This is a genomic window from Holdemania sp. Marseille-P2844 (genome assembly GCF_900120005.1).
Taxonomy (GTDB): domain Bacteria; phylum Bacillota_I; class Bacilli_A; order Erysipelotrichales; family Erysipelotrichaceae; genus Holdemania.
The window spans coordinates 1-57,289 of the sequence record NZ_LT635452.1 but is presented as its reverse complement, the minus strand read 5'-3'; the positions used below and the strand labels follow the sequence as shown (position 1 = coordinate 57,289).

Sequence of the window (57,289 nt, the reverse complement as noted above, 5' to 3'; positions counted from 1 at the left end):
CAGCCGCATTTTATCGGCTTCTACGAGCAGGCACAGCTGAAAGGCACAGCGATGATTCTGGAGCGGAAGTCGCCAGGTATTCACTACTATTATGTTCCCTGGGGACCTTGCCTGAATTATGACGATCCCCAACTGTGCGAACAATGCCTGCGGGGATTGATTCAGCTGGCGGAAAACGCCAAAGTGGACTTTCTGCGGGTGGATCCGAACGTCTTGCGGATGGAGCGGGATATCAAGGGCAATCCGATCGAAGGCGGTGAAAATCACGAAGTAATAACAGCACTGCTGACATCGCTGGGGTTTGTGCATAAGGGATACGGCTATGCCTACAATGGCAGCTGGGTCAACCGCTACACGCTGATTATCGACCTGACGCCTTCCATCGAAGAAATCGTCAGGCATTTTTCCAAGGCGCGCCAGAACAGTCTGCGCCGGCATGCCGTGATCGGCGTGACAACCCGCTTAGGTACCAAAGACGATTTGCCGCAGCTGTGCGAATTTGAACGGCAGCTTTCCCAGATTCAGGGCTTTAAGCCGCATCCGCAGTCCTTCTTTGAAGCGCTGTTGGATGCCTTTGGCGATCACGCCGTACTGTATGTCACTGAAATTGACCTTGATCAGATGATCAACGGTATCCAGCAGGAAATTGACAGCGGTAAATATCACAAAGACCCCGAAGCGCTGCAGTCCAAGTTAAAAGAAAAAGAAAAAGCCGCTGCGCTAAAAGCGCAATACGGCGCAAATCCGGCGATTGCCGCCGGATTGTTCCTGCGATTCGGCGCGCAATCCTGGGATCTTTACACCTATAACCACAAGGATTTCAACTTTATCAAGGCCGTGGATAACCTGCACCGGTTCGCCGTCGAAGACATGAAAAACCACGGCGTCCTGCATTACGACATGTGCGGATTCTCCGGAGTGACGGACAAGTCTGATCCGCATTATGGATTGTATGATTACAAGCGTTCGTTTGGTTCCGTTTATACGGAACGGATCGGCGAATTCGACTATATCCGCAAGCCGGCGCGCACTGCCCGCTGGAAAAAGGCGGATCGCTTCCGCCGTCGGGTAAAACGCAAGCTCATCTCGCTGCGGTATGGCAAACAGGAGAAGCATTCATGAGGCCGGTCGGGCTGACCTCAGTCACCTTCCGTCAGCTGACCGCCGATCAGATCATCACGCTGGCTAGGGAAACCGGCTGTACCGGAATCGAATGGGGCAGCGACGTCCACGTGCCCGCAAATCGGCTGGATCTGGCAGCCAGAGCTGCGGAAGCCTGCCGTCAAAACCAGCTGGCGGTGTTCTCTTATGGCAGTTATTACAAACTGAATCAAGGTCTTAATCCGGACATTGATTTTCAGGCTTATCTTGATACGGCCGTTAAGCTGGGAGCGCCGTGTGTGCGGATCTGGGCCGGGCGCACAGCCTCCGCGCAAGCCGACGACGATTTTTTCCAGCGGGCTGTTGCGGAAACGCAGCGATGCTGCGAACTGGCGGCCAAAGTTGAGATAGACGTCGCGTTTGAATATCATCGCAAATCGCTGACGGATAACAGCGCTTCCGCCGTGAAGCTGCTTAAGGCCGTTAACCGCTCAAATTGCAAGACCTACTGGCAGCCTAATCCCGAGCTCACCGTGGAAGAAAACAGTCGGGAATTAGAGGCGATCCTGCCCTGGCTGACGCGCGTCCATGTGTTCAGCTGGTTGCCCGACAACACGCGGCTGCCGCTCGCAGCTCAGGAAGCAGCCTGGAAGCACTGGCTGACTTTCATTCCCCGCGAAATTCCGCTGATTCTGGAATTTGTCAAAGAGGATCAGCCGGCGCAGTTCCGCCAGGATATGGTAGCTCTGCAAAAATGGTTATCGCACAGCGTCTGTCTTTAAAAAAGTGTCCCTGATATTCCACCACAGCTTAAAATCAGTTTCTTAAACCCTCTCTGATCTTCGAATCGAGGGGGTTTTTCATAGTTGGAATTGTGAGTTGTGACTCCTGCTCGTCATCCGATTCTATCCTTTCCATTTTCATCTCCATGATTTGACTCTAACGAACTTTTTCCCAACTTCACGTTATCCTGAATCCGATCCTTCGAAGTCCAGATCCACTTAGTCATGAGTATAGAACAGCTGAGTTATGTTCTCAGCTTCATGCTTTGAATCAGAAAGTTTTTTAAGCTGATGATGGAGGTCTTCCGAGGTATTTATTCTATTCAAAACTTGGACGATCTGATTCACTTTCGCTTCGTTTAAATCATCTAAGACTTTCTCATCGCTTTCCGTTAATTCCCATTTCTGCCGCAGTAACTCCTTCAACAAGGATATTTTCCCTTGTTTCACGCCTTTCTTTACACCTTTCCGCATCCCTTTTTTTATGCCTTTTTTATACACCGTCTTCTCATCCATCTCGTCATATTTCATCCGCATCTTGGCGATCGCATAACTGGTATCCTTTAAAAAATCCATCCGCTTTTCTTCCATCATTCGAATAACCTCCTCTTTCTCTATCAATTCATGAATGATCTTCTGCTTTTTCGGATCCCGGCTGTATCGAAGCATATATGTGATCTTGTCTGAAATCCGCCATTGTTCTGTCGGAATCCTCTCCAACGCCTGTGTTTTTTCCATCTCGATCCAAAGCGTCCGGCAGCGTTCCTTCGGCATCCGTTTGCTTGTTTTTTCATTGGTATACCGGTGGTAATGCAGGTATTCACGACTCGCTTTCATCTCCGGCATCCGCTTGGTAATCATGATCTGAAGCACAGGAATAAAATCAAAGCTGCCGCCCACTTCAATTTGATCGGAAACCATCCGTGAAGCATAGCCCTGCGACCGCAGCGATAACGATTCCGCCATCCGATAATTCTGCATTTCTAAATTTACCAGCATCGGCTTTCCCTGATCATCCCGGATCCTCACCATGACGTCGTAGCGGACCCCTTTCTCCCGGAAGTTTGCCTTCACCGGTTCTGTCGCTTCCGATCCTATCCACACAATCCGCCGATGAAGCAAATCCGAGAGATACATCGTCAGAATCTTTCGGGAAACCGGATTCTCCGCGTTCATCACATGACGGAACACGTCGTTATCCCGATAATCAAGAGCGGCCAGACTTTTTCTAGCCTGAGCGCGGGTCAGTCCCGCCTGCTGTAATTGTTGATCGGAAATGTTGAGAAGTAAGTTATTTTGTTTCATATTCAGAAGCCTCCTAATATTAATATTGCGGAAAATCAGGAAAAGCCCCCTAAAAGAATTGAAATTTGTAAAAATACTTTTTTGAGTTAATCTTTCTAAGCTCATTATAACTCAATACCGTTTTGTTTTCAATTTCCTTTTCCGATCTTTTGTGCTCTTCTTTCTATTTAAAAAGCTGTAACGTTTGTGCTACAGCTCTCCGATTGCTTTTTTCCTTTAAAATGAAACATTCACATTATCACGCTGATCCAGCTCGGCCTGGAAAAAGGCTTTGGCTTCCGCATGAATCAGGCCGGCGATCAGACTGGACGGAAACATCTGAAGCTTCTCGTTGTACCGCGCCACATTGGCGTTATACGCCCGACGAGCTGCCTGCAGGTGTTCCTCAACATCAGCGATCGTTTCCTGCAGCTGCAGAAAATTCGCGGACGCCTGCAGCTGCGGATAGCCTTCCGCCAACATCATCAGCCGTTTCTGAGCCTGAGCATACTGATCCGCCAGCTCTGCTTTTTCCGCCAGCGTCATCGTCGCGCGCAGTCTCGTCAATTCGACCAGCGTCGTCTGTTCATGCTTGACATACCCTTTCACCGTTTCCTGAATATTGGTCAGCGTATCATAGCGTTTGACCAATGCGACGTCAATTCCCGACAGCGCTTCTTCACATTTAATCCGACACCTGACTAATTGATTGTAAAGAAGTATGCCATATACGATCAATGCGATCGCCCCGATCAACAAAATCGTCATCATTCCTCCCCGCCTTTCTTATCTGGTTTATTTCTGTAATTTATGAAATGAAATCCGCTTGTTTTGTAACAATTTGAGCTTAAGGCTTTGGCCGTTGCCCACCTTCTCTGTCCGCGAGGTGAAGCAGATCGATCAGCTCGCACACTAACCGTGCTTCCGTCCGGATCTCTTCCAGCTGCGCCGGGGTGATCGGCGTAAATACCGGCGGCTCAAAGCTGTTCTGCCGGTTATCCACCGCCACGTGGAATTCATGATCGAAAAAACCATAATACATCCGGCCGGCGATTTCACGTTCCGCCTGTTCCAGTTTTTCCATAAACTGCGGTGTCAGCAGGTAAAACGCTTCATGTTCATCCTCAGCATAGACCTCAAACTTCTCATTGAATTCTTCGCTTTCCATGGCGATACGTTCGGTTTTCAAACCACTGAACCAGCCGCCCGGCTTGCCATTAGACAGAAATTCTTTTTCCCGCACCAGCAGATAATGCCCAAAGCTTTTCGGGAATTCAAACACCATCCACGGTCCTTCAAACAAGGTCGTAACGGTTGTTGTTTTTCCGGTATGCGTCACCTGCTGAGTGAGAACATCGCTGCGGCGGAACAGACAGCCGCGGCAGCTGCCCGATATCTGATCATCGCTGAAGAAACGATTGCCCGTCGGGATGAAATGAGCGTCCTCAACCCATTCCTGATTAAACCCGGCGTCGAGATTTAAATGAACATCCTCAAACATTTCCCGTAATACCGCCAGCACGATCTGATTTTTATACGCCCGGACATACTTCGGCTTTTCTGTCAGGTTGATCGCCAGAATCAAACCGCCCCCGACAATCCCGGTCAATATTCCGAAAGAAACGCTGGAAAATAACAGAAGAACTCCCAGCACCATCAGGGTGTAGCCCAGCAAGGTTACCGCCATGATCCTTTCCCGCCGGTGATTCAGCTGCGCTAAAGTGTCATTCAATCCGATTCCCCCATTTCTTTTTTTATTATACCATGCCGAAACTTCACAGCTGCCCTTTTTAAGGAAATTGACAGACTCTGCCCGCTCTCCTTGAAGCGCCCGAAGAAAAACCGGAGCTGCCGGCATAAAGCCTTCCGTTCCGGTTTGAGAATTATTCGCGGTTGATTTTCCTTGAGAAACCAAGCGCAGCGATTTTCGTTAATCGCGGCGGAGCGCTTCAATCGGCGAAAGATTCGCCGCTTTGCGGGCCGGCATGATTCCGAAGAAAATCCCAATGGCCGAGGAGAACAGCGTCGCGATCAGGATTGTGGACAGGCTGATGCGCGGAGTCAGCGGCATCACCAGGCACAACAGCTCTGCCCCGCCGATTCCCAAAACAATCCCGATGATGCCGCCGATCGCCGTGATGATCGCCGATTCAGCCAGAAACTGCCACAGGATCGAGCTTGTCCGCGCGCCCAGACCTTTGCGGATGCCGATCTCCCGGGTTCTTTCCGTGACGGATACCAACATGATGTTCATAACGCCGATCCCGCCGACTAAAAGACTGATCGCCGCGACAAAGGAGATGAACGTCGTGATCATGTTCAGCACTTCGTTGATCTGCCCCATCTGTTCATTGAATTCCTGCATCAGAAACGCGCCCTTGCCCTGAGTCTGATGACGGCTGTCAAGCAGGCTCAGCGCCGATTGGGCGACGGCTGCGGAATATTCGTTGCCCTCGGAAATAATGTAAATGCTTCCGAAATCCTCCGTACCGATATCAAACGCCTGCAGCGCGGTATGGGGCATTTCCATCGAGATGGGCGCACCTTCATAGGTTGAGGATACAAAGGTGCCCTCGACGTCCTTGCGTACGCCGATGATCCGGATATCCTTGGTGACGTTCATGATCGAGGCTTCGATCGCCATGCCGACGATATCCGCCGTCCCAAACAGCTTTTTGGCATCCGACTCGCCGATCACGCCGACCAGGCGGCCGCCTTCAAAATCTGACTGATCAAAATAACGGCCGTGCAGCATCGGCTGCACTGACATCGCGCCCAGATCCGGATTGCCGCCGCTGATCGACAAATCAAAGGTTCCTTTCTGCGTCAGCGCGCTGCCCCAGGCGCCCAGCGTCGGGGTCACACCCTTGATATGGTCGATCTTCGTTTTGATCGTGTCGATGTCTTTCTCCGTAATCGCCACCGGTTCCCCGGCGGTGTAGTTCTGACTTGCGTAAATATAGATCTGACCCCCGGCGATACTGTTGAGTTCGTCGCTGATCGTTCCCTTGGCGCCGTTGCCGATCGCCATAATCATGATAACGGAGGAGATGCCGATAATAATGCCCAGCATCGTCAGAATCGACCGGCCCTTGTTGGCCCGGATATTCTTGACCGCCATCTTTATATATTCAAATAGCTGCGTCATCTGCGGCCTCCTTTACTGCTGGACAGGCGTAACCTGCATTCCCTCCTGCAGTCCTGCGGCGGCGCTCAGCACGATCAGATCACCTTCGCTGAGGCCGGATTTGATTTCCGCGGCGGCGTCGGAAGTCACGCCTGTCTCAACTGCTTTGTGGATCAACAGCCCGTTTTCCACAGCGTAGACGAAGCTGCCCTGACGGTCGGTATTGATCGCTTCCACCGGTACCAGCAGCGTGTTCTCCGCTTTCGCGGTGTTGACGGAAACCTTGGCTTCCACGCCCAAGAAGATGTTGTCGTCCGGATTGTCGAAACGAACCTGGGCATGAATCACCGGCGTGCCCTGAGCGTTAGTCTCGGCCACCCTGCTGATTTTTTCAACTGTGCCGGTGTATTGATGACCGGCTAAAGTAATTTCTGCTTTTTGTCCGACTGCGATTTTTTCCAGGTCGTATTTCGTGATTGAAATTTCAACCATAACCTCGCGGTTGGAAGCGACAGTAATCAGCTCTGTGCCTTCGGCGGTCGCGGCGCCTTCCTTGGTGTTGACCTTGGTGACGATGCCGGAGAATTCCGCCTTGATGCCGGCGCGGGCCAGCTGCAGCAATTCGTTGGTGCTCATCGCGGCCAGCTCGCTCAGGTTTGTGTTCGCCTGCAGCTGCGTTTTCATTTCATCAGACAGAATCGAAGCCTGCGCGGAATCGCGGACGCTCTCCCGCTTGGCCAGTTCCGCTTCCTTCTGACTTAATTCCGTCGACGCTTTTTCCAGATCGGCCTGCAGCTGGACGACCTTGGCCGCCGCCGCGCCGCCGGCGCTTTGAAGCTGCTGGATCTCGTCGGCAATCTGTTTCTGACGCTGATCGTTATCGGCCTGCGTCTTGTTCAACGCGTCCAGTTCACTCTGCAGTGTACTGATTTCCTGTTTCAGCCGCTCAATTTCAGCGCTGTGATCCTCAGTCGGCGCAGGACTGGCTGAAGAATCCGTTTCCGGCTGATTGACAAGCGCATCCAGCTTTTCCTGTTTCTCGGCAATCTGCCGCTGCTTCTCGGCGATCTGCGGCTCCAGCTGGGCTTGCTCCGTTTCCAGATCAGCCGCTTCCTTCTGCAGCTCGGCAATTTTCTGCTGGTTGACCGCATTGTTGGCTTCCTGCCCGGCTTGTTCCTTCTGCGCCTGGGCCAGCTGATCCTTCAGTCCGGCCACCTTGCTGCGCAGATCGTTAGCCTCGGCATAAAGCTTTTCAGCGTCGTGCTTGGCCTGGCTGTATTCGTCGGCCTTTTCGTTGCTTTTGTTCAGACTGTCGTGATATCCGCTGCGGGCGGCCGTCAGCTCCAGATTGGCTTTCTGCACCTGTTCCTGAATCGAATCCAGATCGTAGCCGACGATCAGATCGCCTGCGCTGACATTATCGCCGACCGCGACCGGAAGCTTTGCGATGTTGGCGCTGACCGGCGAAAAATACGTCTTCTCCGATAAGGAGGAAACCAGACCGCTGGTATCCAGCGTCTGTTCAATATTGCCCCGCGTCACCGGCGTCACCGCGACGGCAGGCAGCGGGGGCTTGCGCGTCAGATTGGAAACGACGATATACAGGACTAACAGTCCAACCGCGCCGAGAATGAATGTTTTCTTCTTCGGCATCGTCAATTTCCGTTTTTGTTTCTTTTTCTCCGGTTTCTTTTCCGGTTTCAGCGTTTCAACTTCAATCAGTTCCACTTGCTTTTCGTCCATCGTTATTTTCCTCCCTCGTTGAGTGTATCGGAATCAATCTTTCCGTCGCGGATATGAATGATCCGCCTGGCCTGCGCGGCGATCTCGTTGTCATGCGTAATCAGGATGACCGTGCGCCCGCTGGCGTGCATCTGTTTTAAAATTTGCAGGATTTCCTTGCTTGACGCGGAATCCAGGTTGCCGGTCGGTTCGTCCGCCAGAATCAACGGCGGAGCGGCGGCGATGGCCCGCGCAATCGCAACGCGCTGCTGCTGACCGCCGGACATCTGCGACGGCTTGTGATCAAGCCGGTGACCCAGTCCGACCTTTTCCAGCGACGATATCGCCAGCTGACGCCGTTCACGCTTGCCGATCCCGCGGTAAATCAGCGGAACCTCGACATTCTCCACAGCTGTCAGATTGGGAATTAAGTTGAATCCCTGAAAAATAAAGCCGATCTCCCGGTTACGGATATCCGATAATTCGTTATCGCTGAGCTTGGCGACGTTCTGACCGCTCAGGAAATAATCACCGGAAGTCGGAACATCCAGACAGCCCAGCTGATTCATCAGCGTGGATTTGCCGGAACCCGACTGTCCGATGATCGCAACCAGTTCGCCGCGGTTGATCGTCAGACTGACATGATCCAGCGCGCGGACCTCCACCTCGCCCGGATTGTATATTTTACAGAGATCTCTGATCTCGATTAAAGCTTCGGACATGAACTTCCCTCCCTGTCATGCGTAAATCGTTTTTCATTATAAAGTCCAAGGCTTAAACCCATCGAAAGGATTCCTAAAGAACTTCATAAGATTTTTGTATTAGAACAGTAATACAATAATACACATCGTTGAATTTGTCAATCCTTTCCCTTAAAAATTCTGATCTTTTTTATCTTGCCTCCCATTTCTTTTTTTTCTTATTTTTCTTTCTTGAGTCATATTATATTCTGATTTTCACAGAAAGCAAGCGTTTTTTTCCACTGATTCACTGACTTTCCTTGTTCATTGTACGCGCTGCGGCTTCTCTTCACCATGGATCTGGCTTGCAGGGAACTAACGATTTTGTCACATTCCCATTCTAAAAAAAACGCGGAGTTTCAGCGGCCCTCTCCGCGTTCACTCTGCGCTAAATAATTCTTAAAAACTGACCGACCCGCAGGATCAGCCAGCGGAACCGCGTCGACGACTTCATTCCCTGCACCAGCAGCATAGTCACGATCAAAACCGTCAGGCGTTGATTCAGCCGGGGCAGTATCGCCGTCATCGAAAAACCGATGCCGATCGTGTATTCGATTAAACTATTAAACGATATCTGCGCTTTGACGATTTCATTTTCCATCTGGATGATTTTCTGCCCGCGCTGACCAGCGCTGATCTGATCGTAGAGATCAAACGTTTGTTCCACCGATTCCAGCTCGATCTGCTGGGTATCGGGATCCTTGAGATGATCCAGATACTGCAGCGCGGTATCCAGCCGGTAGCGTTGGGACAGCAGCTGTTCCCGTTTCTGATCCAGTACGGCTGCGTCGCCTTCGATCAACAGGGCATGGCACTCGTTCAGCGTAAACTCAAATTTCTTAAGAAAGTTGACCTGCTTCAGCATTTTCAGATCCTGCTCGGTATAATTGCGGTATCCGTTTTCTTCCCGGGTCGGATGAATCAATCCCTTCTGTTGAAGTATTTCAATTTGTTTGCGGGTCAGCCCGCTCTTTTGCATGACTTCTTTCAGCAGCATTCCGCTCACCTCGCTGTGAGCATAACACAGTCCCCAGGGGACAGGTCAACGCTTTTTCAGACAATCCGCTTGTTTTTGCTTGTTTTTCCTGAGTGAAAAACAAAACTCCGAACATAAAAAGACCCCGGGGTATTCCAGGGTCTTGATTTAAAGCCGGGTCTGATTTTCCTTCATTGCGGATTCAGGTTGAAAGAGAGTACCGCCGGGGCTGCTGAGCAGCGCTTTTCGCTGTTTCTCAGCCGATGACTTTGCCCGGATTGAGAATTCCGTTCGGGTCAAAGGCGGCCTTGATTCGTTTCATCAGCTCGATCTGTTCCGGATCCAGCGACTGTTTCAGATAGTCGCGCTTGGCATGACCGATGCCGTGTTCGCCGGAAACCTGGCCCTTCATCGCCGCGGCTTTCGCGTACAGCGCGTCCATGCAGCGCACGACCTTCTTCTGCCATTCTTCTTCCGACAGCGCATCTTTCAGCACATAGATATGCAGGTTGCCGTCGCCGGCATGACCGAAGCTGCGGATACGGATGTTTTCCTGAATTGAGAGATCGCGGGCAAACTGACAGAAGTCGGCGACCTTGTCGATATCCACGACGACGTCGCATTCGTCCATCTGCGTCGTTGAGTTCTTAATCGCTTCCAGAAACGCGCCGCGGGCATCCCAGATGCTGCTCTGGCGTTCTTCGGTATCGGAGATGAAGACGTCCTCCGCCCCTTCCTGCAAGGCCAGCTCGGCGCAGTCGTGGATCATCGCCTGCATTTCTTCCGGCGTGTTGGCGCTGTAAGAAACGATCAGGTAAGCGTTGAATTCCTTGTTCGGGAAGTCCTTGCCGAGGTAATCCTGAGCGTCCTGAATGACTTCCTTTTCCATGAATTCAATCGTCGTCGCCACCGCTGGCAGCCGCATGATTTTCGGCACCAGCGTCAGCGCGTCCTTCAGCGTCGTAAACGGAATCAACAGCGAGGTCATCGCGCGCGGCTTCGGCAGCAGCTTCATCGTGATCTTCGTGACGACGGCCAGCGTGCCTTCGGAACCGACGATCAGGTCCTTTAAGGAATAGCCGGAGCTGTTCTTGGAGGTCTTGCCGCCCAGCGTCAGCACACTGCCGTCCGCCAGCACGACTTCCAGGCCGCGCACATAATCACGGGTCACGCCGTATTTCACCGCCCGCATGCCGCCGGCGTTGGTCATGACGTTGCCGCCGACCGACGCGCTCTTTTCGCCTGGATCCGGCGCGTACAACAGATTATGATTCGCTGCTTCCTCAATGATTTCCATCAGCAGCACGCCCGGCTGCAGCACGGCGTTCATCGTCTGTTCGTCAATTTCCAGAATCTTGTTCATGCGCATCATCGACAGCACGATGCCGCCGTAAATCGGCACGCAGCCCCCGCATAAACCGGTGCCCGCGCCGCGGGTCGTAACCGGCAGATGTTCTTGATCGGCATAGGCCAGAATCTGTGAAACTTCCTCCGTGCAGCCCGGCTGGATGACCAGCTCCGGGTCAAAACAGCCGTAGTGGGTCATTTCGTCATGCGTATAATCGGGATGAATTTCATCACGGACACTGACATAATCCCGTCCGGTGATCGCGCTCAGCGCTTCGATATCCCGGGTTTCTAGTTTGCGGAACATACGGTCTCTCCCTCCATTTCTTTAAGCATATTTTCAGCGATTTGCCCGGCGTCGCCGACGACCGCGACATGCGCCAGATCAAAGATCGGAGCCTGCGGATCGGTGTTGACGGCGATGATTTTCTCCGCCCCCTTCATCCCGGCGGTAAACTGGATCGCTCCGCTGATGCCGAAGGTCAGGATCAGCTTCGGCTTCACCGTTCGTCCGGACAAACCGATCTGACGGCGGACGTCGTAGCGCCCGCTTTCCACAACCGGCCGGCTGCAGGCCATCTGGGCATGCAGCTTCTGCGCTAATGCTTCGATCAGCGCCAGCGTCTTTTCATCCTTAACGCCCCGTCCGACAGCGACGAGCACTTCAGCGTCGGAAATGCTGACCTCCTGTTCCTTGTTTTCAATTTTCAGCCATTCAATCTTGGAATCCAGCTTGGCCGGATCGATCGGACAGGACACCACCTTTCCGATCCGGGCCTGCTTCACCGCCGGATCCATCACTTTATAGCGCACCGTCGCAAACTGCGGACGATGATTGGTGTTCAGAATCTGAGCCATGATGTTGCCGCCGAAAGCAGGCCGGATCTGCACCAGATCGGTATTCTCCCGCATTTCCAGAACCGTACAGTCGGCCGTTAAGCCGGTGCGGAAGCGGGCCGCGGTGCGCGGAGCGAGCGAACGTCCGCTGACCGTTGCACCGACCAGAACAACCGCCGGATGACTGCGCTGAATGCAGTCCTCAAACACTTCGGTATAATTATCCGCACGGAAATACTGGAGCCGCGCATCTTCATAGAGATAGACGTTGGCGACGCCATAATCCAGCAGGGAATCCGCCGCCTGTTCAATGTGATCGCCGATCATCAGACAGTTGACCTGTTGCCCGATAACCCGGGCCAGCTCGTGCGCCTTCCCGATCAATTCCAGCGTCACCGGATGAATCCGGCCGTCGCTGTGTTCAACGTAGACGAGAATATCATGCCATTGGGATTTGTCGATCTGCGGCTGCGGCGCGTCCACCTGTTCGCTGATCGCCTGACTTGGACAGTTGCGCAGACACATCCGGCACATCTTGCAGGCGGCGTTGATCTGAACCTGACCGTCGACCATCGCCATGGCGTTAAACGGACATTGAGTGATGCATAAACCGCAGCGCGTACATTTTTTAGGATCAATCACTAAGCCGCTCATGCGTTTTCCTCCTCCCACATTTTATCTTCTTTCAGGATTGCGACCAGCTTGGCCGCGCTTTCCGCTTCCGGCCCGTCCAGCCGCATCGTCTTCACATCATGGGTCGGCGTGAAAATCCGCTCGACCTGGGTCGGCGAGCCTGACAGACCGATTCGGGATGGATCCAAGGTCCGGCACTGCGCCGCGCTCAGCGTGTGAATCGGGTTGTCCGCGGCTTCCTTCGCGCGTTTATAGGACGGCAGATTCGGCTGGAAAATTCCTTTTTCCACCGTGATCAGGCATGGATAAGGAATCCGGGCCACCGCTTCAACCTCGGTCAGATCCTGCTTAACAATCAAGGCCTGATCGTCGGCGTCGATCAGCTCCGTAACCCAGCTGATATGCGGAATTCCCAGCACCTCGGCCATTTCCGGTCCAACCTGAGCCGTGTCGCCGTCGGTCGTCTGCTTGCCGCACAGAATCAGATCGACATGATCGATCTGGCGGATTCCAGAGGCGATCGTATACGAGGTCGCCAACACGTCGGCCCCGGCAAACTTCCGGTCCGTCAACAGCCAGCCCTCGTCGGCGCCCAGCGCGAATGCTTCCTGCAGTACCGCTTTGGCAGCCGGCGGCCCCATCGTGATCACATGGATCTTCGCACCGGTTTTCTTTCTGATCTGCAGCGCAGTTTCCATCGCGTACAGATCATATGGATTCATCTTCGTTTCAATACCGTCCCGCTTTAAGACGCCGGTAACCGGATCGACTTCGACCTTCTGCGTCGCCGGAACCTGTTTTACGCATACGACAATGTTCACTTCTCTATTTCCTCCCTGTTTTCTTCCAGCCGCAGATGCCGTTTCATCAGCTCCGCCGCTTTTTCCGTCTGTCTGGCCGCGATCGTCCGGGTCAGCTGTTCGTGCTGGTCGATCAGAATCGCCAGCGAGCTGTGCGTGGATATCTGCCGGCGGTTATGCGCGACGGAATATTCCATCAGACTGCCGACGCTGTCCAGCGCAATTTTCAGCAGGCTGTTGCCGCTGTTGTGCACCAACGCCTTGTGGAATTGCAGATCCAGCTGCGCTGCCTGCGCTTCATCCTCGCACCTTCGCATCGCCGCCACCAGCTCCATCAGTCCTTCATCCGCCCCTTTTTCAGCCGCCAGCTGCGCCGCTTTGATCTCAACGGCTAAGCGAAACTGGGCGATGTCCTGTTCACAGCCCATCTGTGCGAACAACAGCGGGGAAATCCGCTGGATGAATGGTTCGATTTGAAAGGCCTGGACGCGGGTCTTTTCCTTCGGACGGATCCGCACGATGCCTAACAGCGCCAGCACCTGCATCGCTTCCCGCACGCAGCTGCGGCTGACGTGATAGAGCTGCGTCATCTCCCGCTCCGAGGGCAGAGCTTCGCTGATTTTCAGCCGTCCGCTGCCGATCTGACCGATCACATCGTCGACGATCATCTGCGAATTCTTTTCCTGATTTTCCATAGTTCACCCCTAACTGGTCAGACCAAGTTAATTCCATTATAGAAGAAGCGGAACAAAAATGAAAGCCCTTACAGTTAATTAATTCTTTCACGACTGATTTCCCTGCCGCATCCCCGATACGCTGTCCGTTTCCCGTAGCCTCTCAAACGCTATAAGAACATCCGTAATTGCAGTCCTGCCCCCTCATAAAAGAAAATCCAAGGATTTCTCCGGGCTGTCATCCGCCGGTCGGGATCACGCGTTGAAACATTGAAACATTATTTCATCCAATGTCTAATTTTTACGAATAAAATCTTCAAAAGCTCTTTTCACCCGATGAAAATCACGGTATGATAACTGACAGAGGAGAGTACAAAAACAATTATGGAAAATGTAAAAATGTTGATTCTGGATATCGACGGTACCCTGATCGCCCGCGGCTCGGAAACGATCCGGCCTGCGGGCGTCGAAGCGCTGCATCAGGCGCAGCGTCAGGGGATCAAGCTGTTGATCGCCACCGGCCGGGCTTATTACTTCATTCAGCAGGACGTCCACGACACGCTGAAACCGGATTATTACGTCACGATCAACGGGCAGTGTCTGATTGAAACCGGCAAGGGAATTATTGAAAAGCATGAAATTCAGGAAGACACAATGATCCGCCTGAACAAGCTGTGCGACGAGCTGGAATTGGGCGTCGGCTATAAGTTTGACGAATCGGTCGTCTGCCAGTCGCACTTCCATCAATTCCACTGGGGTTATCTGAAAGGAAAGGACGTCGGGAATTTGTTGATCGACGATACGGCCGAACAGAATTATCAGAAGACGCACGGCCTGCCGATGGGGCTGTTTATCATTGGTGATGAAGCGAAGGTCGAATCGATTACCGATCAGTTCCCGGAGCTGACCTTTACCTGGAGTTATCCGCAGGGCTATGATATTTACAGCACCGGCAACGATAAGACGACCACAATCGAATCCGTTCTGAAGCGTCTGGGCATTTCCTGGGCGGAAACCATGGCCTTCGGCGATGGGGAGAACGATATCCCGATGTTGGTCAAGGCCGGCGTCGGCGTCGCGGTAGCCAACGCGAAGGATAACGTCAAAGCGGCGGCGGATTACATCGCGCCTTCCGTTGATGAAGACGGTGTGGCCAAAGCCTTGCGGCATTTCGGCGTCATCGCCTAGCGCACAGCTATGCAGTGGGAATTTAAGATTCTGGTCTTCGATGATTTAGACAAAGCGGAAGAAGAATTGAACCAATGGGGACGAAAAGGCTGGCAGGTGGCTGCCGCCGGTTACAGCAGCGATCTGTTTCAGCGTGGCTACCTTGTCACGCTGCAGCGGCCGCTGGATCCGGATCGGTACCCGCTGCCGCGTTAATCTGAAAGACAAAGAATTCTGTATGCAAAGATTTTAAAAGCAGGGAAGCTCCCGGACGGATTGTCCTGCGGAGCTGCCGAACGCTCTAACGAAGAAAAGGATAAACGCATTGCGAAAGCAAGGTTTATCTTTTTTTCATATTCGTCAGACTGCGTCTTCATCTTTTTCAAATAAACAGAAAAACTGGAAGAGGAACAATATACAGAATAAAAGAACAATATCGGCGAAGAAAGAACAATTCTTTATTCTTTGATAACGATCTTTTATTCTTTCAAGTTCCCATTTTATTCCGTGGTTTTAGATTGAAGTCAGAAGATAAGCGGCAACAATCCACGATTGTCGATCAATCCTGCACGTAAGGAAAACAAATCATAGAAGTCGGATCGACGGTGCTGAGTTATTCCGCGGCCTCTCCTTACCACAAAAGGATAATTGGATTTTGAATTTCGGAAGATTTTTTCGCTGCTTGACGAAAACACTTGACAAGAAATTGAAATGATATCAAAATGATATCATCAAGAGGAGGTCGTGAAAGATGGAAGAAAAAATTTTAAACGCCAGGAAAGGGTTAATGCCGCTGATGCTGCTGGTCGCTGCGTTTGCCTTATCGGTCGTCGCCTTGATCGTTGGCATCAGCCTGGTTGAAACCAATACGCTGGGCGGCATACTGATCGCCATTTCCATGGTCTGGCTGACTTTAGGATGGATTCCGTGCATGGGCGTTAAAGTGCTGAAGCCGCAGGAAGCGTTGGTGCTGACGCTGTTTGGCAAATATGTCGGAACGTTAAAAGAAGAAGGAATTTACTATGTGAATCCGTTTGTATCCGCGGTGAACCCGGCCAGCCGGACAACACTGCGGCAGAGCGGCGACGTCAATTCCTCAGAACGGACGATCACGACGAATAACGGCACGCAGAATCAGGTTGTGCCGACAAAGAAAATCTCGCTGAAAGTGATGACGTTAAATAACAACAAGCAGAAAATCAACGACTGCCTGGGCAATCCGGTGGAAATCGGAATCGCCGTCATCTGGCGCGTTAACGATACGGCCAAAGCGGTCTTCGCGGTAGATAACTATAAGGAATTCCTGTCGCTGCAGTGCGACGCCGCGCTGCGTGATATCGTGCGGCTGTATCCTTACGACGTCGCTCAGAATGTCGATACGACGGGCGATGGCGAACCGGATGAAGGCTCGCTGCGCGGTTCCAGTGAAATCGTAGCCAGCCGAATCCGCAAAGAAATCCAAAACCGGGTTCAGGACGCGGGCTTGGAAATTCTGGAAGCCCGGATCACCTATCTGGCCTACGCTCCGGAAATCGCCGCCGTTATGCTTCAGCGGCAGCAGGCTTCCGCGATTATCGACGCCCGCAAGATGATCGTCGACGGCGCCGTCGGCATGGTGGAAATGGCGCTGAACAAACTGAACGAAGGGGGCATGGTCGAGCTGGATGAAGAACGAAAAGCCGCCATGGTATCCAATCTGCTCGTCGTCCTGTGCGGCAATAAAGACGCGCAGCCGATCGTCAATTCAGGAAGCTTATATTAGTGGCAGATCAGGAAAAGAAGCAGGTTCCGCTGCGGATTTCCAGTAAGCTCTATGCACAGATCGCAGCCTGGGCCGAAGATGATTTCCGATCTTTAAACGGACAGATTGAATATCTGTTGACGGAATGCGTCAAACAGAGAAAGAAAAACGGCTCCCCCCGGCCGGAAAACCTGGATGAAGGGATCAAACTGGATCTCTGATAAAAGACCGCAGCTTCGCGGTCTTTTCTTAATCCTTATATTATGCTAAAAGAAACAAGGTCTTTGCCCTAGCTTCAAAATTCAGCTTGTCTTAAAAATCGTTTCAACAAAAACGCACAGAAATAAGGAAAGCTGTAAATTTGATCGCTGACCCCGATGTTTCCAGCACTAAGCTTTAAACCATAGCGGATATCAGGATACCGGTCAGAGATGATCAGCGTCCGTAATGATTTCGCTGTTCCGTGCTTTGCCTTGACTTCTAATGGAAGCAAACTATGCTGCGTGCGGACAAAGAAATCCTGTTCTAATGTAGAGTCTTCCCGACGATAATAATAAAGAGGAATCGAACATTTGGTCAGTGCTTCCGCAACAATATTCTCATAAAGTGCGCCTTTATATACACCTAAATTCTTATTCACCCGCAAATCTTCCTGGGATTCATCGTCCAGCATGCCGATTAACAGTCCAGTATCCGCAAAATAAAGCTTAAATTTACTATCGTCGCTATTCCCCTTTAATGGAAGTTCAGGAAATTGCAGACAGGTACAACAATTAACGATTCCTGAATCACAAAGCCATTCAATGCATCCACGGTAGTCTTTAAACCGGGCGCCTCGTTCAACTTTAGATAATTGAAATTTTTTATTTTCTTTTGCTAATTGGGAAGGAATATGGTTGAAAACATTTAATATTCGCGTCTGGTCCAGACCGACGGCATATTTCCGAATGTCTTCCTTATAGTCTTCAATGAGCTGCCGCTGAAGATCCAGTGTTCCTTCAAACGTTCCTCTTTCAACATAAGTCCGCACTACCGCAGGCATTCCGCCTAAAATGCAAAAGTCAAGGAACAAGCTGCTATACGTTTCCATTTCAATTAAATTAAATGGTTTTTGATTGATAAGGTGGTTCAGCAATTCCTCTGCGATGGATTCAGAATATCCTTTAGCCCATAAAAATTCTTCAAAATCCAATGAAAATAAGGTGTAATCCGTTTTATATCCTACACTGTTGCTTTCAATTTGCTTATAGTTAATTCCCAATAAAGAACCGCTGCAGATAACGTCGAAACGCCCGTCAATCTTAAAAAATTTTAATGCAGTAGCAATATCAGGATGCGCTTGCAGCTCATCAAAAAAAATCAAAGTTTTCCCAGGAATAAAACGTTTTGACGGATCCATTCTCGAAATATTCTTAATAATCTCTGATGGTTTATATCCATCCTCTGTGATTAAGCGATATTTAGGTTCCTCAACAAAATTAATGACTACAACACTTTCATACGCTGCCTTGGCAAACCGCAGAATGGACTCCGTCTTTCCCACTTGCCGCGGTCCTTTTACAATCAGTGGTTTATGATCAGCCTCTTCTTTCCACGCTATCAGATAGTCGTCGATTTTCCTCTTTAAATAAAGCATAGCGCACCTCCCTTATTAAGATTATACATAATTTTGAGGGATTTATCCATGGTTTGCAACACAAAAAATAGCGATTTTCTCATTCTCAATTACACAAAAATGAGCGAATTTTCTCCAGATATGAACACAAAAATGATGGAATTGATGTTTTTTTCTTTTTCTTTCCCAGACAAGTGGTTGATCCCCACTTTTTTTCTCAGCGAAAAAAGAATCAGGTTCAGCTTGCAAAGCAGAAATCCTGATTCTTTTCCTTTTTCCGATTCAGCTTACAATTCTTCGCCGAGGATCGTCTTCACGGCAACCCGGCCCTGCGTCATCGTGCGGCCGACCGCAACGCCGACGAAGTATTCCGGATAATTGCCCGCAAAGAAGCTGCCTGAGCAATCGCCGATTGAATACAAGCCTTCAATAATTTGATGGTTCGTATCATAAACCTGACACTTGCGGTTGATTCGCAGGCCTTCGCAGGTGGTCAGCAGACTGCCGCCCAGGAAGCAGCCGTAATACGGCGCGGCCGCGATCGGCCGCATCCGGTACGCCTCTTTGCCAAAATCCTCATCGACGCCCTTCGCGCACAATTCATTGTACCGCTCGACTGTCGCTTTCAGATTATCCGCCGGAATTCCCAGCTTCTCCGCCAGTTCCTCAATCGTATCCGCTTTGAAGACCAGGCCCTGTTCGACATAGCTTTCGATCATCGGCACAATTCCGTCGTTCTTTGCAATATTGACGGAGATCTGAGCACAGCCGTATTGATCGTAGGCCAGGATTGCGTCGGTGATATTGGCGTCCATAATCGCCGCATACACACCGTCGGTTTGTAAAGATGCCGCGTAATTCAGAAAATCATACGGGCAGGATTCATTTGCGAACCGGAAGCCTTCTTTATTGACCTTTAAATGCGGCTGCGTGCCCGGGTTAAACTGATAGACCGTGCCTGGGAAAGCGAGGTTGCCCTGCCCATCATCGACATAACCGGCCTTGACGCCCGGCGCGACCAAACCACGGTCAAAGATCATCGGCGCGTCGGTCGTGTCCATCTTCGCGCCAGCCCAGATCCCGGCGCGGATGCCCATGCCGGTATCCGGACCATAGTAGCTGTTGGCGGTGACGCATTCGTTGACAATTGGCGCCAGCGCTTTCACCATTTTCGGATTGCCCGGATATCCGCCGGTCGCCAGGATGACGTTTTCAGCATTGATTTTTACATAGGCCCCCTTTGCGTCGGTGAAGATCGCTCCGGTGACTTTGCCGCTTTCATTCTGATTCAGCCGTACGAGTGTCATCGAATAATTTACCTGATAGCCTAAATCCTGAATATGCTTCTCCAGAAAGCGATTGCGCTCACAGCCCATCGCTCCAGCGAATTCGCTGCCCTCCGGCGCGCTGATTGTATGCCAGATCGACGGTACATAGTATTCCATATGGTTGCCGCCGACATGATTCTCATGCGCGATGTTGACCGACGCGCTTAACCCCAGGCTTTCCAGATAACGGATCATCTCTGCGCTGTTGTTCATCCACATTTTGATGACATCCATATCGCACTTATAGGAAGCGTAGCGGGCGATTTCATTCAACAGCCGATCTTTCTGCACCGTGACCCCGGCCTTTTTCATCGCTTCGGTGTCCAGCGCACCGATCCAGTGCCGCGTATCGCCGAGCGTTTCATTCTGTTCGCACAGGATGAAATCCATCTTGGCGTCCGCCGCGGTCGCCGCGGCCATCATCCCGCCGTTGCCCGCGCCGATGATCAACAGGCTGGTATCCAATGTGGAAGTAATCTGCGAATCCGCGATCTCCGGAGCTTCACCCAGCCAGTCTTCAAAATCGCTGTCTGTGTTTTCATTCAGAGCGGCGGCCAGCCCCTGAGCCTGGGCGATACAGTTGCCAACCGCTTTCTTAATCGCCGGAATGGTGATATCCGCCGTCGCGGCTGTTTCCACATCCACGGATTGTTTCTCGACGATCAGTTTTGCCAGCTCGTCCGCTGCCGCCTTTCCGATCGATTCCGTTTCTCCGTCAGCAGCGATAGTACAATCGGTAATCTTATCCGCTGTGAATGTCATCTCTACCTGAATATAGCTGGAATAACCTTTGACGCTTGCGGAATACGTCCCCGGCGTATAGATTCCCTTGCTTGCGGCCGGAGCGTCGTTAACAGCACATCCGCTCAGGCTGACAGCCGCCAGGCCGAGCGCGCCTGCCGCCGCGCCCTTCAGGAAATCCCGGCGGGTTATGTTCTTAGAACTCATGTTTTTTCCTCCCTTTTCTCTCGTTGTGTTCATTATTTCACATAACAACTTGCAAAAGAAGTCTGAATTCCTTATGATGGTTTGTAGGAAAACCTTATAACAAGATCAAAAGATTTCGATACTGAAACGGGAGGAATCAAGGATGCTTAATCATCAGCTGGCAACGTTTATTCAGGTTGCCGAAAACGGCAGTTTTTCCAAAGCAGCCGAGAAGCTCTACATCACGCCCAGCGCCGTGATTCAGCAGATCAACAATCTGGAACAGGAGCTTCAGGTGACTTTGTTCAAGCGGACACGCCACGGAACTCAGCTCACCCCGGCCGGCGACTATCTTTTTCAACAAGCCGGGCCGCTGATTCAGACCTGCCGGGAAATTGAGGAAAATCTGATCCTGATTCATCGCCAGGATCAGCAGAAAATTACGATCGGCACAAGTCTGTTGATGAAATGCCGTGTTTTTTATCCGCTGTGGACGCGGTTTCAAAAGGAAGTATCCGATCAGATCCCCGTTGAACTTCTTGACCTTGCGTTGAATACGGAAGCATACAAAGCCGATCTTATAGAAGGAATTGATGATGGCGAACCCTGGCAGCGCGGCCGCAGCTTCCTGAATTTGTTTCGTGTCCCGATCGCCGTTGCGGTCGCGCGGGATCATCCGTTAGCGGCCAAAACGTGTTTAACGCTTGCGGACATGCGGCCTTATACACTGGTCACGATCCGTTCCCACATGTCCGATGAACTGGATCGTCTTCAGCAGGAAGCCAAAGCGCTCGGCGTTCACGTCGTCGAGGTGCCGCGCTATGATCTCTCCGTTTTCAGCCGCTGCATTGTCCGGCAGGATTGCTTGCAGACGCCGTTGTGCTGGAAGGATATCCATCCTGATCTGGTGACGATTCCCTGCGACTGGAATTATTCGCTGGCCTATGGGTTCCATTATGCCAAGAATCCCAGTCCGGCCGTCCGAGAATTTTTACGCTTTGTCCGGCAGGTTGCCGAAACAGAAGTGCTTCACCTTTAAACGTTTTTATAAAACTTCCTATCCAAAAGAAAACCGCGTTGATCAGACTTTTCAATCCGATCAGCGCGGCTGTTTTTATTATCCAAGACAGCACCGTTTTCAGCCTTTCAGCTTTTCACCCGTTTTATAAACAGTGCGGACCTTGCGGACACAGGAAATATCCTGCAGCGGATCGCCTTCTATCGCGATGATATCCGCGACTTTTCCTGCTTCAATCGTGCCGTAGTCCTTCAGCACGCCGATGCAGTCGGCCCCGTTGCGCGTAGAAGCCACGATCGCATCCATCGGCTTCATCCCGTTGGCCACCATCAGTTCCAGCTCAAACGCCGAATTGTTATGGAAGTTATAAGGCGTGCCGGCATCCGTGCCCATCGCGATCTTCACACCACGCTGATAGGCTTTCTTAAAGCTTTCAATATGCGCGTCGACAACCAGATTCGCTTTGCGCAAAACATAATCCTTCATGCCTTTTTCCACACCGGCGTCCAGAATGCAGCGCGGCGCGGCTAACGTTGGAACCAGGTATGTTCCATGTTCGACCATCCAGTCGATGCATTCATCATCCAGGAAAATGCCATGCTCGATGGAGTCGATGCCGGCGTGCAGGGCATTCTTGATTCCCTGGGTGCCCTGGGCATGCGTCGCGGTTTTGCGGTCAGCCTTGTGCGCCTCGTCGATCGCCGCCTTCATTTCTTCCATCGTCAGCTGCGCACTGCCCGGTTCCACACCCGGGGTCATTACGCCGCCGGTCGCCATGATCTTGATCAGATCCACGCCGTGCTTCAACAGCTCGCGGGCATGCTTGCGGCATTCGTCTGCGCCGTCGGATTCCAGTCCGCTTTTCCAGCCATGGCCGCCGGTCATCGTAATCACCCGGCCGGCACAGGCCATGTGCGGTCCAACGACTTTTCCTTCTTCGATGCATTTTTTCATTTCCAGATCGTAATATTGTTCAGACCCCAGCGAACGGACAAACGTCACGCCGCTGTCGATATAATCGTGTGCGTTCTTCATCCCCCACCAGGCTTTTTCCATGGTCGTCAGCGCGTTTTCTTCCTCATCGCTGATGCCCACTGGAGACAAAGAGTGAACATGACAGTTGATCATGCCCGGCATGACGGTCATTTCGCTTAAATCCACCCATTCTTCCTCGTTCTTCCCGTGGAAATCTTCGATCGCGGCAATCCGTCCGTTTTCAACGCAGATGGCCTGGTTCTTTTTTGGTTCAGCGCCAGTGCCGTCGATCAGCGTTCCGGCATGAATCCAGAATTTTTTCATTGATTACTCCCCCTCATTTGTTTTCTTATCTTTCATTATAGCGCATTTTTATTTTCAGACAACTTGAAAATAGTTTCATCAGATCAAACTTCTTTAAGTAATCCCATTTCCTGCCCCTCGCTAAAGGCTTCAGCCTGAACCTTGAATAAAAAGCTCCCCGGAAGAATTCCAGAGAGCTTCATGGGAGAAAAAAGTTACTGAGCCTTGCCCGCGTTCTGACCGGCAATCATACCGAAGGTGAAGATATCGGCGATCGCGTTGCCGCCCAGACGGTTGCCCGCATGGATACCGCCGGTGACTTCGCCGGCTGCCCATAAGCCTTCGATCGGCTGGCCTTCCGCGTTCAAGACTTCCGCCGAGGTGTTGATGACCACGCCGCCCATCGTGTGGTGCAGCGAAGCCTTCCGCGGTGAGATGACGATACCGACGTTCGGATCGTTCTCGATCGCTTCCAGATCGATCGCGCCGGCCAGGACTTCCTTGCCGAAATCCGGATCGCTCTGATTTTCAACATAGCTGTTGTATTTTTCAATGACCGTGCGCAGCTGTTCTTCCGTAAATGCCGGAGTCGCGCCGCCCGCTGCGGTCTTGGACGCTTCCGCCAGTTCCGCTAAGGTCGAACCATACCAGACATGACCGTTGTCGACCATCGACTGAACAGTCGTGCCGAACAGCCCTTCTTCCAGTGAAGCACCCTTGCACAGACCGTCGGCTTCCTTCAGGCCGCTGCCGGCATAAATGATATAGAAGATGCCGTTATCCAGCGTCAGCGAAGCCTTCGCCAGAACGTCACGTTCCGCGTATTCGTCGACAAAGCGTTCACCCTGACCGTTGATCCAGATCTGTTCTGAAGCGTCAGCCCAGATGCCGTCGGTCATTGTGCCCTTGATCGGGGAAGAGGAAGGCATCAGCTGGGAAACACCCAGACCCGTCGTATCCGCGCCGATTTCCATCGCCATGACGATGCCGTCGCCAGTGTTGGTGCCGACATTGGTCGTCAAGGTGCGGTCGGTCAGATCATCGCCCCAGTATTCATCATACTGCTTGACCATCGCCGGATTTGCGCAATAACCGCCGCTGGCCAGCACAACGCCGTGTCCCGCTTCTAATGTGACTTCCGTACCGTCGGCTTTTTCAGCCTTAACGCCGGTAACGCGGCCGTTGTCATCGACGATCAACGACTTCGCCGCAGTTTCCGTATAAATGGTTACGCCTTCTTTTTCAGCCGCGCTCTGCAGTACCTGAATTAACGGCAGACCTGCGGTGTAAGCATGGGTTCTCGGCCACATTGCGCCTAATACGGTGTACAGCGAATCCCCGGCGCCTGCGTGAGAAGCTGTGCCAACGCCGATTGAACCCGCCCAGTCATAAGAATTCAGCGCGCTTTCCGCTAAGGTGCGGGCCAGATCAATGTTCGAAGCGATCCAGCGGCCGTCGTTCATCTGCCGCAGTCCGCCCGTATAAATATGCCACATGTGCAAAGAAATTGAATCGAAGCCCGGCATATCCTTGCCTGCCGTCTTGCCGGCATTCGCCTTATAGAAAGCCTGAATATCGCTCTGCAGCGTGGTCAGGACTTCCGCCCATTCCGGGAATTGATCCAGATGCAGATCCGCGTCGGTTGTCGACAGCGCCAGATAGGAATCCAGCGTATTTTTCTGTGCTTCCGATAAAACGCGTTCCGCCTGCGCTTCCGGGTCAACCGCGTTGAACGCGCCGCCGGCCATCATTGTATCGCCGCCCAGGAACGAGCTTTTTTCAATCAGGATGACCTTTGAGCCTTCCTGCGCTGCCGCGATCGAAGCACTCAGGCCCGCTCCGCCGCCGCCGACAACGACGACGTCCGCAGATAATGTTTCCGCCTCGCCCGCTGCCGCGTGATAAGCGTTTGCCTTCAACGCGCTGAGATCCATGCCGGCGTTGGTCGCCGCCTCTTCAGCCGCCCGCATCAATGCGTTGCTGCAAAGCGTCGCACCGGTAACGGTGTCTAAATCAAAGGTCTGATGTTCAACGATCTGTGATGGAATGCGTTCCAGCGCCACATCGGACAGACCTGCGGTTTCATGACATTCTGTCACTTCGGCCTTGGTGATCTTTCCTTCTTCCACTGTCAGCTGGACGCTGACCGGTCCCTGCATGCCCGTTGATGTGCCTGTGAACACCCCGGACATCGTGTCCCCGGTTTTCGCCGGTTCCTGTTTTGGTGTCTGTGAACAGCCGGTCAGACTCATCGTCATCGCCAGAGCCAGAATCACAGAAAGACAAAATTTCTTCATGACTTTCCCTCCTGTTATGAATCGTAAACATTATAAACCTGTTAGCCGCTTACAGGTCAACAAGTTTGTGAACGAACAAACAGAACACATGAAAACGGATCCCTCGTAAGATCCGTTTACCGGCAAAATAGTCTGGTTTTCAGGTTTATCCCGGCGACTTTTCGGCGTATATGCAGTCTTCTTCGTCAAGGTTCTCGAAGACGTTTGACGTTGGGAAAGATGACCTCATCTTTCTCCGCTTATATTTCACCCGCCAAACCGATTCCATGAACAAAAACGCCGTTTCTCATGTAACTTAAATAAATCCGGCCGATTATATCCGTACAGATCGGTTTCCCGCGCCGCCGACATTCGTCCAGCAGCGGTTTTAGATCCTGGCAGGTGAGCTGAAACGGATCGGAAACCTCCAACATGTACTGCAGAATCTCGCCGCCTTCTTTTCGTTCCACTTCGGCAGGAAGTTTCAGATTCAGCTTCTTTTTATTGCGTTCCAGAATACCCAGGCCGATACTGACGTCCAGCGGCCGACGCTCCTTGATCACGCTCTGCACGCCGATTTTGATCGCAATGTAGGAGAAGGGCATATTCTCAGACAGAATCTCAACGGCCTTCTGCACCCCCGGAGTCCTGACGGCCCCAGTTCCAAAATTCCAGACATTATAGCTGTTGTCACGAAACAGTGGAGCCACGCGTTCCCGTCCCTCTTTGATCATCTGAAAATAGGCCTGCATTTCCTTTAACCGCAGCAGTTTAATTTCCTGCCAGCGGATTTGTTCTTCCAGTGACTCAGCGTGTGCGCCGACCCATTGATCAATCGCTTCCAACTCCTCATTTTTCGCGTTCAGCGATTCCTGAATGCTCATGTCAAAGCTGCGCAGCATCTGCGCATGATAAATATTCAGGGCGTCCTGCGGTGTAAAATTCCGGTAATTGTTATCCTGCCGTTCTCCCTGAATCAAGCCCATCCGGTCATAATAACGAACCTTACTGCTGACAATCCCCAGCTGACGGGCAAACTCATTGACCTTCATGTATGCCACCTGCACTCTTTCCTCTTTTTAATTTTGTTGATTTCATTATAAAGCATAAACGTAATAAAAATGCTGAAAATCGCATTGATTCCAGCATTTCTTAATTTTTTAAGATTGTAAAATAAGCAGGACAGAATTACCAAAATTCATTTTCCGGCTCATCCGTGATTTCCACCCGCCGGCCGCTGACAAGATCTGTCCAGGCGCATTTCCACGCGTGCAGTTTCATCCGGCCCTGAACCGGCCGGGGATTATACAGCGGGTCGTTGACGACCGGCCGCTGAATTGACGCCAGATGGACGCGGATTTGATGTGTGCGTCCGGTTTCCAGCTGACAGCGGACCAGCGTCTGTTTCTCCTTCTGCCGGCAGCGCAGCACTTCGACATGGGTCACCGCCGGCTTGCCGGTCGGGGAAATCCGATAGGCCTTCGCGTTATGCCGGTCACGGCCGATCGGTTTATCAAGCGTCAATCTGTCCTTCGGCTTCATGACGCCGCTGACCACCGCCAGATACGTGCGGGCGATCTGCTTCTGGGCCAAAGCCTGATCCAGCTTCGGCTGAAAGAACGGACACTTGCTGAAAAGCACGATCCCGCTGGTGCCTTCGTCCAGCCGGTGAATCGGCCGGACAGTGCAATGCTGGCCGGTTTGCAGATAATACGCTGCCACCGCGTTGGCCAGTGTGCCGGTCTTCCCTTTATCATCCGGATGGACGATCATGCCGGCCGGCTTGGACACCGCCAAGATCAGCTCGTCTTCATACAAAATCCTGATCGGGATTGTCCACGGAACAAAATCCGGCTCCTCCTGCTGAAACACCTTCAGCGCCAGCTCGTCGCCGACCTTTACCTTCGCACGCTGTCGAACCGGCTGACCATTCAACGTAATTTTTCGTTCAATTTCCAGCTTGTAGCGCGCAGCCTTGGAACATCCCCACGGCGCAAGCAATTCCGCGATCGTCTGGCCTTCGGCTTGTGCCGGGATGGAAAACCGCAGCCAGGGGACATCAATCCGCAAGGGCATCATTCCCGGCCTTCCGGAAACAGATAGCCCGCCTGCTCAAACAGCGTGTCCAGATCGAGCGGGTTCGGCTTCCATGCCTGCGGCCGCGCTTGCTTTAAGAACGCCTCGGCGCAGGCCGCGTGCGCGGCTGCCCCTTTCCACAGTACGCTTTCGTCCAGATCATGCCGGCTGGTATGCACGTCGGCAATGATGCCTTTTTCCTCATTGCGCATGCCTAAGAAGGCGTAAACTCCCGGCATCCGCTGCAAATACAGCGGGAAGCTGTCCGTGCCCATCCACGGCTCGGCCTGGATTACCGCTTCTTTTCCCAACATTTCGCCGCAGACCTCGGCCGCGGTTTTCGCGTAGTCCGCGTCATTGTTCAGCGGGAAGCCCGGCGCGTTCAGCTTATCAAAACTTGCCGTGCAGTCGTAGGCTTCGGCGATGTGTTCGACAACATGGCGCAGCTTGGCCTGAAACGCCAGTCCCACTTCCCGGTTATAAAACCGCACCGTGCCCTTAAATACGCAGGTATCCGGCAGAATGTTGGATTTCGTTCCGGATTGAACCAGACCCGTGGAAATCGTCAGCGGCTCAAACGGACTGACCGTGCGCATCCGCAGCGCGTTCAGCGCCTGACCGATCGCCGCATAACAATCAATCGGATTGACGCACAAATCCGGGCGGGAGCCATGCCCGCCGCGTCCCTGCAGCCGCACATGGAAGGAAAACATCCCCGCCATCAGCGGCCCGGCCTGAATTTGCAGCGTCCCGGCCGGAGTATGCGGGGAAACATGCAGACCAAACACGCTGTCCGGTTCGATGCCCGCTTTTTCCAACGCCTTCATGAGATGATAAATATTCATCGTCGCTTCTTCGCCGCGTTCAAAACACAACAGTACCGTGCCTTCCAGAGCCTCCCGGTGTGCCTGAAGCAGCTTGGCCGCCGTCAATAACATCGCGGTATGACCGTCGTGGCCGCAGGCATGCTGGACGCCGGGGATCTCGCTGACGCACGCTTTCTGCGATCCGCCGCCGTTGGTCTTTTCTTCCTGGATCGGCAGCGCGTCGATATCCGCCCTTAACATGACGGTCCGGCCCGGCTTGCCGCCCTCGATCCACCCCAGCACCCCACCGTGCTCAACGATCTGCGTGCGGATGCCCTGCGCTTGTAAGAACTGATCGATCAGTGCGACCGTCTGTTCCTCGTGTGAGCTTAATTCCGGATGGCGGTGCAGCTGACGGCGCAGATTGATGCAAAGCTCGCTTAAGCGCTGCGCTTCTTCATTCCATTGAATCGTCATGATCTTCTCCTCGCTTTTTACTATTGCTTTCACTCAACCGACTTCCTGACAGGCCGAAGCCTTATGCAATGATCAGGAAATCTTTGCTTTTTCTTTGATCGCAAGCGTTCGCTTTAACTTAGCGGACGCAGTCAGCATAGAAATCAAACACCTGCTGCTCAGTCGGGAACCGGGCGATCAGAACTTCGTCGCCCATCGCTTCCGCCAGCGCTGGATCCATCGCGATCCGCTGGATGATCGCGCCTTGATACCGTTCGATGATCCATTCCATCGAATGCTGATACGCTTGTTCCTTACGCCGTCCGACAAACACGCTGGAATACGGGCGTTCCGGGTTGTAGCAAGGCTCGTGATCGATCAGGGTATCGGCCCAGATCTGATAGATGTCGATATCGTTGGCATAGTCGATCATGTCCGGCAGAAATCCTCCCGGCGGGCGCATATTGACTTCCAGGCCGATGATGTCGCCCTGCCGTCCCAGCCCCTCCTGATCGCAGTCCAGACGGAAGAATTCCAGGTGGAAAAACCGGTCGCGCACGCCGAAGGCCTGCAATGTCCGCTCGCCTGCGCTGCGCAGATCGTCCGGCACCGTTTTCAGCGAATAACAGCCGATCGGCTGCTTCTCGTTGACCGAATCCATGACTGAACCGAGGTAGACATGACTGGTCGCAAAGACGACCTTGCCCTGGTTGTTGATAATCCCATCGAACGTGCAGACCGTGCCGTGGACAAATTCCTCGACGATCATTCCGGAGTGCATCGTTTTTAACATCTGCTCGAGCTCCTCCGCGTTGTGGATCCGCATCGTGTCGCTCGCCCCGACGCCGCGGTCCGGCTTGGCGACTAAGGAATAGTTCACCTTTTTGGCAAACTCGCGGATCTCGGCTTTATCCTCACTGATCAGCCAGCGCGCAGCCGGCACACCCGCTTCGGCATATTTTGCCTTCATCAGCGACTTGTGCTGACAGACGTGAAGCTGCTTGGGAAACATGCCGGTCGTGACGTGAAACAGCTCGCGCAGCTCGGCGTCCAGATTCAGCCAGTATTCGTTATTCGATTCGATCCAGTCGATCTTGCCGTACTTCCATGTGAAATAACCGCAGGTCCGGATCATCGCGTCCCGATCGGTCATCGAATAGACGCAGACCACATCGTCCAGCACTGCCCGCAGTGTTTCCGGCAAGGATTCCACCGGGGTGTCGACAATCCCCAGCACGCGCACGCCGCGATTTTTCAAAGCCCGTGCAAACAGCCAGTAATTGGATGGGAAATGCGGTGAGATCAATACGAAATTTATCATTCTGTTTCCTCCCAACACCGCTGCAGGATGCCTAATTCTTCCATCCAGACCGGTGTTTCTTCTTCCCAGCACGCCTCGCAATGCGTCCCTTCCGGGTAGCAATGCAGATATACCGACGCTTTATCCTCTAAAATCCGCTGGATCGTCAGGTTGTCGGTCGTGACCTGCGCCAGTTCTTCCTGGGTGCCGGTTTCCAGGCCGCCCCAGCTGATATAAAACTGCGTGTCTTCCTCAATCCAGGCTTCGTCAAGATCCTCGCACAATGGCTCCATGACCAATCCCAGATACGGCGACAGGCAGGCAGCCCGGCTGTAAACCGAGCTGTAGCGGCCGCCGGCGTACAAGGCCATCAGACCACCCATCGAGCTGCCGCCGATAAACGTATGCTCCCGATCGGTCAGCACCGGCAGGTTCTCGTCTACCCATTCTTTTAACTCGCCGCTCATCCAGTCCAGCAGCAGCTCGCCCTGTCCCTGTACCTCGCCCCAGACGGGATCGGCGAAATCGTAAGGTGAAAACTCCCACAGCCGGCGATTGCCTTCATGGTTGCATTCAAGACCGACGACGACTAATGGCAGCCGGGTTAGCTCGAGGTAATCCTTCAATCCCCAGCTTTTGCCATAGGTCGCTTCCTCGTCGACAAACAGATTGTGACCGTCAAACATATACAGCACCGGTACCTTTTGGCCCGGCGTCAGTCCGTCGGGAATATACAGATGGAGCGTCCGCGCTTCGTCCAGCGGCGTAATCCATGTTTCCTGTTGAATAAGCATCTCTGTGATCCTCTTTTCTAGCCGGGAATTCCCAGCCTGACATTTTCATTGTAGTGAATTTTCAGTCCGAGCGCAAGTCTGAAAACCGAGGGAAAGAATCAGAAACCGCCGGACACAGCCCGGCGGTCAGATTCTGAAGTATTTAACAAAGACGGCTGATAAAATACGGGAACTGTTTGCGCCACCACGGCCAGTCGTGAACCGCGTCGCCGCCCCAGTAATCGATCCAGGCCGGGATATTTTTATAGCCTAACAGTTCCTGCATCCGGCGGGTGTCCTGCTGAGCTTCCTGTTCCCAATCGCCCTGACCGCAGCACAGCACGATGTCGCAATGCCGGTATTTTTCCACATACGGATGATCAGCCGGCATCTGATCGAGATAGTCGATCGTGGAGTTGTTGTAAACCAGATCGTCCATGTAGCCGCCGAAGTACCACTTACTGGAATAAATGCCGCTTAAGCCGATCGTGCCGTTGAACAGATCCGGCCAGCGGAACATGAAATTCACAGCGTGAAGCGCCCCCAGACTGCAGCCGGTCGTCAGAATCCCGCCGGCCCGCCGGCCGTCGTTGGACCACTGGTTAATCTCGAGGATCCGCGGCGCCAGCTCTTCCACAATATAGCGGGCATAAGCCTCGTGGCGCTCGATCCGGCCGCGGCATTCGCGGTCGAAGGCCGCCCAGGTCTCCCAGTCGATGCTGTCGCAGGTAAACAGCTGCAGCCGGCCCTGTTCAAGCAGATCCTGCACGGCCCCGACCATCCCGAAATTTTCAAAATCATAGAACCGGCCGCTCTGCGCCGGAAATACCAGACAGGGCCGTCCGGCATGACCGTAAACCTTGAATTCCATCATCCGGTCAAGATGATAACTGTATTCGTTATAATACGCTGTATGCATGTTTTCTACTCCTTGGTCATGGTAAAGCTGACGAATTCCATCATGTCGTCAACATCCGCGAAACGAGCGGTGATCATGTCGTTGCCCATCGCCGGGGCTAAGACCTCCGGCATCGTTTCCGCCATCACGATCGCGCTGCCGTAGCGCTCATGCACCTCAGCGAGAGTATGACGGTAAGCCAGACGGTGACGGCGGCCCGTATAAACGCAATAATACGGCCGGTGCGAAGGATCGAAATACCCATGATCATACGCGACCATGTTCGCCCAGATTTTATAGACGTCGATATCGTTGGCATAGTTCATCATATCCGGGGTATAGCCTCCCGGCGGACGCATGTTGACTTCCAGGCCGATCAGATCGCCCCGCTTGCCCAGTCCTTCCTTATCTTCAGTCAGGCGGAAAAACTCGCAATGAAAAAACCGGCTCTGGGTCGGGAAGGCGGCGATCACGCGCCGTCCGGCATCCTTGAGATCTTCCGGGATTTGGCGCACGGAATAATAATAGATGTCCTCCTCATGATTGACGATTTCCATGATCGGCCGCGGAAACACATGCGACGTCTCAAAGATCGGCTCGCGCTCGCGGTTGGCGATGCCGTCATAGGATTCAATCGAGCCCGGCACGTATTCTTCCATGATGTACTGCGTTTCCGGCAGATGATCGTAGAATTCATGCAGCTGCGCTTGGTTTTCCAGCTTGTAGGTCGCGTTGGCGCCCACGCCGTTATCCGGTTTGACGACAACCGGATAACCCGTCTGCGCGACAAATGCCAGTCCGGCTTCCCGCTCGGACACCAGATGCCAGCGTGCCGTGCGGACTCCGGCCTTTTCATACAGCGCCTTCATCTGGCTCTTGTATTTAATGAAGGAAATCGCCTCGTTGCGCACGCCGCTGGTTACGTTGAAATCCGTGCGCAGCCGGGCGTCCTGCATCAACCAGTATTCGTTGTTGGATTCGATCCAGTCGATCTTGCCATAGCGGAACGCAAAAAAAGCGCAGGCTTTGTACACCTCTTCATAGTTTTCCAGACTTGAAACTTTGTAGTATTCCTGTAAGTTCTGCTTGAGGTTGTCTTCAAGCTGCTCGTATGGAGCATCCCCGATTCCCAGCACACGGACGCCGTTCTGTTTCAGACAACGGCAAAAGTTCCAATACGTCTTGGGAAAGTTCGGCGATATAAAAATAAAATTCATGGATATTCCCCACCTTTGTTCAAGTTTCATTGTAGCAGAATCGAACGTTTTTTTAAATTGATTAAGCGGCAAAAATACCAGAATTCTGAAATAACTTGCTGAAAGAAATGAAAGAAGATGAAATCATCAAGGATACTGAAAACCCATCGTGCTGTTTAAAGCTGGAAATGAAGCTAGCGTCACGGGATAAAACAAGAAACGATCCGCGTTTTTTTAGCGGATCGCCCGTTCTCCAGGGAATCGTCTGATTCTCATGTCTCTGATTTTTGTTGATTTCAGCAAGTTTCTTCCTTTTATTTTCCCTTCAACCAGCTTACCCCATATTGGCCGCCGTCAGGCGTTTGCGCATTAAATCCGGATCCGTACAGGCCAATAACGCGGTCTCCTTTGTGATCCGGCCGGCCTTCAACAAATTCAACAGACTGGCGTCCATCGTGATCATGCCCTCCCGGGCGTTAGCCTGAATCGTGTTGTCGATCTGATGGATCTTATTCTCGCGAATCTGCGTCTGGACGGCATTGTTGACCTTCATGATCTCAAAGGCCGGTATCAAGCCGCCCCCAACCGCCGGAATCAGCTGCTGGGACACGATCGCCTGCAGCACCATCGACAGCTGCACGCGGATCTGTTGCTGCTTCTCGGCCGGGAACACGTCAATAATCCGGTTGATCGTATTCGCCGCGCCGGTTGTGTGCAGCGAGGAAAAGACCAGATGCCCTGTTTCCGCCGCTGACAACACCGTCTGCATCGTTTCCAGTTCGCGCATTTCCCCGACCAGAATCACATCCGGCGCTTCCCGCAGCGCCGCGGTCAGAGCGTGGATATAATCGGGCGTATCCTGACCAATTTCACGCTGGCTGACAATGCTTTTCTGATGCCGGTGGAGCACTTCAATCGGATCCTCAATCGTGATGATATGCCCGCTTCGGCTATGGTTGATTGCGTCGATCAGACAGGCCAGCGTCGTGGATTTGCCGCTGCCGGCCGCCCCGGTAATCAGCACCAGCCCCTTTTTCAATTCGGAAAACGCCAGGATTTCCGGTCCGATATGCAGCTCATTCGCATCCGGCAAAACGAACCGCACGACCCGCAGCACCGCCGCTAACGATCCGCGCTGACGATAAACATTGACGCGGAAGCGCCCCATCTGGGAAAGCGAAAAGGAAAAATCATCCTCGCCCGTCTGATGCAGCCGGTCCATCGTCCGATTCTGGCTCAATTTAAAAATTTCCTGAATCAACGCTTCGGTCATCGCCGGCGTCAGCCGCTGATCATCCAGCTGAATCATTTCACCGTTAATTTTTATCGTCAGCGGTGTCCCGGCGACAATAAAAATATCCGAAGCCCGGCGGTCGACCGCCTGCCGCAATATCGTTGGACAGTCCATCAGCGTTCCTCCTTTTCCATTTTCGTTTCACTGTAATGCGCCTGCACCCGGCTGATCGCTTTATCGCTCAGCTGCAGCTGCGCGTTAGCCTGAACATAGGACAATACCGCGAAGGTTGTCATGCACAACAGGCAGAATAACATCAATAACGGTGCGATCCCCGTGCCGATATGCACCGCGGTTTGGGTTTCCTGACGATGACTCATGACTTCCCGCCTCCTGTGATCGGACCGATTTCCACCAGAATCCGGCCATCCTTCACCCGCACGACACGCAGGACGGCGGCTTTTTCTTCATTGTGGACCGATCGTTCAATTTCAATCTGATAAACGCCGTTTTCCTGCAGTTTTCCACTCTCGTCGCTCTGCCACAGACAGGCCTCGGGTTCACATTGCTGCGGCCACAGCGTGGTCAGTGATACATCGGAATGAGTCCGCAGCTGTTCGGCCAGCGGCTGGGCCAACCGCAGCGCCTGATTCTGATCCAGCGCTAAATGATGCCTGGCGCTGGCCAGCGCGAACAAGCGTACGCACAGCACAGAACCCAGGGCAAAGCAGAGAATCACAAACAACAGCTCGCTGAGGAAATAAAACGAGCTGGAACGCTGTCGTATTTTCATTCCGCATCCTCCTTCAGCTCAAGGCTCAGCGTGGCGATTCCCGATTCGCCCTGCCATTGCACCTGCAGCGACGATCCCTGCAGCTCAAAGCGAATCGGCGCCGAAGCCGCCAATTTCTCCCCGGCGCTCAAATCCAGCGGCCTGTTGGCGCCCATCAGCAGTTCCATCAGCTGACCCTCCTGAACATAGAACACCGTTTCATACGTCCGTCCGTCAATTTCTTCCCGGATCATGAGACACTCCTGATCTCCGATCCGCTGCACGCGCACCTGATCGCCGCGGACGCCCTGCAGCCGATTGAACAACACCAGATAGGGCAGCTGCACCTGGTCATCCTGCCGCTGTTCCCGCAGCATCCGCTGATAAAAGGAAGCGCACCGCTCGATCGTCACAAACGAACAGCCGACAAACAACGTCAATAACAGAAGCATAAAGACCATTTCCGTCACAGACCGCTTCATCGCGCCGCCCCCTTCCGGTAAACCGCGACGTCCGGCTTCATATTGGAGCCGAGCGATTGATAAAACACATTGTATTTCCCATGGTCGATGACGACTCCATAGTTTTGTTCCAGATAACTCACGTCCTCAGGATAACTTCCCTCCAACGCATAGCACAGCACCGCCGCCTGTTCGATCCGCTGCTCGATCAGCTGCGCTTCTTCATTCCGGATCTGTCCCGAGGTCTGGTTCAGAGAACGAACGATCCCCCAGAAAAGCGCCGCGAAGATCAGAATAATGGCTGTGATTTTTCCCAGCTTCTTCATCGGGTTACCCAATGCTGGACATGATGTTCATCAGCGGCAGCATCACGGAAAGCAGAATCGCCCCGACGATCACCGAAAGCAGCACGATCATCAGCGGTTCGATCGTATTTAAGAACTGGTTTACGGCGGTTTCGGTATCGTCGTCATAGCGCTCGGCTACCTGCGCGATCATCTCATCGCCCCGCCCAGCCCGCAGGCCGATGCCGATCATCCGGGCATAAGCTTCTTTAAACAATCCACAATCCAGCAAGGCCCGGTCGAAGTTTTCGCCCTCGTCCATTTTCTGCATACAGGCGCGAATCTGTTTTTGCACTCCCGGATGCTCGATCAGCGTTTCCAATCCCTGCAGCGCTTCGCTGATCTCTACACCGCTGCGGGTAAACAAGGACAACGCGAACGCCGCCTGCGCCAGCGACAGCTCGCGGCACACACCGCTGATCAGCGGAACACGGGCAAACAGCGCCGTCAACGACAGCTGCGGATTGCGAAAATGGCGTATGGCAATCACCGCCGCACCGATCAAGGCCAGCCCGGAAATCACCGCTGCCGCGATGATTAAGCCTGACCCTGCCCGCATCAGCACCTGTGCCGATACCGGCAGCGAAATACCGAGATTGCGCAGCACTTCATCAAAGACCGGCAGCACCTTAAATAAGATCACGCCAACGACGACCATCACCATGATCAGAAGGATCAGCGGGTAAGTCAGCGCGTTCTTCAAATTAATCCGGATCTTTTCCATGCGCTGATAATACTGCGCCAGCGCTTCCAGCACCTGATCCAGATAGCCGGTCTGTTCCCCGATCCGCACCATCCGGACCATGTAGGAGTCAAACGCTTCCGTCCGTTTTAGACTGTCCGCCAACGTTTCGCCCAGCTCTATTTCATTTTTGATTTTTAACAGCGCGTCATGCAGACCGACGTCTGGCTGATCGTTCGCCACCACACCTAATCCGTCTTCTGCCGATAAGCCCGAGCTGATCATCATCGCCAGCTGCTGGCACAACAGCGCGCATTCATTCCCGGAGATTTTTTTCATGTTTTTTCCCCCTTTAATAGCGATATTTATCCTGATACTGTCCAGTGTATTTCATCTGCGTTGACGCGTAGGTCGGATCCATTCGCGTCCAGGTTTCTTTTTCAAAATAGATTTCCGGATTGATCCAGCCGGCCCCGCGGACATACACCTCGACCCAGGCATGGTAACCCTCGTCGACATAGCCGGTGATCAGGCGGGTCGGAATCTGCTGGACACGCAGCATCGTGCTCATCAGGGCGGCGTAGTCGAAACAGATGCCTTTGCCCTGGGACAGCGTGTCGTCGACAACCGGCAGGACATACTGATCTTTGACTTCCTCGGCCTTGTCCCAATCGTAGCTGACATGCTTGACCACAAAGTTGTAAATTGTCAGCACCCGTTCCAGCTCAGTCCGGCAATCCTGCGTCAAATCGAACGATTTCAGAACGCTCGCCGACTGCGGCGAGTAGTTTACAATCTGGTTGGGATAAAGAAACGGCAGGGTCTCCTCACTCAGTCTGACGTCGAACGTCTGCTTGAACAAGACGGCATATCTTGAGCCTTCGATATTCTCATACCCCCGGATTTCGTATTGTCCGCTGCCCAGGGTCAGAGGGTAGGTGATGTAATTTCCATCCTGATCAATATCATAGGGATATTCCTCACCGTCTTTGATGATTTTTAACTTTAAGCGGCGATGATCAAAACGCAGGGTTTTCACCATAATGTAGCCCTGATCGGTGTGACTGGCGTCAATCTGGATCAAATCGTCGCCCAAAATCACGTTTCCGGAAGCTTCCGGAAGATGAATTCCCGCGAGGGTGGGAGCGGGGGTTTCCTCGATCGGCGTCGGGTATTCCTGCGTTGAAGAAGGCTTGCCGGAGGAGCTGCAGGCCGACAGCAGTAACGCCAAAACGAGCCATCTGCGTATTTTCAAAATCGGCACTCCTCCTTTTTCCTGTTTCATTATAGCACAATCCAACCCCTTCCCAAACGGCGGAGTTTGCGCGTGGAATGGAAGAAAAACAAAATCCGCATATCGACGGCGTATGCGGTTGAAAAGTTCGGATATTCTAACGATTTGCACGCAGTCGGTTCTGACTGACGGTAAGCCGGGCTTCGCCCACTTCGACGGTTAATTCCGCCAGAGGATCCAGGACGATCGTCAGCTGAACATCGTCAAGATCGCTGGTCAGCGACTGCCGGAATATCAAGGCGGAGCCTTTGTGAATACGGACATGGGATAAGTCCAGCGGCAGCGGCTTCTTGTTTTGATAGCCGGTGCAGACAACCGTCATCGTGCCGTCCTGGTTTTCTTCCACGCTTCCCAATTTCAGCACAACCTTATCTTTCTTCACCATCACCCGCAGGACCGCGGCCAGTCCGACGGCTAGAATGCCCCAGCCTAACAGCCATCCCCAGCCGATGTTCCATGTCGGATTGGAATGAGAAACAGACGTAAAAAGGATTCCGCGCATGCCTGAACCGTTTGATGGCAGCGCCAGGCAACTGCTTTCGAATCCGGCAAAACTCATCATAGTCAACAATCTGTGCATCATCACGGCAGGCCACCCTTTCTTTTTTCTTTATTATGCGGGAAGTGGGTTAGAAATCCGTTAGATAACGCGGTTTTCAGAGAATTATTTTACTTTGTGTCAATTTGCGGGTGTTTTCTCGTTCAATAGCTCAAAGTCATAATGGAGACGGCAGCGGGAAGACGCGATTTTTTTATAAAACCGCCGGGTCAGCCGATCCATCACCAATGCAATATCGCTCTTTTCTTTTACAGTCATCAGAATTCCGAACTGCGTCTTGCTGAAGCGGGTATAAACGTCATTAGCCCGCAAACCGGAGCGGATGATGCGGTTGAGCAGATCGCCGCAGTCCTGCGCGGACAATTCAGCGTCCGTGACTTTCAGATGCGTAATTACCAGCACGATCGGCGCCGTGCTGCGCCGGGCTTCCAGACGTTTGTTTTGGACCAGCTTGGCAAAAACCGGCCGCTCGCAATAGAACGCCGCAGGCTCGCTGGTTCCTTCCAGTTCCGACAGATAATCCAGCGGCGTCAGTTCCTTATCCTCGTTATCCGCTTTAATGAAGTAAACCAGCGACTGACTCTTCCCCTGAAACTCCATTCCGAATTCCTTGTAGAAAGAATCGGAAATCTTTTCATAATGTTGAATGGCGCGGGCATATTTCTTTTGATCAAGAAGAATTTTCAGATAGAGGTAATTGAGTTGATCCTGATATAAATCCTGCTGGAGGGCTTTCAGCAGCAGGGTTTCCGCCTGAGCTTCATGGTGAAGGTCGGCCAGCGACTGGGCTGCGGCCTGGACCCGCTGCAGATACAGCTGCCAGTATTGCTCACGATAGGTATAGATCCAGCTCTGGTCCAAGCCGGGCAGAAACTCGCCCGGATATAATTCTGCCAGCGCTTGCGCATAATCGGAGTCAATCGTCAAAGGATCCAGCGGTTTATTCAGCTCATCAATATCCAGCGTCAGCTCGGAACAGGCAAAGCTGTAACCGCCCCGCTGCGTCACAATCCAATCGGCCGCTCCCGTCACCGTTAGCTCCTCCAGACATTTCCGCAGCCTGTGGACTGTAAATTTCATGGCATTGAGGGGATTTTTGGAGTCTTCCCAAAACAATTCGATCAGTCGTTCTTTGGTTACCAGAGTTCCGTGATTGAGGCAAAGGCAGGCGAGAAACGCCGCTGTCTGCTTGCCCAGCAACGCAACAAGATCGATCGTCTGGTCGTTTGTTTTTAAGATAAAACCGCCAAGCATCTGAATTTTAATTCTATTCATTCGTCTGCCTCCCAGAATTTTTAATCTCTCATTAATTATATTATAATTCCAGTATTTTTACTAATAACATTGTCTTACTTTTATGAAATTTTTCAGGTGTTCTTTGGTCTCAGCGCTTTCTTGATCCGGCGAAAAAAACAAATTAAAACAGCGGAACTTTGGAATGCGAGCATTATGGTATGAGACCTCCCCGGCAGAGTTGGTTATTTGCCTTCTCTACCTGAGAGGGGACATGCCTATCCCGCTCCAAAGCGACGCTGTTTTATTATCCCAGGATAAAGTGGTTCAGTGCGCCAAACAGTCCTGCGCTGGCTAAGCCCATAATGACGCCGGCCAGTAAGACGCCGCCCATCACGGCTAAGACACTGGACTTAAAATCCATGTCCAGAAAGCTTGCCGCCAACGTTCCCGTCCAGGCGCCGGTGCCCGGCAGCGGGATGCCGACGAACAGCAGCAGTGCAACAAACAGACCGCGGCCAGCTTTTTCCTGAAGCTTTTTGCCGCCTTTTTCACCTTTGTCCAGACAGTAAGTAAAGAACTTGCCGATAACCGGCTTATCCGCGCCCCAGATCAGAACCTTCCGGGCAAATAGATAGATAAACGGTACAGGAATCATATTGCCGACAATCGCAACAATATAAGAGGACCACAGCGGCATGCCAAACGCCTGAGAATATGGGATGGCGCCGCGCAGCTCAATCAGGGGTACCATGGATATCAGAAAGACAAGAAAATATTTTTTTAACACATTCAGCACTCCAATTCTTTTCGTTATTTACAGCATTGCCATTGTACACGAATTCAAACTAAGTTACAAGGCAAAATGGCTTTTCTTAAGGGATTCTTAGAAATTTCCAGGCTGGTTTCTAACAAAAGGAATGGCATAAAAATAAGAAATAACGATCATCCTGATTAGGATCGTTCCTGTTTCTCACTTCCAAACTTCCGGTATTTGTAAAACATTATAAATCTGATCAATTCCATTTTGGAGTTTGGATTCACTCTTCATTGATGCAGCCTGCGTTGTTTACGCCATCCCAAAACGATTAATCCTGCCTCATTTCTCCAGTCTCGAATTACTCCGTTAGAATCTGGATTATGCCCATCTTCCCAAGCTTGCAAAAATCTCAATCTTCTGCAATTTTTGTCAGTAAAAATAAATTCGAATTTAAAATTTATTACATAAATGTCTATATCCATTCTTTTGCCGTGTCTTGTTTCTTTTATTGGCTTTTTCGATATGAGTACACGATCCTTCGCTTTATCTTAGAACATCGATTCATCATTGTATGTTTTTAACCGTTGATATGTTTTCTAACAGACTTATACCGCATCTCTTCAGCAAAAAAAATTCATGCTTCCACTCTCAAAAAGTGCTTATTAAGCCTTTTTCCGTATTTCCACTTCTGTATTTTTAACATCAAGACAACGCACGCAATGTGGCTTGAGAGTGTGATCGGGATTTCAAAAGGCTTATTTCATTTTAATCTTCGCTATAAATTCTTACTCAATTACTTTCCACTAACCAGTCTTGCCACAGCATCTTATGGCCTAACCTCTCAATTTCTTCTTACTGCCACAATATGTCATCTTAATCACCGTCTCTACATGCGGCGTGTTGGGAAACATGTCAAACGGAATCACGGTTTTCACTTCATACAAATCCATCAATTCCTTCAAGTTTTTCCCCAGCGTCGCCGGGTTGCAGGAAATATACACAATCTGCTTTGGCTGACACTGCCGCAAACTTTCGATCATCGCGCCGTCCAGTCCCGTCCGCGGCGGATCGACGACAACTGCGTCAATTTTCGTCCGGCGGATCAGCTTCTTCATTTCCTTCGCCGCATCGCCGCATACAAACCGCACGTTCTCCGCCTGATTCAGCCGGGCGTTTTCCTTCGCGTTCTCCACCGCTTCCGGAACAAACTCGATTCCGATGATCGTTTTCGCCTTCTCTTTCAACATCAGCGAAATGCCGCCGACGCCGCTGTAGGCCTCGACTAGCGTATCGCACGGTTCGATCAGCGACGCGGCCATCCGCATCATCTGCAATGCCTGCGGCCGGTTCAGCTGAAAGAAAGAAGCGCAGGAAAGCGACAGCCGCACATCGCCGAACTGCACCGGCAGCCGGTCTTCCCCTGCCAGCAGCAACCACCGATTGGAAAATAACTGGCGTGTCCGTTTATCCGGATTGATATTCTGCATGATGCAGGTCATCCCCTCAATCGCCTTGAGCTTTTCTATGAACTCCTTAGGCAGGGAATCCTCCCCACTCACCAGCACGCACTGGTACTGCCCGTCAAATCCCCGCAATACCAACGTGCGCAATCCTGTTCCCCTTTTTGGATCATACGCCTTGAGCCGGAACTGATTGGCCAACGCCAGAACCTGCTTGCGCAACGCTTCCAGATCCGGATCATGAATGAGACAATGAGCGATCGGCATCACGCGGTTGCTTCCTTCTTCAAACAGACCGTTCACCAGTCTGCCCCGTTCTTCCCGGATCGGCAGCTTGCATTGATTGCGGTAGCCCAATCCAGACGGACTGGCGATGACCGGCTGCACCTTACCGCGGGGAAGGCCCGCATACTTGATCAGCGCTTCCTGCACCAGCTCCCGCTTTACCTGCAGCTGGGCTTCCGGTTTCAGAATCATGAATGGACATCCCGAACAGCGCCCCTGCACCGGACACTGCGGTTTTACCCGCTGCGGACTATCATTCAGTCTTTTGACAACCTGTCCTTTCGCATACCGCGGCTGCGAGTCGAGGAGAACAATCTCGGCCGCCTCCCCCGGCAGCAGCTGATCGACGAACACCGGCTTTCCTTCAAGATAAGCGATCCCCTCGCCGTTGATCCCGATCTTTTTCGCCGTCACCGTCACGGTGCGGTCTCGATGCTTCTCCATAATGATAGCCTCCCTCTATTTTAATAATGAAAACGGAAATATCTTTTCCAGAATTTTAACCGCTGTCACATAATGCTTCAGCGGCTGAACCATATCTTTTTCCACAAACACCTGATTGACGCAGAACCCCAGATAGATGATCGAGGCGATGATATAGACGCTCAGAAACAAAATCACCATGGACGACAACGGGCCGTAAATTGATTCGTAATGGGTGAAATGATTGATGACAAAAAAGAAAAACGTACCCAACACCGACATGCAGACCGTCGTAAACAAAGCTCCCGGGGCCACCGCGCGCCATTGGTAATTACGAAACGACAACAGCCGGTAAAAGATACAGAACCCCACGAACAACACGGCAATCTGCGTCAGCAATCCGGTAAATGGAAATTGCTGGAGAACGAAGACCATCAGCCCCAGGCTGGCCAGCAGCACAACGAAATCGACCAACGATACACCGCGCATGAACCACTGCGGCAGCGCCACTTCATCCAGATGAGCGGAAATCATCAGGAAGGAATAAATCGCCCGCGACGCCACCCACAAAGAAACGACGATAAAAAAGATCAGCGGAATCAGTTCCACCGGCGAATTGCCTAAGAAAAAATCAATGAACGGACTCAGCAGATCCTGCGGGATATACTGTTCGGCAAAATCAAGAATACTTGCCAGACCCTCTGGGGAACGACGGAAAAACACGACCAGCAGCGCTGTCAGCGGCGCGAGCGCCAATAACAGCGAATACGACAGCGCGTAAACGAATGTCGTGCCGTCATACGAAGTAAACATTTCATAAACCTGCAGGATCTTTTTCATCGCGTTCTCCTTTATCCGATCTTCCCTCTATTTTACCATCGCCGCCGTCAAACGAACAGCCATTTCCCTGAAAAGAAAGCCAGACTCCAAATGGGCCTGACTCCCTTTCGTATGCTTCTTGATTCCCCATGTCTCACAGGGCAAGTTTGCCTATTTCAACAGACTTAAATTGGTATCCGTACAGAAGTTATCCACACTGTAAAGAATCAGGATCCGGTCAGCCCCCATCTGCCCCGCCAGCTGCGACATCGGCATCCGGTAGTAACGCAGATCGGCCATCGTGATCTGACTGAAATGCGGCGCCAGATATGGCGTCAGCACATGCGCGTAGGAATCCTTGATCACGAGCAATTTCTCTGCGGATGCGCTCGAGGTTTCGATTTCAACTAAAGCGTGGTTGCCGTCAAGATAGGTCATGTACTTGTCTTTTTCATTCAACCGTTGATCGCTGAACAGCGAAGTCTGCGCTTCGCCGCTTTGATCATAAACGACCTGCACGTCGAAAGGAAAAGTATAGGTCCACGTCCAGATTGGATCGCCCGGATGCCAGAATGCTCCGGAGCGGGAATACTGCGTCCCCTTGAACCCCTCGGCCGCTCGCTGATAGATGAAATCTTCGCCGGGCTTCAGCGGTTCCTCATTCCAAGCCGTCATCAACGCTTCATAGCCAGCCCAGGCCCCCTGCGCCGTCCAGTGATGGTCGGTTTTAAAATACAAGGTTTCATCCGCATTCAGCTGTGTTTTCCTGGCTTGCAGCGCGGCGCGGACGTCGACAATTTGAACGCCCGTCAGCTGACTTTCCAGCGTGTCGATCAACACGTCCTGATCGGTATTGTACGCTCCCGGCGGCAGATTCTCCTTTTCCATCAGCGCCGCGGTCGGCACCAGCATGACGCTGATTGGAATCTCCGACTGTGCGGCAAAGGCGTTGATCTTGGCGATGTTCTTCGTGCTTTGTGTCCTGTCCAAAACATCCACCTGGCCGATCAGCCAGTCCTCGCTGCCAAAGTAAACATTTTGATTTTCTATTTTGCCCAGTGCGCGCTCCCCTGCCGCTTTCACGCCGATCCACAGATCCCGGGCGATAAACTGATCTGTAAACCACTCCTCCAGATCCGTCGTGTAATCATCAAAGAAAAACCGTTTCCAGCTGAACTCGGGAAACTGCGCCAGCACCCGGTTTTCCGCGTCCGAGAAGGTCCGCTGGGGAGAAAACAGATTTAAAATTGTGAAACAGCCCAGAAAACCACAGAAAATAACGATCATCGCTGTCCGTGTTCCTTTTTTCATTACTGTTTTCTCCTTTCTAAAACCGGAAATATAAGAACGGATTGTACGAAGCGTCGACCAGATACGCCGTGCAGAGAATTAATCCCGCCCCGATCAACAGCGGCATCACGCCTTCCCAGCAACGCCCGCGGATCTTCGTTTCGTAAAGCTGATGACCCAGCGGCGTGCTGGCCAGAATCATGATGACCAAAAGCAAGCCGTAGTCCCGCAGATAGAACAACGTCCGGGCGTTGATCAGACTCACCGCCCCCCAGCCGAACATCATCTTCAGATAGGCTAACCCGGCATCCAGATCGGTAAAGGCGAACAGCACCCAGCCTAACAGAATCAGGACCAGCGCGTAGCCATGCTGAAGCACTTTCGGAAGCCGCTCCAAGATCGGCTTGAGAACAAACTTTTCCAGTATCAAAATCACGCCGAAGTAGATTCCCCAAAGCATGAAATTCCAGCTTGCGCCATGCCAGAAACCCGTCAGCAGCCAGACGATCATCAGGTTGCAAATCTGCTTTCCCCGGCCGTGCCGGCTGCCGCCTAAAGGGATATAGACATAATCGCGGAACCATGTGCTTAGTGATATATGCCAGCGCCGCCAGAACTCTGTAATCGAACGGGAGATATATGGATAGTTGAAGTTTTCCAGAAACTCAAAGCCCAGCATTTTGCCTAAACCGATCGCCATGTCGCTGTAACCGCTGAAATCGAAATAGATCTGGAAAGCGAAGGCGATGATGCCTAACCAGGCCGCGGCCACACTCATCTCACTGGCCGGCAGTGCGGAGATCGTATCCCACAATGCGCCGATGGAATTGGCAAGCAGCACTTTTTTGGCCAGACCCGCGACAAACCGCTGTACGCCCAAGGCAAATTGATCCGCCGTTTCCTGACGGTGATCCAGCTGTTCAGCGATATCCTTGTAGCGCACGATCGGCCCGGCGATTAACTGCGGAAACAGCGTCACGTAAGCGCCGAAGGAAACGACGCTCTTTTGGACTGGCGCCTGCCTGCGGTACACGTCGATCGGATAGGACATCGTCTGAAAGGTATAGAAGGAAATACCCACCGGCAGGGATAAGTGCAGCGGACTGAGCGGCAAGCCCAGCGCCTGCAGATTGTGAATGAAAAAATCAGCATATTTGAAAAAGCCTAACAGACTTAAATTAAAGATGACCGAGAACCAGACAAACCGCTTCGCTTTTCTCCGGTCGTCACAATACTTATCCACCATCCGGCCGTTGTAATAGTCGACAAAGGTGGAGATCAGCATGATTACGATATAGACCGGCTCCGACCAGCCGTAAAAAATCAATGAAACGAGAAAAAGACAAAAATTCCTGGCATGCAGCGGCGCCAATTTAAGCACCGCCAGCACGACAGGAAGATAACCAAATAGAAATGGCAGACTGCTGAAAACCATGTTACTGCGCGGCCGCGTTCAGGCTGTCGGAAATCTCCTGCAGAATCGCGTCGGCCTGATCGGCGATGACGATCGCGATCACGTTGCCTTCCTCCAGCGTCTTGCGGTTTTTAACCAGCTCATACTGTTCCGGAAGATAGGTCGACCAGGTTTGTTCCACAGTTTCCATTCGTTTGTCCAGCGCTTTCCTGACTTCGTCCAGCTTGCCGTCCTGCGCCTCGACCAGAATGATTTCCGTCGCATGCACGTTCATCGCCGGCATGAAAATCGCGTAATCCTTAACCAGATCGCTCGACAAGCCATACATATCGACTAAGACCGTATCATCGACGTCCATCGACATCGGCAGCTGATATTCGTCGTTGCGGCGAATCGCTTCCATAATGCCTTTTAACCCTTCCGCGGTTTCCGGCGAAGCACTTGGCGTCATCGTCGGTTCAGCCGACGGCGTCGCGCTCGGCGTTGGCGACGGCTGCGGATTCTTTTTCGAACATCCCGTCAGCATCAAACAGCCGACGGCTACACAAGCTATGATTAATTTTTTCATTTTCAAATCCCTCCGTGGCATTAGCATGCCCCTTGTTGATCGCAGGTATACCCCGGATCGTATGAGAATTATATCAAAAGCCCGTTTAAAAAACTATCCCCTGTTTCTTTCGATTTCTTGACTTTTTCCTAACCCCTTTCGTTTCATTGCTTTTTCATTTCTTCCCCTTCCCTTTTTTCACCAGCCCTCTTGCGATCAGACCAAAAAGCATCCCCATCCTGGCCTTCCCTTTTCCACAGCGATGAAATCTGACGCCGCAGGCTATTTTAGCTTGCTGAAAAATGATAAACTGAATACAGGGTGGGATGAAGATGAAAAAACGAATACAAAAAGCTGTCGGGAAAACGCTGCCGTTCCTTGCGTTATCCCTGTTTCTGGTCTTTCTGTTGTCCTGGACCTTTGTGCCTTATACTCGCGAAAATGTTGCCAGGCATGATTTCACCGGCTATACCGCAGGAATCAAAAACAACGCCCTGCAGCAGGAATATCCCGACGATTTTTTACATCTTGTCTGGCAGCCCACGGATGAGGAAACCGCTGAGATTCTGACTTTCCTGCGCCAGCTCCGACCGGTGCAGAGGATGATTTCAATCAGAGCGCGGGCCTTTATGTCCCAACGAGTCTGGATCCGGAAGGCGTCATTCTCTTCAATGGTCAACAGCTCTACCGACTATGCGAAGCCGGGAAAACATACAAGCATCAGCCGCTTTTGATCATCTACAAATTCTCGATCAAAGATCAGACGTTAAACTTCAAAGAATCTGTTTATTATGCCAGCAGTCAGGACGTCGGCGTTTTCATGGACAAGCTGGCTGACATCCGCGGTTCATCGGTGGATTATCCTTATTCACCCGCAACCCGGTTTCCTGTCGGCGGTTAGTTCCTTTAGCCAATCCGCCGGCATTCTGCTTCACTTTGTTTCTTTCGCGTCCGCTTCCGGGCGTTTTTGATTTCCTTTTCGGGCAAAAAGAAAAACAGCGACCGCTGTCCTCTTTTCATTCATTAATCAGTTAAGCCCCATTCCGGGATTTCGTTGCCGCGGCGAATCAGAATCGTTTTCTGGAAATCCGTCTGATTCAGAAACCGCAGGATCAGATCTTCTTCCGCTTTTGTGCAGCCGACCAACAGCTTTACCTCAATTTCCTTCTGCAGGATATCCGCAGCCACGACCGCGGTTTTGACCATGGAGGATTTTTCGCTGCCGCGGTACACTGCAATTCCCCCTTCGTTCGATTCGGCCGCCAGATCGACGTAATGACCGTAGTCCACCGGATAGATCAAATTCTTATATTCCGGATGCTGTTCTCCTTTTTTCCGACTTAAAACGAATTTACTGGAAAATACGAGAGTATCTATCTTCTGCCAAAAGAACGCATTGTTTTCATAATTGTCCATTGATAAATCTCCTATCTCTTTAGTATTATATCGAAAATGAAAAGACTTGTAAATCATTAATCATTCTTTACAAGTCAGTTTGAGGCTTTTTTACAGCCTTTTATGAAAATTATTTAATGGGTTTTCTTAATCAACATGGACATGACTGCGGGTAATCTCGGCAATCGTGCTGCATCCCGACATGATCATCGTTTCGCGCAGCTCGCTGCGGATCTTCTCCAACGTTAAGCGTACGCCTTCTTTACCGCCGCCAACGGCGGCCAAGGCCAGCGGCCGGCCGATCAGCACGCCGTCTGCCCCCAGGGCCAGCGCTTTAAACACATCCAATCCTGACCGGAAACCGCCGTCGACCAGAATCGTGATCTGACCCTTAACCGCAGCCGCAATTTCCGGCAGGACTTCAATCGTCGCTAACGCGTCGTCCAGCACCCGTCCGCCATGATTGCTGACAACGATCGCATCCGCTCCGGCTTCGACACACTTGCGCGCCCCTTCCACAGTCAGCACGCCCTTGACGATCAGCGGAATGCCGCCCGCCATTTCCTTCATTTTCTTCAAGTCCGCCACGCTCTTGTTGACCACCGGCGTCGTTCCTTTGCGCAGCAGCACCAAACCGGCCGCGTCGACATCGGTCGCTAACGCGAAGACCTGATGTCCCTTGAACCGCTCGATCCGCGCCTGCACGCCTTCCTCGCACCACGGCTTGATCGTCGGGATGCCCATGCCGTCGTGATCCAGCACCGCCTGCAGCGGCTTGGCGAACAGATTGTCGATGTCGATACCATCGCCCGTAAAGGCCAGCGTTCCCGCTTCCAGACACCCTTCGACCGTCGCTTTGTTGTATTCTTCCTCCGTCATCTCAGCGCCATAGTTATTCTTAATTCCGGCCACCGGCGCGCAATACACTGGCAGCGCCACGGTATTACCGAACAACGTTGACGTCGTGTCAATTTCTTTGTTTTCCACTAACACGTCCATCTGAATCCGTACGGATTTTAACTTTTCCACATTGCGGATAAACGTGCTTCCGCTGCCTTTCCCGCCCAGGCCCGGGATTTCCCCCTTGCAGGCCAGGCCGTTGCATACCGGACAAACCCGACACTTCGGCGATTTTTTCTTTGCTTCCTGAATGATTTCTTCTAAGGTCATTTCTGCCAACCCCTTTCCCTGTTCTTCATTATAAGAGTCCGGCGGGATGAAGACAAGCGATATTTGACAGAATTCGCCTGCAGCGGCAATGTCCTGTGCCGCTTACAGAATACAGAGTCAAAAACAAAGGGAGCATAATGGCAATAACGCGAAACGATTCCTTCCGCCGCCTGCAAGCCAGACTCAGAGGCTATGCTGGTTCTCCATCCGGATCACCGACAGCGCTTCCGCTGCCGATTCCACGGTCCAGCGGGCCTGTTTGCGGATTTCACGTTCCGCCCCAGCCATACAGAAGCTGTAAGGAAAGGTCTGGAAACACGGCAGATCGTTGCGGTCATCACCGATCACCGCCACTTCTTCCCGCCGTAAGCCCAATTCCCCGCAAGCCTCCAGAATTCCCCGGGCTTTATCCACGCCCGCGCTGACCATCATCAAGGTGCGGGCACTGGTTTCAATGACGTTAAGCCCCCGGTTCACCGCCAACACCCGCAGTCGCACAGCCTGGGCCGCCAATGCATCAGGATACACCGCCAGAATCATGGCAAGCTTTGCATCAGGGCGCTGCGGATCCCATAAACGAACTCGACGATGATCCTGAATCCAGCCCCGTGGATTTGCGCAATATTCGCGAACCAGCGGCAACTGTTCATCGTAAACGAGCCAGTCGTTGTCCGGCGTGACCATGGCCACCCGATTTTCCCGTTGGTCACCCCCTGAAATTTTCCACAGCTGACTTTCATCCTGCTTTGGCAAAAGATGCAGCCGGCGGCTGTTTCCCACCTCGATTACCGCTCCATTCCAGCCAACGACGGCGGCCCATCTTCGTAAACTGTAATTTTGAATATACCCGGCCGAACGCGAGGTCGCAATCCCCGCCAAGCCGCCGGCATCCTGCCAGCGCTGTAAAGCAAGCTCATTTTCCTCACTGATCCCTGCGGTTTTCTGGCCCTGCTTCCGCAGCAGCGTCCCGTCCAGATCAAGCATGACGCATCGAATCATTCTGTATCCCTCCCTGACCATTCGTCTGCGTTCATTATTTCAAAGTTCCGGAAGGAAAGCCAGCCGGCGGCGTCAGCTTACAGACACGCTTGCTGAATCAGCTGACAGGCCAGATCGTGCTCTTGCAATCTGACCAATGCCTGAAACCGCAGCTGCACCAGTTTTTTCTGCAGCACTCCGGCCAGCGGATCAGGCTGTAAGCTGAGCTCCACGAGCTGCTTTGCGTCCTCATTGATCAGCGCCGTGAGCCAGCGCAGCGTAGCGTCTGATTGATGCTTGCGCTCAACTTCTTCCTTCATCCGTCTTAAAAAGAACAGACACGCTTCCTGTTGATGACAAAGCCAGGCGGCCACCGCACCGGCAATCAATAACGGCGGTCGATGAATCACCGCCGCACAAGCCTGGGCATGCGCCAGCGCTGCTTCCGGCTGATCCAGAAGCAAAGCTGCCAGGGCGAGGCGTTCCTCAGCCATCAGCTGAACTTCCGGGCATTGAAATCGCTCGGCTTCCTGACGAACCCGCAGCGCCAACGTCTGCGCAGTTTCCGGTTCATCATTTAAAAACAGATCGGCCTGATGAATCCGGGTATGGATTGCCCGGACAAAATAGCCATTGCGTGAAAACTGATCCAGCGCCCGCTGATTCATCAACAGCGCGCTTTGCGGCCGCTGCAGACGCATCAGACAGTCGGCTTCATGGTAGCGGATCAACGCCTGCGCGCCTTCATCCTGCCCCAGAGCTTCAGCACGGATCAACCACGACTGCGCGGCTTCCACCTCATCCAGGGCTTTATGATGAATGCCGCGGTAAAGCCGATACCATTGTTGATCCTGAAGCGTCAGAGCTGAACCGGCCTTTTCCAGCACCTCCCGCAAGGCAAAGACTTCCCCAGTCCGGTTTTCACCCCGGCTGATCCGGACGATCCATTCCGCCAACAGCAGCTGAGCATAATGACAGCTGGCTGATAAAGTTTCGCGCTTCCTGCATAAATCTTCAAAGACCACGTCGCGCCGGTCCATTCGGTAATCCAGAATCGCCTGATAAAGCGGCGCCAGACTGAAATCCGGAAGCCAGACCAATGCCGGATCATAGGGCAGTGCCAATTCACTGAACAACTTGCGCAGCGTGTACTCTGCCGGCCGCTGCACGCCGTTTTCCACATCGCTTAAATACATGGCCGAAATTCCTGTCCGCTCAGCGAGGGAACGCAGCGACAGATTCTGGTCAAGCCGGTTTTGTCTGAGCATAAAGCCCAGCGCTTGTTTTGGATAATCCATTTATTTTTCACCTTTCTCTAAAATTCCTGCGGCAACAGATCCGGCGGTCAATGAAAAAAGTCTGTCCCCAGGCTCAGACAGACTAATCGAGAATTTTAGCAACTGGAATCTGACATGCCTCGGCCAGCTTTAGCGGCTCATAGATCTGCATCAGATTCATCGTATTCGCAACGATCAGCGCACAGCCGCGGGCGTCGCTGCCGGCGTCGTGGTGATCAAGCTGAATTCCCATATAATCGCAGACGTCGTTGAGCCGGTGATGTTTCAGATAGGGATAAACCTTACGGCTTAACTTCACCGTACAGAAATACGGTGCATCCGGCAGCTCCAGCCGGTACAGCGAACAGCAGCTGGCCAGCACCTTCATATCAAAACCGGCATTATGCGCGCACAACACGCCGCCGTCCAGCCACGGTTTCAGCTGCTCATAAACCTTAGGAAAAAAGGGAGCGTCCGCCACCTGATCAGGTGTGATGCCATGAATCTCAATAAATGAAGGATAGAACTCGTCGTAGTAAGGATGCGGCCGGATCAGCCAGCTCCCGCTGAACACCATCTCCCCCTCATCGAACACCGTCAGTCCCACAGCGCAGGCGCTCATCGACGAGGGATTCGCGGTTTCGAAGTCAATCGCTGCCCACTTCATTATTCGCGAACGTGATCCAGAGCTTTCTGGAATATTTCTTCTATGTGATCGTCATCCAGCGAGTAGTACACCACTTTGCCATCCTTGCGGCTGCGGACCAACCGCGTTTTCTTCAGCGAAGCCAGCTGATGCGACACTGCGGAATGCGTCATCTTGAGCAGCACCGCCAGATCGCCCACGCACATTTCCCGTTCAAACAAGGCTTTCAGTACTTTTAAACGGGTCGGATCGGCAAACATTTTGAACAATAAAGCCAGATCCTCAAATTCACTTTCGCTGAGCATTTTTTTCTCCACTTCCGCGACGATTTCGGGATGGACGATTTTTTCCTGCAGTTCTTCCTTCTCCATGCGCTTCACCACCATTGGAATTATTATATCACATTCCGCTTACTTACGGGTAACTCAGGCGGTTTCCGCTTCCGGATCAGCCTGAAAAGAAAAGTTCAGCGCCCTCCCGCTCTTCTGTTTCCCCCTCTTTAATCCTTTGCAATTTCAAAAATCTTTTAGCATTTCAAGCCGTTTTAAACGTTCTAAATTGTCTGGACAAAAAAGACCGCTTTCTTCGATCATCCGCTTAACGGCGCTGATGACTTTCGAAAAAACGGTCTTTCTCTCTGTGGTTTACGGCGAAGTCCAATCTTTATTCCAGAGGTTCAATCGTCCCGTGAAACAGAGTTTTCCCCACGTTGCTAAAAGAGAGACGTTTATCTTTTAGCCGGTACAATTTCGATCCAGTAGCCATCCGGATCTTCAATAAAATAAATTCCCATGCCTGGATTTTCAAAGCAAATCACGCCCATTTCCTGATGTTCACGATGGGCTTCTTCAAAGTGATCCGTTGTGAAGGCGAGGTGGAACTCCCCTTCTCCCAAATCATATTTTTCTTTTCTGTCTTTCAATTCCGTCAATTCCAACTGAAAATGCCCCAGGTCATCCTCCAGATAGATCAGCTGGAAGCTGCCGTCCGCCGCCGTATGCCGGCGCGCGATGTGCAGGCCGAGCGCCTTTTCGTAAAATTCCAGCGAGCGCTGCATGTTCAGCACGTTGAAGTTAAAATGATTAAACGTAAATTTCATATTTTCTGCCGGGAACTGACAGCAGAGCGCCGGCGCCGCGCCGGCTTCAGCTGCCGTTCTTTTCCTTTCGCATAGATTTTAAAATACGGTACGATCTTATTGCGGTTAAAGCATTCGATCGTTTCCGTCTGGCCGTCGGTCAGCTGCAGCCACAGCTGATCTTCGTTGTTATGTTTCTGATATTGCCAAAGCAGAATTTCTTCCCAATAAATCAACATACATTCATCACGATTTTTCCGATTGTAAAGAACCAGAAACTCATCGGTAAACTGCATTAAAATCCGGTCCGGCATCACGATCAGGGCATACGAAGAAATCGCAAGCAGGACGACACCCACAATCGCGATGGAAGATCCGGAAATGATGAAAACTCCGGAAACCAGCATCAACGCCAACAGGGATCCGATCGGTTTGACCTTGACTTCGTTGAGCACCTGCATCTCTTGCGGCAGATTGCGAATTTTCAGCACCTTTGATTTCACAGAAGAGCTTCCTTTCTTTTTCCAACATCCTTATTATACCGTGAATTTTTAACTCTGCGCGATTTTCACATCACATCACAAAATGTCGTCGGTCGCCTGCAGCGCCAGATTATGAATATTGTTCCGGGCAGTCAGGATTTTAGTGTTGGAACGGGACGGATGAACACGGTTGGTCAGCGTCACGACGCCGATGCCCAATTTGAAATCGACGATGATCGAGGGCCCGGAGAATCCGGTGTGATACAGACAGGCATCGCTGGCGTAATCGCCCAACGCATAATTCGGATCGGAGAGCACCCAGCCGATTGAGCGTTTTTCGTTCAATCCCACGGTCTGGCATTTCTGAAGCAATTCTATCGTGCGTTTGCTGAAAAACCGCTTTCCCTTGTAAACGCCGTCGTTGAGCAGCATAGTGATATAATGCGAAATATCTTCCAGCGTCGAGAACACGCCCGCATGGCCGCTGACGCCGCCCAGCTTGAACGCCTTGCCGTCATGCACGACGCCCCGCACTACGCCGCCGCGGCTTTCCATCACTTCTTCCGCACAGCAGCGCGAACGCAGGGAAGCGTCCGGCCGGTAACCCGTTTCGCTCATTTCCAGCGGATCAAACATGACCTGCTTCGCATAGCCGTCCAGACTGCCCTTCAGCTTGGCGATGACTAAGCCCAGCAGAATGAAGTTGACGTCGGAATATTTCACCTGCGTTCCGGTTGGATATTCCAGTTCCATCTTCCACACCGCTTCGATCATTTCCGCATCGTCCTTCATCTGCTTATAGCCGTTGATATCTGCCGGCAAGCCTGAACTATGGGTAATGCAGTCCTTGATCGTCAGCTCTTTCTGGCCGAACTGCGGCAGGATGTCTGCAATCTTGGTTTTCAAAGTGATCGTGCCTTCCTCAATCAGCTTGAGAATGCAGGTCGTCGTGACGAGCACCTTGGATATCGACGCCAGATCGTAGATCGTGTCCAGACCATTCGCTTCTTTTTCCGGGACTAATTGTTTATAACCGACGCTGCATGTCCACTTGTCATCCTTCGTGATCACGGCGCAGTTGCAGCCCGGGAAGATGCCCTCTTCCACGCACTGTTGTAAATATTGTTTTAACGCTTCCAGTTTTTTTTCATTCACCATGGTTTACTCTCCTCTTTCGTCCTCATTATAGCCTACTTGCGCTGAAAATTCATCCCCTATTTCCGGGCTGAGCGACGCGCTCAGATTCAGCCGGACAAGCAGTTCGCCGATCAAGGCATCCATACCCTGACCGGTAAGACAGCTCAACAGAATGCCGTCTTGCCGTTCCCATTGCGGGATTTGATCCGCCTTGTTGTAAACTGTAAGCCGTTCGATAGACAGGGCATGCAGACGGCGCAGCGTCTGCGTGACAATTTCATGCTGAATCTCCCATTGCGGATCGGAAGCGTCGATCACTTCGATTAAGAGATCCGCTTCCTGAATTTCCTGCAGCGTGGATTCAAAAGCATCAAGCAGAAAATCCGGCAGATCGCGGACAAAACCGACGGTATCACTGAGCAAAATCTCTGCCCGGCCTGCCAGCTTAATCCTTCGGGTCGCGGAATCCAGCGTCGCAAACAGCTGATCGACGGCTGCGACCTGCTTTGCCGGCGCCACAGACCGCACGGACAACAGCGCATTCATCAGCGAAGATTTCCCGGCGTTGGAATAACCGATCAAACACACCCGCGGCAAGCCGCTCAAACGGCGCCGACGGCTCTGGACAGCTTGCTGAAGCTTCAGCTGCTCCAGTTCCACGCGGATATCCCGAATTTGTTTTTCAATCGTCCGGCGTGAGCGTTCCAGCCGGGTTTCGCCAGCCCCGCGGTTGCGGACGCCCCCGCCCTGCTGCTGATCGGCATGGATCTGACCTTCGATCAGGCGCGGCAGCTGATAGGCCAGCCGCGCTGCCTCCACCTGCAGATGAGCCTGGCGCGTGCGGGCACGCCGTGCAAAGATTTCCAGGATCAGCGCGCTGCGATCCATGACCGGCAAGCCGATTTCCTGTTCCAGATTCCGCGTCTGAATCCCTGTCAGTTCGTTGACAAACACTGCGCCCTCCGCGCTCTGCGCTTCGCAGCTTTGCTTCAGTTCCGCCGCTTTTCCCGAACCGATCAAGGTCCGCGGATGTCCTTTCAGCGCTTTCTGCGTCAGCCGCGCTTTGACCTCAATCCCGCAAGCCTCACAAAGCAGCGCCGCTTCATCCAGTTTCTGCGCCCAGCTTTGATCCGTTTCCCGAGTTCTCAATCCTGCCAATACCGCTGATTTCATGTACTCCCGCCCTTCGTTTTGAATTGATAAGTCGTGCTTTTGACAGCCCTGCCCTTCCTGTTAAAATATCAAAGCCGATGCCGTTAAAATAAGAAATATGGGCCAGTAGCTCCCATATTTTCTTTTTGCAGCTGACTTTTTCTTGTCTGAATTCACCGCGCTGCGGCTTCGTTGATCAGCCCAGGATCGGCGTAATCGTCGAATTGATAATTTCTTTTAACGTTTCGCAGCTGGCGTCGAATTTGCCCTGATCAACTTCGTTCAGTTTCAGCTTGATGATCGTTTCCACGCCGGCACGCGTGATGATCGCCGGCACGCCGATATACAGTCCTTCCTGGCCATATTCCTGATTCTGATAACAGGAAACGGTCAGAATGACGTGCTCGTCATCCAGAATTGCCCGGACTAACCGGTTCAAAGACAGGCCGATGCCGTAATAGGTGGATTTCTTACGATTGATGATCTCGTAGGCAGCCTGCTGAACCTGATGATAGATCTCGTTGAGATCCTGCAGGTCGCGATGATTTTCATCGAGCATTTCCAGCAGATTTTTGCATCCGATGTAGGCGTGCGTCCATGGCACAAAACTGGAATCCCCATGCTCGCCCATGATATAGGCGTGGATGTTGCTTGTCGATATGCCCAGATATTCGCTCATTAAATAGCGCAGCCGGGCCGTGTCCAGAATGGTTCCAGAGCCGATGACGCGGTTTTTCGGCAGGCCGGAAACCTGCTGAGCGACATAGGTCATCAGATCGACCGGGTTGGACGCGATTAACAGAATTCCGTTGAAGCCGGAAGCCATGATGTTTTCTGTAATGCTTTTCATGATTTTCGTGTTGACCGCCGTCATATCCAGACGGGTCTGGCCAGGCCTCTGGGCTGTTCCGGCCGTGATGACGACCATTTCCGCATCCGCGCACTCTTCATAGCCGCCGGCTTTGATGACCAGCTTATTGCGGGCATAAGGTAAGCCGTGCTGCAAATCCATGGTTTCTCCAATCGCTTTTTCCTCATCGACGTCCACCAGGACAAGTTCATCAATTCCGCCTGTTGTTAGAAATGAATAAGCCATGCTCATTCCGACGAAGCCTGTGCCGACCAAGACGATTTTTCTGTCCTTCATAAGAATTCCGCTCCTTTTCCAGGGTCTTCTGCCCTTCTCTATCTTTATTGTAACAGGATTGCCGAAAATAGGGAGGACTATGCGCTGAAAATGCAAAAGAATGGTTAGAAACCCGATTTTCTTCACGATTTCCAACAGCTCACGGCAATCAGAAGCGCCGGCTGTCGGAAAATCCGGATCTTTGGCATGGGACATCTCAGATCGCGAACGCCCCTGATCAAGGCCATGACGTCAAAGCCGGATCGAATAGGGTAGAGGGAAAATAAATTTCGCCCCTCCCATTGCACCGTACGTACGGATCTCGTATACGGCGCTACATATGTATTGCTGTCACGAATAACTTAGATAGTACTCTAAAGGATTGACTAAGCC

At 52.2% G+C, this 57,289-nt stretch carries 57 protein-coding genes (1 of these 57 cut by a window edge); 9 read left to right on the top strand and 48 right to left on the bottom strand.

The features are described 5' to 3' along the window. Window positions 1-1,122: the 3' portion of a lipid II:glycine glycyltransferase FemX gene (locus tag BQ7364_RS10185; RefSeq protein ID WP_072684627.1), read on the top strand. Its footprint begins 111 nt before the window's first position; the window shows 1,122 of its 1,233 coding nt (coding positions 112-1,233); its start codon lies beyond the left edge, outside the window; it ends in the stop codon at window positions 1,120-1,122. Next, window positions 1,119-1,883, top strand: coding sequence for a sugar phosphate isomerase/epimerase family protein (locus tag BQ7364_RS10180; protein ID WP_072684626.1), 765 nt, complete (start codon window positions 1,119-1,121; stop codon window positions 1,881-1,883). The genes BQ7364_RS10185 and BQ7364_RS10180 overlap by 4 nt, the downstream gene beginning before the upstream one ends. Window positions 1,884-2,102: 219 nt before the next feature. Here the strand turns inward: BQ7364_RS10180 and BQ7364_RS10175 are convergent, their stop codons facing one another. The 11 genes from BQ7364_RS10175 to BQ7364_RS10125 all read right to left on the bottom strand — a co-directional run bounded on the left by BQ7364_RS10175 (window position 2,103) and on the right by BQ7364_RS10125 (window position 14,044). After that, on the bottom strand, window positions 2,103-3,188 hold the full coding sequence (locus BQ7364_RS10175; protein WP_072684625.1) for a hypothetical protein: 1,086 nt from the start codon (window positions 3,186-3,188) through the stop codon (window positions 2,103-2,105). A gap of 216 nt (window positions 3,189-3,404) precedes the next feature. Continuing rightward, window positions 3,405-3,938, bottom strand: coding sequence for a LemA family protein (locus BQ7364_RS10170; RefSeq protein ID WP_072684624.1), 534 nt, complete (start codon window positions 3,936-3,938; stop codon window positions 3,405-3,407). A 76-nt stretch (window positions 3,939-4,014) separates the two neighbouring features. Continuing rightward, window positions 4,015-4,899 (bottom strand): DUF3137 domain-containing protein, encoded by an 885-nt coding sequence (locus BQ7364_RS10165; protein ID WP_159432793.1) that lies wholly within the window; start codon window positions 4,897-4,899, stop codon window positions 4,015-4,017. Between the two features lie 198 nt (window positions 4,900-5,097). After that, a complete protein-coding gene (locus BQ7364_RS10160) occupies window positions 5,098-6,315 on the bottom strand; it encodes an ABC transporter permease (protein WP_072684622.1) in 1,218 nt (405 codons plus the stop codon). Between the two features lie 12 nt (window positions 6,316-6,327). Beyond that, window positions 6,328-8,037, bottom strand: coding sequence for an efflux RND transporter periplasmic adaptor subunit (locus tag BQ7364_RS10155; RefSeq protein ID WP_072684621.1), 1,710 nt, complete (start codon window positions 8,035-8,037; stop codon window positions 6,328-6,330). 2 nt (window positions 8,038-8,039) lie between these two features. Continuing rightward, a complete protein-coding gene (locus BQ7364_RS10150; protein ID WP_072684620.1) occupies window positions 8,040-8,738 on the bottom strand; it encodes an ABC transporter ATP-binding protein in 699 nt (232 codons plus the stop codon). Between the two features lie 406 nt (window positions 8,739-9,144). After that, window positions 9,145-9,753: a MerR family transcriptional regulator gene (locus BQ7364_RS10145; protein WP_072684619.1), complete on the bottom strand. Its 609-nt coding sequence runs from the start codon at window positions 9,751-9,753 to the stop codon at window positions 9,145-9,147. 235 nt (window positions 9,754-9,988) lie between these two features. Continuing rightward, window positions 9,989-11,386, bottom strand: a complete 1,398-nt coding sequence (locus BQ7364_RS10140) for an FAD-binding oxidoreductase (protein WP_072684618.1) — start codon at window positions 11,384-11,386, stop codon at window positions 9,989-9,991. After that, the gene (locus BQ7364_RS10135; protein ID WP_072684617.1) at window positions 11,371-12,570 is read right to left on the bottom strand and encodes an FAD-binding protein; all 1,200 of its coding nucleotides are present in this window, start codon (window positions 12,568-12,570) and stop codon (window positions 11,371-11,373) included. Before BQ7364_RS10135 ends, BQ7364_RS10140 begins: the two co-directional genes overlap by 16 nt. After that, on the bottom strand, window positions 12,567-13,370 hold the full coding sequence (locus tag BQ7364_RS10130; protein ID WP_006061140.1) for an electron transfer flavoprotein subunit beta/FixA family protein: 804 nt from the start codon (window positions 13,368-13,370) through the stop codon (window positions 12,567-12,569). Before BQ7364_RS10130 ends, BQ7364_RS10135 begins: the two co-directional genes overlap by 4 nt. Next, window positions 13,367-14,044: a FadR/GntR family transcriptional regulator gene (locus BQ7364_RS10125; protein ID WP_072684616.1), complete on the bottom strand. Its 678-nt coding sequence runs from the start codon at window positions 14,042-14,044 to the stop codon at window positions 13,367-13,369. The genes BQ7364_RS10130 and BQ7364_RS10125 overlap by 4 nt, the downstream gene beginning before the upstream one ends. 363 nt (window positions 14,045-14,407) lie before the next feature. Between BQ7364_RS10125 and BQ7364_RS10120 the strand changes: the two genes are divergently transcribed. The 4 genes from BQ7364_RS10120 (at window position 14,408) to BQ7364_RS10105 (ending at window position 17,152) form a co-directional block, all read left to right on the top strand. After that, a complete protein-coding gene (locus tag BQ7364_RS10120; RefSeq protein ID WP_072684615.1) occupies window positions 14,408-15,211 on the top strand; it encodes a Cof-type HAD-IIB family hydrolase in 804 nt (267 codons plus the stop codon). Between the two features lie 9 nt (window positions 15,212-15,220). Next, window positions 15,221-15,406 carry a hypothetical protein gene (locus tag BQ7364_RS10115; protein WP_072684614.1) on the top strand — a complete coding sequence of 62 codons (186 nt, stop codon included), beginning with the start codon at window positions 15,221-15,223 and terminating at the stop codon, window positions 15,404-15,406. A gap of 535 nt (window positions 15,407-15,941) precedes the next feature. Then, window positions 15,942-16,952, top strand: coding sequence for an SPFH domain-containing protein (locus BQ7364_RS10110; protein ID WP_072684613.1), 1,011 nt, complete (start codon window positions 15,942-15,944; stop codon window positions 16,950-16,952). Next, the gene (locus tag BQ7364_RS10105) at window positions 16,952-17,152 is read left to right on the top strand and encodes a type II toxin-antitoxin system antitoxin (protein WP_072684612.1); all 201 of its coding nucleotides are present in this window, start codon (window positions 16,952-16,954) and stop codon (window positions 17,150-17,152) included. Before BQ7364_RS10110 ends, BQ7364_RS10105 begins: the two co-directional genes overlap by 1 nt. A gap of 74 nt (window positions 17,153-17,226) precedes the next feature. On the opposite strand, the gene BQ7364_RS10100 is transcribed toward BQ7364_RS10105, so the two are convergent. Next, the gene (locus tag BQ7364_RS10100; RefSeq protein ID WP_072684611.1) at window positions 17,227-18,567 is read right to left on the bottom strand and encodes an ATP-binding protein; all 1,341 of its coding nucleotides are present in this window, start codon (window positions 18,565-18,567) and stop codon (window positions 17,227-17,229) included. A 266-nt stretch (window positions 18,568-18,833) separates the two neighbouring features. Continuing rightward, the gene (locus tag BQ7364_RS10095) at window positions 18,834-20,822 is read right to left on the bottom strand and encodes an FAD-binding protein (protein ID WP_072684610.1); all 1,989 of its coding nucleotides are present in this window, start codon (window positions 20,820-20,822) and stop codon (window positions 18,834-18,836) included. A gap of 142 nt (window positions 20,823-20,964) precedes the next feature. On the opposite strand from BQ7364_RS10095, the gene BQ7364_RS10090 reads away from it, so the two are divergent. Continuing rightward, window positions 20,965-21,840, top strand: coding sequence for a LysR family transcriptional regulator (locus tag BQ7364_RS10090; RefSeq protein ID WP_072684609.1), 876 nt, complete (start codon window positions 20,965-20,967; stop codon window positions 21,838-21,840). A 99-nt stretch (window positions 21,841-21,939) separates the two neighbouring features. Here the strand turns inward: BQ7364_RS10090 and BQ7364_RS10085 are convergent, their stop codons facing one another. The 24 genes from BQ7364_RS10085 to BQ7364_RS09970 all read right to left on the bottom strand — a co-directional run bounded on the left by BQ7364_RS10085 (window position 21,940) and on the right by BQ7364_RS09970 (window position 46,476). Further along, window positions 21,940-23,118: a metal-dependent hydrolase family protein gene (locus BQ7364_RS10085; protein ID WP_072684608.1), complete on the bottom strand. Its 1,179-nt coding sequence runs from the start codon at window positions 23,116-23,118 to the stop codon at window positions 21,940-21,942. A 194-nt stretch (window positions 23,119-23,312) separates the two neighbouring features. Then, the gene (locus BQ7364_RS10080; RefSeq protein WP_072684607.1) at window positions 23,313-25,394 is read right to left on the bottom strand and encodes an FAD-dependent oxidoreductase; all 2,082 of its coding nucleotides are present in this window, start codon (window positions 25,392-25,394) and stop codon (window positions 23,313-23,315) included. A 239-nt stretch (window positions 25,395-25,633) separates the two neighbouring features. Continuing rightward, on the bottom strand, window positions 25,634-26,425 hold the full coding sequence (locus BQ7364_RS10075) for a MerR family transcriptional regulator (protein WP_072684606.1): 792 nt from the start codon (window positions 26,423-26,425) through the stop codon (window positions 25,634-25,636). Window positions 26,426-26,561: 136 nt separating this feature from the next. Next, window positions 26,562-27,452, bottom strand: a complete 891-nt coding sequence (locus BQ7364_RS10070; RefSeq protein ID WP_072684605.1) for an RluA family pseudouridine synthase — start codon at window positions 27,450-27,452, stop codon at window positions 26,562-26,564. Then, window positions 27,449-28,765 carry a M20 metallopeptidase family protein gene (locus BQ7364_RS10065; protein ID WP_139248611.1) on the bottom strand — a complete coding sequence of 439 codons (1,317 nt, stop codon included), beginning with the start codon at window positions 28,763-28,765 and terminating at the stop codon, window positions 27,449-27,451. Before BQ7364_RS10065 ends, BQ7364_RS10070 begins: the two co-directional genes overlap by 4 nt. An 85-nt stretch (window positions 28,766-28,850) precedes the next feature. Next, complete coding sequence (locus BQ7364_RS10060; RefSeq protein ID WP_229100747.1) at window positions 28,851-30,032, bottom strand: ATP-grasp domain-containing protein; 1,182 nt, start codon at window positions 30,030-30,032, stop codon at window positions 28,851-28,853. Next, a complete protein-coding gene (locus BQ7364_RS10055) occupies window positions 30,029-30,805 on the bottom strand; it encodes an alpha/beta hydrolase (protein WP_072684603.1) in 777 nt (258 codons plus the stop codon). The genes BQ7364_RS10060 and BQ7364_RS10055 overlap by 4 nt, the downstream gene beginning before the upstream one ends. 142 nt (window positions 30,806-30,947) lie before the next feature. Then, window positions 30,948-31,703 carry an esterase family protein gene (locus tag BQ7364_RS10050; protein WP_072684602.1) on the bottom strand — a complete coding sequence of 252 codons (756 nt, stop codon included), beginning with the start codon at window positions 31,701-31,703 and terminating at the stop codon, window positions 30,948-30,950. Between the two features lie 5 nt (window positions 31,704-31,708). Then, entirely contained in the window at window positions 31,709-32,899 is a 1,191-nt protein-coding gene (locus BQ7364_RS10045; RefSeq protein WP_072684601.1) for an ATP-grasp domain-containing protein, read from the bottom strand. A 313-nt stretch (window positions 32,900-33,212) separates the two neighbouring features. After that, window positions 33,213-34,286: a type IV pilus twitching motility protein PilT gene (locus BQ7364_RS10040; RefSeq protein WP_072684600.1), complete on the bottom strand. Its 1,074-nt coding sequence runs from the start codon at window positions 34,284-34,286 to the stop codon at window positions 33,213-33,215. Further along, entirely contained in the window at window positions 34,286-34,492 is a 207-nt protein-coding gene (locus BQ7364_RS10035; RefSeq protein ID WP_072684599.1) for a hypothetical protein, read from the bottom strand. Before BQ7364_RS10035 ends, BQ7364_RS10040 begins: the two co-directional genes overlap by 1 nt. Further along, window positions 34,489-34,905: a hypothetical protein gene (locus BQ7364_RS10030; RefSeq protein WP_072684598.1), complete on the bottom strand. Its 417-nt coding sequence runs from the start codon at window positions 34,903-34,905 to the stop codon at window positions 34,489-34,491. Before BQ7364_RS10030 ends, BQ7364_RS10035 begins: the two co-directional genes overlap by 4 nt. Then, a complete protein-coding gene (locus tag BQ7364_RS10025) occupies window positions 34,902-35,366 on the bottom strand; it encodes a DUF4860 domain-containing protein (protein WP_072684597.1) in 465 nt (154 codons plus the stop codon). Before BQ7364_RS10025 ends, BQ7364_RS10030 begins: the two co-directional genes overlap by 4 nt. Continuing rightward, a complete protein-coding gene (locus BQ7364_RS10020) occupies window positions 35,363-35,671 on the bottom strand; it encodes a hypothetical protein (protein WP_072684596.1) in 309 nt (102 codons plus the stop codon). The genes BQ7364_RS10025 and BQ7364_RS10020 overlap by 4 nt, the downstream gene beginning before the upstream one ends. Window positions 35,672-35,675: 4 nt before the next feature. Continuing rightward, the gene (locus BQ7364_RS10015) at window positions 35,676-36,710 is read right to left on the bottom strand and encodes a type II secretion system F family protein (protein ID WP_072684595.1); all 1,035 of its coding nucleotides are present in this window, start codon (window positions 36,708-36,710) and stop codon (window positions 35,676-35,678) included. Between the two features lie 13 nt (window positions 36,711-36,723). Further along, window positions 36,724-37,626, bottom strand: a complete 903-nt coding sequence (locus tag BQ7364_RS10010) for a transglutaminase-like domain-containing protein (RefSeq protein WP_159432792.1) — start codon at window positions 37,624-37,626, stop codon at window positions 36,724-36,726. Window positions 37,627-37,762: 136 nt separating this feature from the next. After that, entirely contained in the window at window positions 37,763-38,167 is a 405-nt protein-coding gene (locus tag BQ7364_RS10005) for a hypothetical protein (protein ID WP_139248610.1), read from the bottom strand. Window positions 38,168-38,344: 177 nt separating this feature from the next. Beyond that, window positions 38,345-39,499: an AfsR/SARP family transcriptional regulator gene (locus BQ7364_RS10000; protein WP_072684592.1), complete on the bottom strand. Its 1,155-nt coding sequence runs from the start codon at window positions 39,497-39,499 to the stop codon at window positions 38,345-38,347. 265 nt (window positions 39,500-39,764) lie between these two features. Next, window positions 39,765-40,211, bottom strand: a complete 447-nt coding sequence (locus BQ7364_RS09995; protein WP_050767023.1) for a COG2426 family protein — start codon at window positions 40,209-40,211, stop codon at window positions 39,765-39,767. Window positions 40,212-41,050: 839 nt separating this feature from the next. Next, complete coding sequence (gene rlmD, locus BQ7364_RS09990; protein ID WP_083538539.1) at window positions 41,051-42,406, bottom strand: 23S rRNA (uracil(1939)-C(5))-methyltransferase RlmD; 1,356 nt, start codon at window positions 42,404-42,406, stop codon at window positions 41,051-41,053. A 15-nt stretch (window positions 42,407-42,421) separates the two neighbouring features. Beyond that, window positions 42,422-43,225, bottom strand: a complete 804-nt coding sequence (locus BQ7364_RS09985) for a YihY/virulence factor BrkB family protein (RefSeq protein WP_072684591.1) — start codon at window positions 43,223-43,225, stop codon at window positions 42,422-42,424. Window positions 43,226-43,375: 150 nt separating this feature from the next. Beyond that, window positions 43,376-44,515 (bottom strand): DHHW family protein, encoded by a 1,140-nt coding sequence (locus tag BQ7364_RS09980; protein ID WP_072684590.1) that lies wholly within the window; start codon window positions 44,513-44,515, stop codon window positions 43,376-43,378. 16 nt (window positions 44,516-44,531) lie between these two features. Beyond that, window positions 44,532-45,875, bottom strand: a complete 1,344-nt coding sequence (locus BQ7364_RS09975) for an MBOAT family O-acyltransferase (protein WP_369802556.1) — start codon at window positions 45,873-45,875, stop codon at window positions 44,532-44,534. A gap of 55 nt (window positions 45,876-45,930) precedes the next feature. After that, window positions 45,931-46,476 carry a DUF4358 domain-containing protein gene (locus tag BQ7364_RS09970; RefSeq protein WP_072684588.1) on the bottom strand — a complete coding sequence of 182 codons (546 nt, stop codon included), beginning with the start codon at window positions 46,474-46,476 and terminating at the stop codon, window positions 45,931-45,933. A gap of 311 nt (window positions 46,477-46,787) precedes the next feature. On the opposite strand from BQ7364_RS09970, the gene BQ7364_RS09965 reads away from it, so the two are divergent. Beyond that, complete coding sequence (locus BQ7364_RS09965) at window positions 46,788-47,189, top strand: hypothetical protein (RefSeq protein WP_072684587.1); 402 nt, start codon at window positions 46,788-46,790, stop codon at window positions 47,187-47,189. Continuing rightward, the gene (locus BQ7364_RS18015) at window positions 47,186-47,356 is read left to right on the top strand and encodes a hypothetical protein (protein ID WP_159432790.1); all 171 of its coding nucleotides are present in this window, start codon (window positions 47,186-47,188) and stop codon (window positions 47,354-47,356) included. The genes BQ7364_RS09965 and BQ7364_RS18015 overlap by 4 nt, the downstream gene beginning before the upstream one ends. 122 nt (window positions 47,357-47,478) lie before the next feature. Here the strand turns inward: BQ7364_RS18015 and BQ7364_RS09960 are convergent, their stop codons facing one another. The 11 genes from BQ7364_RS09960 to BQ7364_RS09910 all read right to left on the bottom strand — a co-directional run bounded on the left by BQ7364_RS09960 (window position 47,479) and on the right by BQ7364_RS09910 (window position 56,917). Continuing rightward, entirely contained in the window at window positions 47,479-47,871 is a 393-nt protein-coding gene (locus BQ7364_RS09960) for an Inorganic pyrophosphatase (RefSeq protein WP_072684586.1), read from the bottom strand. Between the two features lie 126 nt (window positions 47,872-47,997). Beyond that, window positions 47,998-49,020: an alpha-hydroxy-acid oxidizing protein gene (locus BQ7364_RS09955; protein ID WP_072684585.1), complete on the bottom strand. Its 1,023-nt coding sequence runs from the start codon at window positions 49,018-49,020 to the stop codon at window positions 47,998-48,000. 183 nt (window positions 49,021-49,203) lie between these two features. After that, a complete protein-coding gene (locus tag BQ7364_RS09950; RefSeq protein WP_072684584.1) occupies window positions 49,204-50,019 on the bottom strand; it encodes an HAD hydrolase family protein in 816 nt (271 codons plus the stop codon). A 77-nt stretch (window positions 50,020-50,096) separates the two neighbouring features. Beyond that, complete coding sequence (locus tag BQ7364_RS09945; protein ID WP_072684583.1) at window positions 50,097-51,296, bottom strand: helix-turn-helix domain-containing protein; 1,200 nt, start codon at window positions 51,294-51,296, stop codon at window positions 50,097-50,099. 82 nt (window positions 51,297-51,378) lie between these two features. After that, complete coding sequence (locus tag BQ7364_RS09940; RefSeq protein WP_072684582.1) at window positions 51,379-51,942, bottom strand: 3'-5' exonuclease; 564 nt, start codon at window positions 51,940-51,942, stop codon at window positions 51,379-51,381. Further along, on the bottom strand, window positions 51,942-52,292 hold the full coding sequence (locus BQ7364_RS09935; protein ID WP_039865401.1) for an ArsR/SmtB family transcription factor: 351 nt from the start codon (window positions 52,290-52,292) through the stop codon (window positions 51,942-51,944). The genes BQ7364_RS09940 and BQ7364_RS09935 overlap by 1 nt, the downstream gene beginning before the upstream one ends. Before the next feature lie 356 nt (window positions 52,293-52,648). Next, window positions 52,649-53,020 carry a VOC family protein gene (locus BQ7364_RS09930; RefSeq protein WP_072684580.1) on the bottom strand — a complete coding sequence of 124 codons (372 nt, stop codon included), beginning with the start codon at window positions 53,018-53,020 and terminating at the stop codon, window positions 52,649-52,651. Then, window positions 53,017-53,502 carry a hypothetical protein gene (locus BQ7364_RS09925; RefSeq protein ID WP_072684579.1) on the bottom strand — a complete coding sequence of 162 codons (486 nt, stop codon included), beginning with the start codon at window positions 53,500-53,502 and terminating at the stop codon, window positions 53,017-53,019. Before BQ7364_RS09925 ends, BQ7364_RS09930 begins: the two co-directional genes overlap by 4 nt. Before the next feature lie 75 nt (window positions 53,503-53,577). Continuing rightward, window positions 53,578-54,639, bottom strand: a complete 1,062-nt coding sequence (locus tag BQ7364_RS09920; RefSeq protein ID WP_072684578.1) for a serine hydrolase domain-containing protein — start codon at window positions 54,637-54,639, stop codon at window positions 53,578-53,580. Between the two features lie 3 nt (window positions 54,640-54,642). Continuing rightward, window positions 54,643-55,791, bottom strand: a complete 1,149-nt coding sequence (hflX, locus tag BQ7364_RS09915; RefSeq protein ID WP_072684577.1) for a GTPase HflX — start codon at window positions 55,789-55,791, stop codon at window positions 54,643-54,645. 175 nt (window positions 55,792-55,966) lie between these two features. Continuing rightward, the gene (locus BQ7364_RS09910) at window positions 55,967-56,917 is read right to left on the bottom strand and encodes an L-lactate dehydrogenase (RefSeq protein ID WP_072684576.1); all 951 of its coding nucleotides are present in this window, start codon (window positions 56,915-56,917) and stop codon (window positions 55,967-55,969) included. Between the last annotated feature and the right edge of the window lie 372 nt (window positions 56,918-57,289).

Excerpts from the sequence above, each read along its gene's own strand:
- BQ7364_RS09970 (WP_072684588.1), bottom strand. The coding sequence starts at position 46,476 with ATGAAAAAATTAATCATAGCTTGTGTAGCCGTCGGCTGTTTGATGCTG.
- BQ7364_RS09955 (WP_072684585.1), bottom strand. The coding sequence starts at position 49,020 with ATGACCTTAGAAGAAATCATTCAGGAAGCAAAGAAAAAATCGCCGAAG.
- BQ7364_RS10145 (WP_072684619.1), bottom strand. The coding sequence starts at position 9,753 with ATGCTGCTGAAAGAAGTCATGCAAAAGAGCGGGCTGACCCGCAAACAA.
- BQ7364_RS10050 (WP_072684602.1), bottom strand. The coding sequence starts at position 31,703 with ATGCATACAGCGTATTATAACGAATACAGTTATCATCTTGACCGGATG.
- BQ7364_RS10085 (WP_072684608.1), bottom strand. The coding sequence starts at position 23,118 with ATGAAAAAATTCTGGATTCATGCCGGAACGCTGATCGACGGCACTGGC.
- BQ7364_RS10125 (WP_072684616.1), bottom strand. The coding sequence starts at position 14,044 with ATGGAAAATCAGGAAAAGAATTCGCAGATGATCGTCGACGATGTGATC.
- BQ7364_RS10005 (WP_139248610.1), bottom strand. The coding sequence starts at position 38,167 with ATGCGCGGAATCCTTTTTACGTCTGTTTCTCATTCCAATCCGACATGG.
- BQ7364_RS10055 (WP_072684603.1), bottom strand. The coding sequence starts at position 30,805 with ATGCTTATTCAACAGGAAACATGGATTACGCCGCTGGACGAAGCGCGG.
- BQ7364_RS10155 (WP_072684621.1), bottom strand. The coding sequence starts at position 8,037 with ATGGACGAAAAGCAAGTGGAACTGATTGAAGTTGAAACGCTGAAACCG.
- BQ7364_RS10135 (WP_072684617.1), bottom strand. The coding sequence starts at position 12,570 with ATGAGCGGCTTAGTGATTGATCCTAAAAAATGTACGCGCTGCGGTTTA.
- BQ7364_RS09960 (WP_072684586.1), bottom strand. The coding sequence starts at position 47,871 with ATGGACAATTATGAAAACAATGCGTTCTTTTGGCAGAAGATAGATACT.
- BQ7364_RS10160 (WP_072684622.1), bottom strand. The coding sequence starts at position 6,315 with ATGACGCAGCTATTTGAATATATAAAGATGGCGGTCAAGAATATCCGG.
- hflX (WP_072684577.1), bottom strand. The coding sequence starts at position 55,791 with ATGAAATCAGCGGTATTGGCAGGATTGAGAACTCGGGAAACGGATCAA.
- BQ7364_RS09910 (WP_072684576.1), bottom strand. The coding sequence starts at position 56,917 with ATGAAGGACAGAAAAATCGTCTTGGTCGGCACAGGCTTCGTCGGAATG.
- BQ7364_RS10045 (WP_072684601.1), bottom strand. The coding sequence starts at position 32,899 with ATGAATTTTATTTTTATATCGCCGAACTTTCCCAAGACGTATTGGAAC.
- BQ7364_RS10120 (WP_072684615.1), top strand. The coding sequence starts at position 14,408 with ATGGAAAATGTAAAAATGTTGATTCTGGATATCGACGGTACCCTGATC.
- BQ7364_RS10040 (WP_072684600.1), bottom strand. The coding sequence starts at position 34,286 with ATGGACTGTCCAACGATATTGCGGCAGGCGGTCGACCGCCGGGCTTCG.
- BQ7364_RS10180 (WP_072684626.1), top strand. The coding sequence starts at position 1,119 with ATGAGGCCGGTCGGGCTGACCTCAGTCACCTTCCGTCAGCTGACCGCC.
- BQ7364_RS10035 (WP_072684599.1), bottom strand. The coding sequence starts at position 34,492 with ATGAGTCATCGTCAGGAAACCCAAACCGCGGTGCATATCGGCACGGGG.
- BQ7364_RS09930 (WP_072684580.1), bottom strand. The coding sequence starts at position 53,020 with ATGAAATTTACGTTTAATCATTTTAACTTCAACGTGCTGAACATGCAG.
- BQ7364_RS10175 (WP_072684625.1), bottom strand. The coding sequence starts at position 3,188 with ATGAAACAAAATAACTTACTTCTCAACATTTCCGATCAACAATTACAG.
- BQ7364_RS09980 (WP_072684590.1), bottom strand. The coding sequence starts at position 44,515 with ATGAAAAAAGGAACACGGACAGCGATGATCGTTATTTTCTGTGGTTTT.
- BQ7364_RS10080 (WP_072684607.1), bottom strand. The coding sequence starts at position 25,394 with ATGAAGAAATTTTGTCTTTCTGTGATTCTGGCTCTGGCGATGACGATG.
- BQ7364_RS09920 (WP_072684578.1), bottom strand. The coding sequence starts at position 54,639 with ATGGTGAATGAAAAAAAACTGGAAGCGTTAAAACAATATTTACAACAG.
- BQ7364_RS10170 (WP_072684624.1), bottom strand. The coding sequence starts at position 3,938 with ATGATGACGATTTTGTTGATCGGGGCGATCGCATTGATCGTATATGGC.
- BQ7364_RS10070 (WP_072684605.1), bottom strand. The coding sequence starts at position 27,452 with ATGATGCCCTTGCGGATTGATGTCCCCTGGCTGCGGTTTTCCATCCCG.
- BQ7364_RS09950 (WP_072684584.1), bottom strand. The coding sequence starts at position 50,019 with ATGATTCGATGCGTCATGCTTGATCTGGACGGGACGCTGCTGCGGAAG.
- BQ7364_RS10095 (WP_072684610.1), bottom strand. The coding sequence starts at position 20,822 with ATGAGTTCTAAGAACATAACCCGCCGGGATTTCCTGAAGGGCGCGGCG.
- rlmD (WP_083538539.1), bottom strand. The coding sequence starts at position 42,406 with ATGGAGAAGCATCGAGACCGCACCGTGACGGTGACGGCGAAAAAGATC.
- BQ7364_RS09945 (WP_072684583.1), bottom strand. The coding sequence starts at position 51,296 with ATGGATTATCCAAAACAAGCGCTGGGCTTTATGCTCAGACAAAACCGG.
- BQ7364_RS10140 (WP_072684618.1), bottom strand. The coding sequence starts at position 11,386 with ATGTTCCGCAAACTAGAAACCCGGGATATCGAAGCGCTGAGCGCGATC.
- BQ7364_RS10075 (WP_072684606.1), bottom strand. The coding sequence starts at position 26,425 with ATGAAGGTCAATGAGTTTGCCCGTCAGCTGGGGATTGTCAGCAGTAAG.
- BQ7364_RS09995 (WP_050767023.1), bottom strand. The coding sequence starts at position 40,211 with ATGGTACCCCTGATTGAGCTGCGCGGCGCCATCCCATATTCTCAGGCG.
- BQ7364_RS10025 (WP_072684597.1), bottom strand. The coding sequence starts at position 35,366 with ATGAAGCGGTCTGTGACGGAAATGGTCTTTATGCTTCTGTTATTGACG.
- BQ7364_RS10150 (WP_072684620.1), bottom strand. The coding sequence starts at position 8,738 with ATGTCCGAAGCTTTAATCGAGATCAGAGATCTCTGTAAAATATACAAT.
- BQ7364_RS09965 (WP_072684587.1), top strand. The coding sequence starts at position 46,788 with ATGAAAAAACGAATACAAAAAGCTGTCGGGAAAACGCTGCCGTTCCTT.
- BQ7364_RS10090 (WP_072684609.1), top strand. The coding sequence starts at position 20,965 with ATGCTTAATCATCAGCTGGCAACGTTTATTCAGGTTGCCGAAAACGGC.
- BQ7364_RS10060 (WP_229100747.1), bottom strand. The coding sequence starts at position 30,032 with ATGATAAATTTCGTATTGATCTCACCGCATTTCCCATCCAATTACTGG.
- BQ7364_RS10115 (WP_072684614.1), top strand. The coding sequence starts at position 15,221 with ATGCAGTGGGAATTTAAGATTCTGGTCTTCGATGATTTAGACAAAGCG.
- BQ7364_RS09935 (WP_039865401.1), bottom strand. The coding sequence starts at position 52,292 with ATGGAGAAGGAAGAACTGCAGGAAAAAATCGTCCATCCCGAAATCGTC.
- BQ7364_RS10000 (WP_072684592.1), bottom strand. The coding sequence starts at position 39,499 with ATGAATAGAATTAAAATTCAGATGCTTGGCGGTTTTATCTTAAAAACA.
- BQ7364_RS10100 (WP_072684611.1), bottom strand. The coding sequence starts at position 18,567 with ATGCTTTATTTAAAGAGGAAAATCGACGACTATCTGATAGCGTGGAAA.
- BQ7364_RS10110 (WP_072684613.1), top strand. The coding sequence starts at position 15,942 with ATGGAAGAAAAAATTTTAAACGCCAGGAAAGGGTTAATGCCGCTGATG.
- BQ7364_RS10015 (WP_072684595.1), bottom strand. The coding sequence starts at position 36,710 with ATGAAAAAAATCTCCGGGAATGAATGCGCGCTGTTGTGCCAGCAGCTG.
- BQ7364_RS09940 (WP_072684582.1), bottom strand. The coding sequence starts at position 51,942 with ATGAAGTGGGCAGCGATTGACTTCGAAACCGCGAATCCCTCGTCGATG.
- BQ7364_RS10030 (WP_072684598.1), bottom strand. The coding sequence starts at position 34,905 with ATGAAAATACGACAGCGTTCCAGCTCGTTTTATTTCCTCAGCGAGCTG.
- BQ7364_RS09985 (WP_072684591.1), bottom strand. The coding sequence starts at position 43,225 with ATGAAAAAGATCCTGCAGGTTTATGAAATGTTTACTTCGTATGACGGC.
- BQ7364_RS10020 (WP_072684596.1), bottom strand. The coding sequence starts at position 35,671 with ATGAAGAAGCTGGGAAAAATCACAGCCATTATTCTGATCTTCGCGGCG.